Origin of the sequence: Thermostichus vulcanus str. 'Rupite' (assembly GCF_022848905.1) — a bacterium.
Lineage (GTDB): Bacteria > Cyanobacteriota > Cyanobacteriia > Thermostichales > Thermostichaceae > Thermostichus > Thermostichus vulcanus_A.
Genome location: NZ_JAFIRA010000035.1, coordinates 1 through 42,845, shown reverse-complemented (window position 1 = coordinate 42,845; position 42,845 = coordinate 1). Strand labels below are relative to the sequence as shown.

General features: G+C 53.9%; 40 protein-coding genes, 1 tRNA gene and 1 pseudogene. 20 read left to right on the top strand and 22 right to left on the bottom strand.

Annotated elements, in window-relative coordinates; all coding sequences use genetic code 11:
• The first annotated feature begins 704 nt into the window (after window positions 1-704).
• Entirely contained in the window at window positions 705-1,835 is a 1,131-nt protein-coding gene (locus tag JX360_RS12630; protein ID WP_244351524.1) for a DUF4346 domain-containing protein, read from the top strand.
• 191 nt (window positions 1,836-2,026) lie between these two features.
• Here the strand turns inward: JX360_RS12630 and JX360_RS18000 are convergent, their stop codons facing one another.
• The 4 genes and pseudogenes from JX360_RS18000 to JX360_RS12615 all read right to left on the bottom strand — a co-directional run bounded on the left by JX360_RS18000 (window position 2,027) and on the right by JX360_RS12615 (window position 4,528).
• The gene (locus JX360_RS18000; protein ID WP_425244400.1) at window positions 2,027-2,233 is read right to left on the bottom strand and encodes a transposase; all 207 of its coding nucleotides are present in this window, start codon (window positions 2,231-2,233) and stop codon (window positions 2,027-2,029) included.
• A 55-nt stretch (window positions 2,234-2,288) separates the two neighbouring features.
• Window positions 2,289-2,558, bottom strand: a pseudogene (locus tag JX360_RS17995) (transposase); the annotation flags it as partial.
• Between the two features lie 444 nt (window positions 2,559-3,002).
• Window positions 3,003-3,707 carry an ABC transporter ATP-binding protein gene (locus JX360_RS12620; protein ID WP_244351521.1) on the bottom strand — a complete coding sequence of 235 codons (705 nt, stop codon included), beginning with the start codon at window positions 3,705-3,707 and terminating at the stop codon, window positions 3,003-3,005.
• Window positions 3,704-4,528 carry an ABC transporter ATP-binding protein gene (locus JX360_RS12615; protein WP_244351519.1) on the bottom strand — a complete coding sequence of 275 codons (825 nt, stop codon included), beginning with the start codon at window positions 4,526-4,528 and terminating at the stop codon, window positions 3,704-3,706. Before JX360_RS12615 ends, JX360_RS12620 begins: the two co-directional genes overlap by 4 nt.
• A 251-nt stretch (window positions 4,529-4,779) precedes the next feature.
• Between JX360_RS12615 and JX360_RS12610 the strand changes: the two genes are divergently transcribed.
• Complete coding sequence (locus tag JX360_RS12610; RefSeq protein WP_244351516.1) at window positions 4,780-6,021, top strand: ABC transporter substrate-binding protein; 1,242 nt, start codon at window positions 4,780-4,782, stop codon at window positions 6,019-6,021.
• 348 nt (window positions 6,022-6,369) lie between these two features.
• Here JX360_RS12610 and JX360_RS12605 read toward each other — a convergent pair whose 3' ends face one another.
• From JX360_RS12605 to JX360_RS12595, 3 genes are all read right to left on the bottom strand, one after another.
• Complete coding sequence (locus tag JX360_RS12605; RefSeq protein WP_244351513.1) at window positions 6,370-6,981, bottom strand: cytochrome c oxidase subunit 3; 612 nt, start codon at window positions 6,979-6,981, stop codon at window positions 6,370-6,372.
• A gap of 66 nt (window positions 6,982-7,047) precedes the next feature.
• Window positions 7,048-8,754, bottom strand: coding sequence for a cytochrome c oxidase subunit I (gene ctaD / locus JX360_RS12600; protein ID WP_279611478.1), 1,707 nt, complete (start codon window positions 8,752-8,754; stop codon window positions 7,048-7,050).
• Window positions 8,755-8,845: 91 nt separating this feature from the next.
• Window positions 8,846-9,811 carry a cytochrome c oxidase subunit II gene (locus JX360_RS12595; protein ID WP_244351502.1) on the bottom strand — a complete coding sequence of 322 codons (966 nt, stop codon included), beginning with the start codon at window positions 9,809-9,811 and terminating at the stop codon, window positions 8,846-8,848.
• Between the two features lie 451 nt (window positions 9,812-10,262).
• Between JX360_RS12595 and JX360_RS12590 the strand changes: the two genes are divergently transcribed.
• Entirely contained in the window at window positions 10,263-11,222 is a 960-nt protein-coding gene (locus JX360_RS12590) for a COX15/CtaA family protein (RefSeq protein ID WP_425244402.1), read from the top strand.
• Between the two features lie 5 nt (window positions 11,223-11,227).
• Window positions 11,228-12,250 (top strand): heme o synthase, encoded by a 1,023-nt coding sequence (locus JX360_RS12585; RefSeq protein ID WP_244351498.1) that lies wholly within the window; start codon window positions 11,228-11,230, stop codon window positions 12,248-12,250.
• A 5-nt stretch (window positions 12,251-12,255) separates the two neighbouring features.
• On the opposite strand, the gene JX360_RS12580 is transcribed toward JX360_RS12585, so the two are convergent.
• From JX360_RS12580 to JX360_RS12550, 7 genes are all read right to left on the bottom strand, one after another.
• Complete coding sequence (locus JX360_RS12580) at window positions 12,256-13,380, bottom strand: aldo/keto reductase (protein WP_244351531.1); 1,125 nt, start codon at window positions 13,378-13,380, stop codon at window positions 12,256-12,258.
• Window positions 13,381-13,403: 23 nt separating this feature from the next.
• Window positions 13,404-13,946 (bottom strand): hypothetical protein, encoded by a 543-nt coding sequence (locus JX360_RS12575; protein WP_244351497.1) that lies wholly within the window; start codon window positions 13,944-13,946, stop codon window positions 13,404-13,406.
• Window positions 13,947-14,265: 319 nt separating this feature from the next.
• Window positions 14,266-14,856: an Npun_F5749 family FMN-dependent PPOX-type flavoprotein gene (locus JX360_RS12570; RefSeq protein ID WP_244351494.1), complete on the bottom strand. Its 591-nt coding sequence runs from the start codon at window positions 14,854-14,856 to the stop codon at window positions 14,266-14,268.
• A gap of 32 nt (window positions 14,857-14,888) precedes the next feature.
• Window positions 14,889-16,124, bottom strand: a complete 1,236-nt coding sequence (locus tag JX360_RS12565; protein WP_244351491.1) for a GNAT family N-acetyltransferase — start codon at window positions 16,122-16,124, stop codon at window positions 14,889-14,891.
• A 143-nt stretch (window positions 16,125-16,267) separates the two neighbouring features.
• Complete coding sequence (gene psbZ, locus JX360_RS12560; protein ID WP_244351530.1) at window positions 16,268-16,453, bottom strand: photosystem II reaction center protein PsbZ; 186 nt, start codon at window positions 16,451-16,453, stop codon at window positions 16,268-16,270.
• 157 nt (window positions 16,454-16,610) lie between these two features.
• Entirely contained in the window at window positions 16,611-17,291 is a 681-nt protein-coding gene (locus tag JX360_RS12555; protein ID WP_244351488.1) for a queuosine precursor transporter, read from the bottom strand.
• A gap of 42 nt (window positions 17,292-17,333) precedes the next feature.
• A complete protein-coding gene (locus JX360_RS12550; protein WP_244351479.1) occupies window positions 17,334-17,984 on the bottom strand; it encodes a response regulator in 651 nt (216 codons plus the stop codon).
• Between the two features lie 260 nt (window positions 17,985-18,244).
• Here JX360_RS12550 and JX360_RS12545 point away from each other — a divergent pair, with 260 nt between their 5' ends.
• The 15 genes from JX360_RS12545 to JX360_RS12475 all read left to right on the top strand — a co-directional run bounded on the left by JX360_RS12545 (window position 18,245) and on the right by JX360_RS12475 (window position 33,292).
• Window positions 18,245-19,363 carry a class I SAM-dependent methyltransferase gene (locus tag JX360_RS12545; RefSeq protein WP_244351476.1) on the top strand — a complete coding sequence of 373 codons (1,119 nt, stop codon included), beginning with the start codon at window positions 18,245-18,247 and terminating at the stop codon, window positions 19,361-19,363.
• 179 nt (window positions 19,364-19,542) lie between these two features.
• The gene (locus tag JX360_RS12540) at window positions 19,543-20,004 is read left to right on the top strand and encodes a hypothetical protein (protein WP_244351473.1); all 462 of its coding nucleotides are present in this window, start codon (window positions 19,543-19,545) and stop codon (window positions 20,002-20,004) included.
• Window positions 20,005-20,091: 87 nt separating this feature from the next.
• Window positions 20,092-20,436, top strand: a complete 345-nt coding sequence (locus tag JX360_RS12535) for an MgPME-cyclase complex family protein (protein ID WP_244351471.1) — start codon at window positions 20,092-20,094, stop codon at window positions 20,434-20,436.
• A gap of 150 nt (window positions 20,437-20,586) precedes the next feature.
• A complete protein-coding gene (locus JX360_RS12530) occupies window positions 20,587-22,140 on the top strand; it encodes an MFS transporter (RefSeq protein WP_244351466.1) in 1,554 nt (517 codons plus the stop codon).
• Window positions 22,141-22,310: 170 nt separating this feature from the next.
• Complete coding sequence (locus tag JX360_RS12525) at window positions 22,311-23,483, top strand: glycosyltransferase family 4 protein (RefSeq protein ID WP_244351463.1); 1,173 nt, start codon at window positions 22,311-22,313, stop codon at window positions 23,481-23,483.
• Between the two features lie 243 nt (window positions 23,484-23,726).
• On the top strand, window positions 23,727-25,475 hold the full coding sequence (locus JX360_RS12520) for a PP2C family protein-serine/threonine phosphatase (protein ID WP_244351459.1): 1,749 nt from the start codon (window positions 23,727-23,729) through the stop codon (window positions 25,473-25,475).
• A 70-nt stretch (window positions 25,476-25,545) separates the two neighbouring features.
• Window positions 25,546-25,764: a hypothetical protein gene (locus JX360_RS12515; protein ID WP_244351452.1), complete on the top strand. Its 219-nt coding sequence runs from the start codon at window positions 25,546-25,548 to the stop codon at window positions 25,762-25,764.
• Window positions 25,765-25,941: 177 nt separating this feature from the next.
• The gene (gene argH / locus JX360_RS12510) at window positions 25,942-27,393 is read left to right on the top strand and encodes an argininosuccinate lyase (RefSeq protein WP_425244401.1); all 1,452 of its coding nucleotides are present in this window, start codon (window positions 25,942-25,944) and stop codon (window positions 27,391-27,393) included.
• 123 nt (window positions 27,394-27,516) lie between these two features.
• Window positions 27,517-27,783, top strand: a complete 267-nt coding sequence (locus tag JX360_RS12505; RefSeq protein ID WP_244351451.1) for a DUF6464 family protein — start codon at window positions 27,517-27,519, stop codon at window positions 27,781-27,783.
• Between the two features lie 122 nt (window positions 27,784-27,905).
• Entirely contained in the window at window positions 27,906-28,394 is a 489-nt protein-coding gene (locus JX360_RS12500) for a M67 family metallopeptidase (RefSeq protein WP_244351449.1), read from the top strand.
• A 163-nt stretch (window positions 28,395-28,557) separates the two neighbouring features.
• Window positions 28,558-28,839, top strand: a complete 282-nt coding sequence (locus JX360_RS12495; RefSeq protein WP_244351447.1) for a MoaD/ThiS family protein — start codon at window positions 28,558-28,560, stop codon at window positions 28,837-28,839.
• 2 nt (window positions 28,840-28,841) lie between these two features.
• Window positions 28,842-30,011 (top strand): molybdopterin-synthase adenylyltransferase MoeB, encoded by a 1,170-nt coding sequence (moeB, locus tag JX360_RS12490; RefSeq protein ID WP_244351445.1) that lies wholly within the window; start codon window positions 28,842-28,844, stop codon window positions 30,009-30,011.
• A 134-nt stretch (window positions 30,012-30,145) separates the two neighbouring features.
• Window positions 30,146-31,306, top strand: a complete 1,161-nt coding sequence (locus JX360_RS12485) for an ABC exporter membrane fusion protein (protein ID WP_244351444.1) — start codon at window positions 30,146-30,148, stop codon at window positions 31,304-31,306.
• 9 nt (window positions 31,307-31,315) lie between these two features.
• On the top strand, window positions 31,316-32,500 hold the full coding sequence (gene devC / locus JX360_RS12480) for an ABC transporter permease DevC (RefSeq protein ID WP_244351440.1): 1,185 nt from the start codon (window positions 31,316-31,318) through the stop codon (window positions 32,498-32,500).
• A gap of 54 nt (window positions 32,501-32,554) precedes the next feature.
• Complete coding sequence (locus JX360_RS12475; RefSeq protein WP_244351439.1) at window positions 32,555-33,292, top strand: DevA family ABC transporter ATP-binding protein; 738 nt, start codon at window positions 32,555-32,557, stop codon at window positions 33,290-33,292.
• Window positions 33,293-33,311: 19 nt separating this feature from the next.
• Here the strand turns inward: JX360_RS12475 and JX360_RS12470 are convergent, their stop codons facing one another.
• The 3 genes from JX360_RS12470 to JX360_RS12460 form a co-directional block, all read right to left on the bottom strand.
• Window positions 33,312-34,277: a GDP-L-fucose synthase family protein gene (locus tag JX360_RS12470; protein WP_244351438.1), complete on the bottom strand. Its 966-nt coding sequence runs from the start codon at window positions 34,275-34,277 to the stop codon at window positions 33,312-33,314.
• Window positions 34,278-34,548: 271 nt separating this feature from the next.
• Complete coding sequence (locus tag JX360_RS12465; protein ID WP_244351437.1) at window positions 34,549-35,496, bottom strand: DUF2157 domain-containing protein; 948 nt, start codon at window positions 35,494-35,496, stop codon at window positions 34,549-34,551.
• 432 nt (window positions 35,497-35,928) lie between these two features.
• Window positions 35,929-36,015 (bottom strand) — tRNA-Ser (locus tag JX360_RS12460).
• A gap of 97 nt (window positions 36,016-36,112) precedes the next feature.
• On the opposite strand from JX360_RS12460, the gene panB reads away from it, so the two are divergent.
• Entirely contained in the window at window positions 36,113-36,898 is a 786-nt protein-coding gene (gene panB, locus JX360_RS12455; RefSeq protein WP_244351436.1) for a 3-methyl-2-oxobutanoate hydroxymethyltransferase, read from the top strand.
• 234 nt (window positions 36,899-37,132) lie between these two features.
• On the opposite strand, the gene JX360_RS12450 is transcribed toward panB, so the two are convergent.
• From JX360_RS12450 to JX360_RS12430, 5 genes are all read right to left on the bottom strand, one after another.
• Entirely contained in the window at window positions 37,133-38,224 is a 1,092-nt protein-coding gene (locus JX360_RS12450) for an ABC transporter ATP-binding protein (protein ID WP_244351435.1), read from the bottom strand.
• Window positions 38,225-38,335: 111 nt separating this feature from the next.
• Window positions 38,336-39,469, bottom strand: a complete 1,134-nt coding sequence (locus tag JX360_RS12445; RefSeq protein WP_244351433.1) for a homospermidine biosynthesis protein — start codon at window positions 39,467-39,469, stop codon at window positions 38,336-38,338.
• A gap of 167 nt (window positions 39,470-39,636) precedes the next feature.
• Complete coding sequence (locus tag JX360_RS12440) at window positions 39,637-40,848, bottom strand: anion transporter (protein WP_244351431.1); 1,212 nt, start codon at window positions 40,846-40,848, stop codon at window positions 39,637-39,639.
• A gap of 169 nt (window positions 40,849-41,017) precedes the next feature.
• Window positions 41,018-41,413 (bottom strand): hypothetical protein, encoded by a 396-nt coding sequence (locus tag JX360_RS12435; RefSeq protein ID WP_244351429.1) that lies wholly within the window; start codon window positions 41,411-41,413, stop codon window positions 41,018-41,020.
• A 303-nt stretch (window positions 41,414-41,716) separates the two neighbouring features.
• Window positions 41,717-42,649, bottom strand: a complete 933-nt coding sequence (locus JX360_RS12430) for a DMT family transporter (protein WP_244351426.1) — start codon at window positions 42,647-42,649, stop codon at window positions 41,717-41,719.
• Between the last annotated feature and the right edge of the window lie 196 nt (window positions 42,650-42,845).

Here is a 42,845-nt window from a genome sequence, read left to right as displayed (position 1 = left end):
TGTTCTAACTCTACAAACTCTTGGATTTTGACTCCAGCAAGACCCAATAACTTATCAAGAGGAACCAATGTTCGTCATGGAACTCAGTATCTCATTATACTATCGACACCAAAATGTCAGGAGAGCCTCAAAGATTTACGTCCTGTGTGCCCTAACTGTCATGCCATGATTCATCGCCGTTCTCCTCCGTTGAGCATTGAAGAGCTTCAGGTTTTGTTGAGTAGGTCTAAGATTCAACCGCCAGCTAACAATTCGGGTGCAGCGGATTGACCGCAGCCGCTTGGGTTGGACGCAAAGATCACGGCAACCGCTGACCCGAACCGTTATGTTGCCAGCCCCGGTCAATATCTGGCTTTTGGGGCAAGGGATCCCTGGGGGCTGGTCAGTGAGGATCCCGATGATTATCGGGAGAGTAGGGACACAACATAACAAGTCACTGCAGCTGACCTTGTGCTAGATTTTTGCCGGTGGTGAGGGATCCCTGGTGGCAGGTGAGTTCAGACGTTAGACCGCCTAAGTTATCAGTAGGGGCGCAGCTTCAAAACTATCTGCCAGAGTTCAGCATTAAGGAACTTAAAGATTATCAGTGGAGGTGTGAAGGCTTTATATTATGCGTTCAGCGTTAAATTGATTTGTACAGCCTATATCCTTGAAGTCTGACCACTATTGCAAAATAGTGGTGGGTAACAAAACAGGAGGGAACGATGCTAGAAGATAATCATATTAGCCACATCCACTCCGAACTTCAGGAGGGTATGTCTTTTGCTAAATGTCGGAAATGCGGCTGCATGAAGGAAATGCTAGAAAATTTGGAAACGACCCTATCCGCAAATCTGACTGATACTACCTCGAATTTACTTAGAGATACTCAGCATTGGTTAAATCAGATGGAGCCAATTCAGTATCCCTGTATTGGCTGCGCTCATTGTTTTCCTGCCGTAGCAACTAACTCGTTCCACCAAGCCTTCCCTGAATCTGTTCAAAGCCACTTATCAGGATGTGGCTTCGAGGTACGAGAAAATGTTCTCTTTCCAGTTGCCGGAGAGTACTTTGCGCTTTGTCACGGTGAAGATTGCCCAGTCGCAATTTCAACACTTGCTAGCGTTGAGCTAGCTGAGCAACTTGCAAATATTAAACCTAAAGAACTTTGTGTGGTAGGGAAAACTGAGACAGAAAACATTGGAGTTGATAAGGTTATCAAAAATGTTGTGAGTAACCCAACGATTCGTTTTTTGTTACTAACAGGGAAAGACTCAGAGGGGCACTATAGCGGAAAAACTCTACTTGCGCTTGCTGAAAATGGAGTAGATGATCGCATGAAAGTGATTGGTTCTCCTGGTAAGCGACCATTATTAAAGAATGTCACTTACGAAGAGGTAGAAGCTTTTCAGAAGCAGGTACAAGTTGTCGATCTAATTGGCTGTGAAGATACAGAGAAAATTATTGAGAAAATGCAAGCACTCTCACAAACACAATCCTCATCCTGTGGTTGTACAAAGCAGGGTAAGAGTGATGCAATACAGTCGTCGAGCACAACTATCCTTCAAGCCAAGGAGCCTGTAAAGTTCCGGATGGATAAAACAGGTTACTTCGTAATTCTTCCACAACCTGACAAGGGCAACATTCTTGTCGAACACTATTCATACGACAACGCACTCTTGAGGGCGATTGAAGGGAAAAATGCTAGAAGCATTTATTGGGCAATCATTGAAAATGGTTGGGTGACTCAGCTAGATCATTCCGCCTATCTTGGTGAGGAGTTGGCAAAAGCAGAACTGTCGATGAAACTGGGATTTAGGTATGTTCAAGATCAGACATATTCTCACGACTTGTAATTATATATGTACGGCAGTCTAACACTGCGTTAGTGCGGACGGGCGAAAGATCTTGGTGGTGTTGCAAAGGTTATTTGCCGCCGCACAACTTTACCGTTGGGCATAGAAGGAAGGAACCATGACAGCACAAATGTCTGACATATTCATCTTCAAGGGTGAGGCTCTCCCGGACTTATGGTGATCAAGGATTACTAAGGCCAGAAAGCTGCTAATAATCTAGCTCTGAAGTTAGTCATGTTGGTAAACCCATACCCTTGTCGCTTGATTACCTTGATCCGGTTGTTGATTCCCTCCATAATGCCACTGGTCACACGATTGGCAAAATACTGACAGATTCCCTGAAGATGATTCTGGATTGTTTTCACCACATCGGTGTAGACTCTCCGAGCATCTTTCATCCATGCAACTATTTGAACCTCTTGAGCCTTTTTCTATGAGTCGAGACTGTCGTCTAAGTTTGTCTAATTCTTTGACAGCTTTCTGCATCACATGAAATCTGTCATAGACAATATGTGCTTTGGGAAATACCGGCTTGACTACCCTGGCAAATCCAGCCCAAATATCGATGCTAACCTTTTCGATATTCGGCCTCTCTTCCTCTGTCCATAGGCTTTCTAGGTATTCAGTAAGCTCTTCCGCCTTGTGAGCATCAATCACCTCAATGAGGCAATGATTCTCTAGATTGCTGATAACTGTCACATATTGATTATGCCCTTTTCGCATGCTTATCTCAATACTTTCCTCAAGATTCTGAATGAGCAACATTGTACATGTCTTCATCTCGAATACGATCAATACCCTGAGAACTATGTTTATATCATTAGACTAGATCATCTACTGGAGTTGGATGTGAAAGAGTTCCGAGTAGTCAATGTTTGTCCATAAAGTACAATCGATTAAAGCCACAAATACTTACAGCAGCGGAGTTGCAGTGTTAAAGAAAGTTAGGCTTACAGCTCTTTTGCTAGTCACCTAGCACAGGGGTAATCCCCAGAACCCTTTCGAAATGGGCTAGGGACACAACCGGTTTTGTAACAAACCCGCGTTCACTTTTGGGGTGGCGCAGCCTGCCGTAGGCATTGTTGCTACGCAACGCTAATGCTACGCGACACGTGACTGCGGAGCATTAAAGGGCTGTAAGTTGCTGAGTAATTCAGAGCAACGGGATCACCCGCCCAAAAACAGCTCTAGAACCTCAGGGTTGGTTAACAGATTGGGGCCGGTATCCTCAAAACGGTTTTCCCCCATCGACAACACATAGCCCCAGTCTGCCATACTCAGGGCTTGCTTGGCATTTTGCTCTACCATCAAGATACTGATGCCGAGCCGGTTGATATCCTGCAGAAGGGCAAAGGTTTGCTCAATAAACAGCGGGGATAGTCCAGCTGTCGGCTCATCCAACAACAACAACTGCGGCTCCACCATCAAGGCTCGCCCTATTGCCACCATTTGCCGCTGCCCTCCCGACAGGGATCCCGCCGCTTGTCGCCGTTTCTCTTTCAGGGGAGGAAATAATTCGTAAACCCGCTCCAATTGACTGGCGTAGTTATCCCGCCGAGTGAAGGCTCCCATCTCCAGGTTTTCTTGCACCGAAAGGGAAGGAAAGACATTGTTAGTTTGGGGCACAAAACAAATCCCCCGCCGCACCAATTGCTCGGCTGGCAAATGCGTGATGTCGGATCCCTGAAACAGCACCTTACCCGCTCGGATGGTGGCTAAGCCAAACAGGGATTTCAACACCGTCGATTTGCCTGCACCGTTGGGGCCGATGATCACCACGATTTGCCCCTGTTTTACCTCCAGGTGGATCCCTTTCAGGATGTCCACACCGCGATAGCCACTGTAGAGATTCTGCAGTTGCAGCAAGGTCATGGCGGGGATCCCTCCGAGGACACGGCAGAGGTGGAGGGTTGCGGCTGGCCAGTTCGTTCAGCAGCAGTCATGGATCCCAGATAAGCTTCTCGCACTTCCGGGTTTTGTTTGATGTCCTGCATGGATCCCTGGGTGAGGACCTGACCTGCTGCCATCACCACCACATGGTTACAAAGGCGAGTCACCAGATCCAGGTCATGCTCGATGATGCAGAAGGTGCAACCACGCTCCCGGTTGAGATATTCAATGAAGCTCATCAAATCTCCAAGCAGGGTACGATTCACCCCAGCGCCTGGCTCATCCAGCAAAATCACCCGCGCATCCGTCATCAGTGTTCGCCCCAGTTCCAGTAGCTTTTTTTGCCCACCAGAAAGGGTAACCGCCAGTTGATCCCGCAGATGGATCAGTTTCAGCCGTTCCAAAACTTCTTCCGCACGGGCTTGAAGCTCACTTTCCTGTCGCCTGACTCGGTGCCAGCCAAACCAGGTGGTGAATAGATTTTCCCCCACCTGCTCTGGGGGTACAACCATCAGATTTTCCAGAACGGTCATGCGGCCAAATTCCCGTGGGATTTGAAAGGTGCGCACCAAGCCGCGATGAAACAACTGATGTGGCGCTAAGCCGGTAATATCTTCTCCATCCAGCCAGATCCGCCCAGAGCTCGGTCGGATAAATCCAGCAATGATGTTGAAAAGCGTGGTTTTGCCAGCACCATTGGGGCCAATCAACCCTGTCACCTGACCGGTCTCGATTCGGAAAGAACAGTGATCCACTGCATTAATGCCGCCAAACCGTTTAGAGATGTCATCGATAACGATCACGCTACTGCCCTGGGAAAAGCACGCTACATAATGAAGTTGCCGAGTTCGCCTATTATCCTTCTCAGATCCCTTTGGGAGCAACTGCTCTTGGATTCCGCAGCCAACTCTACAAAGGTTGTTGGGATCTGGCGTATCAATTTTTGTTGAAGGAGTGGGGAACGCTTTGAGGTGAGGAAGCGTCTAGTTTGTACAATTCACACTCGGCTTTAGGGATCCCTATTGTTTTCTTCCCTCACAGGAGGTTGTTTGTTATGTCCCGCGTGAGCAAACTGACTCGGCGTGCCTTTGCCGCTGCCGCCGCTCTTACTGCTGCTGCCCTGACTACCACCCTGTTTCCCAGTGCAGCCCAACAAGCTGTCAAGATTGGGGCTTTGATGCCCCTGACCGGCGACCTGCAGGTCTTCGGTGAAAATTGCCTGAATGGTGTGAAACTGGCGATTGAGCAGATCAACGCCGCCGGAGGGATCCTGGGTGCTCCTGCAGAATTGGTGGTAGCTGACGATCAAACTGCCGCCCAACCGGCCATTGATGCGGCCCAGCGTCTGGTGACCATTGAAGGAGTGGCCGGGATCATCGGTGCTTTGGGGAGTGGTAACACCATCCCGGTGGCCACCACGGTTTCCGCCCCCAACCGGATCCCACAAATTTCTCCAGCCTCTACAGCTCCTGCCATCAGTACCCTCGACGATGATGACTTCCTGTTCCGCACCGTTCCTTCTGATGCCTACCAAGGGGTAGCATTGGCCCAGGTAACTCGGCAGGAGAATTTGGAGCGGCTAGCCATTATTTTCATCAACAACGACTATGGCCAGGGGCTTGCCGACAGCTTCACGGAAGCCTTTGAAGCTCGGGGTGGAACCATTACCAAGGCCGTCCCCTACGAACCCGGCCAAGCCTCTTATCGGGGTGAACTCTCACAATTGACCGAGGGGGATCCTGAGGCCTTGGTGTTGATCGGTTACCCAGAAAATGGTGTGGTCATCCTGCGGCAAGCACTGGAGGAGGGCTTGTTTGACCGATTCGTCTTCACGGATGGGATGCGCTCTCCCGATGTGGCCACCCAAGTGGGAGCTGATCTGCTGGAGGGATCCATTGGCGTTTCTCCGCAAGCCCTCACCGACAGCAAAACCTACCAGTTCTTTGCTGAATCCTACAAAGCAGCCTTTGGCGAATTGCCCCCTACTCCCTACATCGACACCTCCTACGATGCTGCCTTCGTACTGGCTCTAGCCATTCAAAAAGCCGGTAGTACCGATGGAACTGCTATCCGTGATGCTCTGCGGGAGGTGGCCAACCCCCCTGGAACCGAGATTCTCGCAGGCGAGTGGGAAAAAGCTGTGGATCTAATTAGCAAAGGGGAAGATATCTTCTACACCGGGGCTTCTGGCTCGATCAACTTCGACGAGAATGGTGATGTGGCTGGGACCTTTGCCCGCTGGACTTTCCAAGGAGGAACGGTGGTGGACTTAGAGGTGTTTGAGCCGGAAAGCTAATCTTCTCTTGATTACAGCCCTTTGCGCCAAGGGCACGCTAGCACGACTGTTAGTCACCTAGCACGGGGGAATCCCCTTCGCGACAGCGGTGCGGAGCACTCTAGCGCTTTCAAAATAGGGTAGGGACACAACTGTTGTTGTAGCAAAGCGGAGCATTAAAGGGCTGTATTTTGGATACAAATAGGATACAAATAGGTGAGCCTGCGAGTACAAATCTTCGCAGGCTCCTACTTCAGCATAGGGCATACGCGAACTGCATCGATCGCATCAGCGTTGCGTAGCAATTAAAAATATTAAAAATTAAGTGATGTCACTGGATCAGTAATAAGAAGTCGAGGTCAGTCGCTGCTAAAGCAGGTAGAGCAAAATAAACAGCACGATCCAAACCACATCGACAAAGTGCCAATACAGCTCGGCAGCCTCCACACCAAAGTGATGCTGAGCACTGTAGTGGCCGGGTTGAAAAGAGCGCCACAGCACCGCCAGAATAAACAACAGCCCTGCTGCCACGTGCAAACCGTGAAACCCGGTCAGGACATAGAAGGTGCTGGCAAACAGGTTCGTGGTTAGGCCAAACTCCAGATTGCTGTACTCATAGATTTGCCCTGCCAAGAAAATCGCCCCCATTAGGGCTGTAAGGGCAAACCACAGCCGCAGGCCTTTGACATCATTGGCCTTGATGGCAGGCTTAGCCTTGTGAATGACGAAACTGCTGGAGATCAAAATCAAAGTGTTGATGCCGGGCAAGAGCAATTCTCTCTCGGGTGTGCCTTCCGGAGGCCAAACTGGGGCGGTGAGGCTATAGGTTAGGTAGGCCATAAACAGCCCCAAAAACAGACAGGCTTCTGCCACCAAAAACACCAAGATACCGAATACACGATGATCGGGGTGATCAGCATGGGCAGCATTGGCCTGAATATGTTCAGTCAGCACCGTGTCAGGGGCGAGGGATCCTTGCATAGTCCGTATCCATTCGGTTCAAAAAGGGTTACCAAACACCATCAAAAGTTCAGAGATCCCATCTCGCTAAGAGTGGGGAGCTTCCGTTTCCATCAGCGCCAGTTCCCGCAGTGTTTGCAGTTGAGCGGCGAAATAGTCCAGGGTTTCCTTGCTGTGAGTGCCATAGTCATAGGGGCCGGTGAGCAAAATTGGCTCTCCATAAAAGTTTTGGTGGGGTGGGGGAGAGGTGGTCATCCACTCCAGGCTCAGGGCTTCCCAGGGGTTATCTCCAGCCTTGCGACCCGCTACCCAAGAGTAAATGGCATTGAACAGGAAGGGCAAAGTGGAAATAGCCAAGATGAAGGCCCCCACAGAGCTAATCCAGTTCAGGTCAGCAAATTGCGGATCATACTGGGCGACACGACGGGGCATGCCCATCAGGCCCAGCTTGTGCATCGGCAAAAAGCACATATTAAAGCCGACAAAAGTAAGCAGAAAATGCACCCGTCCCCAGAATTCGTTCAGCATCCGCCCCGTCATCTTCGGGAACCAATGGTAAAGGCCAGCATAAATTCCAAAGACACTGCCGCCAAACAACACGTAGTGCAGGTGAGCCACCACAAAGTAGGTGTCGTGGACATGAATATCTAAAGGCACCGAAGCAAGGATGATGCCACTCAAGCCTCCAATCACGAACATGGAAACGAAACCCATGCCAAACAACATGGCGGAGGTAAAGCGAATCTTGCCCCCCCACAGGGTAGCCAGCCAGCTAAACACCTTAATCCCCGTCGGCACGGCAATGGCCATGGTAGCAATCATAAAAAATACCCGCATCCAATCCGGGGTACCGCTGGTGAACATGTGGTGCGCCCAGACGATTAACCCCAAAAAACAGATGGCCAAGCTGGAGTAGGCAATCGCTTTGTAGGCAAAAATCGGCTTGCGGGCGTGTACCGGCAAAATCTCGGAGATCATGCCAAAAACTGGCAGGATCATAATGTAAACCGCTGGATGGGAGTAAAACCAGAACATGTGCTGGTACACCACCGGATCCCCGCCGCCGCTGGGGTTAAAAAAGGCTGTTCCAGCCAGGAGGTCAAAGCTGAGCAGGATCAAAGCCCCAGCCAAAACGGGAGTAGCGATGAGCGTCAACACCGAAGTGGCAAGCATCGCCCAACAGAAAAGGGGCATATCTTCCAGCTTCATCCCCGGCATCCGCATTTTGAGGATGGTGACGAAGAAATTCACCGCCGCCAAAATCGAAGAGGTTCCTCCCAGCAAAATGCTCAGGATCCACAGCTCTTCACCCACCTTGCCGCTGATCAAGCTCAAGGGAGGATAGGAAGTCCACCCTGCTGCCGGAGCCTCCACCAGCAAACTGACCAGCAACAGGATCCCTGTGGGGGGAATCATCCAAAAGGCCACGGCATTTAACTTGGGAAAGGCCATGTCCCGCGCCCCAATCATCAGGGGGACCAGGTAGTTGCCGAAGCCCCCCACCAAAGCAGGCACGATCCATAAAAAGATCATGATCGTGGCATGAACGGTAAATGCCCCGTTGTAGCGCTCAAACCCCAGAAAGTCCGCCTCAGGGGTGGCCAGTTCCGCTCGGACTGCCGTCGCTAACGCTCCTCCCACTAAGTAGAAGAAGAAGGTGGTGACCAAGTATTGGATCCCAATCACCTTATGGTCGGTGGAGAAGGTAAAAAAACGCCACCAGGGTTCAGAGGGCAACTCCATCTTGGCTGGGGGCGTGGAAGTAAGGTTTGGATTTTCTTGTAGCTGGGTCATGGCAAACACGCTCCTAAAGGGCGGAGACCAACATTGGGAAGAAATCCCTCACTCAAAAACAACCAAAACAACTCATTGTCTGCAGTTCCACCTAACCAGAAGACTGGGATCCGAACTGTCGGTGCAGGACGTGGATATCCTCTGGGATCCCGAGCCGGTGGTGTTGTGCTTTGGCAAAGGCGGACTCAGGTTGAACCTCTGGAGCTAGAGCCAGAGTGCTGCCGTCAGAACGAGCGGCCAAAATTTGTTCTTCCTGCCAACTGGCAAAGGCTTCTGGAGTATCCACAAACAGTTGCCCGCCCATCACCCCGTGATAAGGGCCGCACAACTCGGCGCAGACAATCGGATACTCACCCAATTTGCTTGGCACAAACTCCAGGTGGGTTTCCCGTCCAGGAATGACATCCTGCTTGAGGCGAAACTGGGGTACCCAGAAGGCATGGTTCACATCCAGGGCTGTCATATCCAGCCGAACCCGCTTGTTGAGGGGAAGGTGCAATTCACTGGCGACCAACCCCGATTCAGGATAGGTAAACACCCAAGCGTATTGCATCCCCTGGACTTGCACAACCAAGTCGGGCTGGCCCACCTCTCCACCGGAAACCACCACAGGTGTATAGGCATAGCTGGGATCCTTCGCTTCGTAGGAAGATTCTTCCATCGCCATCGCCATTCCAGAGTGGGCATGTCCGCCAGCATCGACACCGCTATTGATCGCCTGATAGACATCCAAACTGGCCACCCCTAGCCAGAGGATGATAATAGCCGGTACTGCCGTCCAGACAATTTCCAGCAACACATTGCCGTGGTCCGGTGCTCCATCTCCTTCGTCACCCCGCCGTTTGCGGTAACGAATAGCACTGTAGATCAAGACCCCCTGCACAATCAGAAAAATGCCGGTAGCAACGGTGATGGTGCTGTTGAACAGGCTGTCGAACAGAGGAGCGGAATCGGCAGCTGATGCGGGCAGAAGATGGTGGTTTTGCCCGTACCAAATACTGGCGACGGTCAGAAGGATCCCGACAGCAACCAAGATAATGTTGTTGAGCGCGCTCACGACTGCTCTTCCCCAATGCAAAGTATGTCCACCCTAACAAGTTCCCAAACGGAGCCTGACCTACCTGGGTACGACTTTTTCATTTAGCTCATAGGGGCTGCAGGCGGTTGGATAGACTTATAGATCTCTTCAGGATTGGTGACACTGGAATACCAAACTATTGGTGACACTGGAATACCAAACTCCTGTGGACTTGGAGCGGAGTGGCTCAAAGAAATTCTTAAAAAGCCTTCGTTCCCCGCAAAACCGCTTTTAGGATTCGTTACAGGGTCATCCCCCATAAAATGGCCACTGATCACCCGCAGTCGGCTCTTGCGAAACTCATCTAACCCCTTCTGTTGACTGATTTTTGGGTTTAACAACCTCCTTTTTTTCTGTGATGGATTCTTTAATTTCTCAATCTCAACCTGCCCACCGGGATCCCTTGCCCTCTGGCTTGCTTTCTCTGCGAATGGGTCAAGGGTTGCTGGGGTTGGCAGCCACCACCTGGCTGCTGATGGGCTTGGGCAGCGCCACCCGCGTCATGAATGCCGGTTTGTCCTGTCCCGATTGGCCCCTTTGCTATGGGGAAATTGTGCCCAGCCAACAGATGAACCTGCAGGTGTTTCTGGAATGGTTTCACCGCATGGTGGCTGCCGGGGTGGGACTGGCGACGTTGACGCTCATGGGGTTTGCTTGGCTGAAGCGTCGCTCTTTGCCCAGCTGGCTGCCCTGGGGCTTGAGTTTTGCCTTCGGCTTAGTTTTGGTACAAGGGATCCTCGGCGGGCTGACGGTGACCGAGCTGTTGCGCTTCGACATTGTCACGGCTCATTTGGGCACAGGTCTGTTGTTTTTTGCCACGCTGCTCACCTTAGGTTTGTTGGCATTGCCTGGCTCTGGCTCTCTGTCTCCTTCTGATTCTGTGGAACTTGAAGGGCCGAAAGAACGGGGCTCGATGGGGTATTTGGCTTGGCTTGGCTTGGGGGCTGTGTTGCTGGTGTATGGCCAGAGCCTCTTGGGGGCGTTGGTGGCTTCCCAATGGGCTTTGCATCAATGCTTTGCTTCTGGGGACTTGTGCGGCGTGATGAATAGCCATCTGCTGGGGGTAGCCCCGGCCACGATCGCGGTGTTGGCGGTTGCGGTGGGTACCGGGCTGATGCGCAACCGGATCCCAAAACGCCTGAAAGGGTTGGGTCACTCTGCCCTGGTGATTTTGTTGGCTCAGGTGGGGATCGGCATTCTCACCTATCGTTACCGGCTGCAGGTGGAACCGTTGACGGTAGCCCATCAGATGATCGGGGCGGCTTTGCTGGGCTGCCTGGTGGGGTTTACGGTGCTGGCCTGGCGGATGCAGCGCAGCGCTGACGGAGAGAGATTTTCTCCGGTAAGTCAGAAGCGGGTGGCCGTGACAGCAGAAATTACCAGCGAGTAAGTTCCATGCAGGATGTTTTCCAAGACTCTTTTCACGATCATCAATCGACTCAATCGACTCAGATCCCTTGCCAAACTCGCCATCACCAAACAGTATCTCAGGTTTTTCGCAGCTACAGTCAGCTGATCAAACCGAAAATCATTGCCCTGTTGCTGATGACCACAGCGGGGGCAATGTGGATGGCGGGCAATACCGACCCGGTCAAGTTTGTCGTCACGCTTCTGGGAGGAGGAATGGCGGCTGCGGCTGCCAACGCCATCAATATGGTGTACGACGCGGATATTGATCAGGTGATGGAGCGAACTCGCCACCGCCCCTTGCCCTCCGGTCGCATTCAAGCCCGCGATGCGCTGATCTTTGCCGGGATCCTCGCTTTCCTTTCGTTTGGGCTGCTGGCTCTGTTTACCAATCTGCTGGCTGCTGGTTTGGCCATGTCCGGGATCCTAGTGTATGTGGGGGTCTACACCCACTGGTTGAAGCGTTCTAGTACCCAGAACATTGTCATTGGGGGTGCGGCGGGTGCCATTCCCCCCTTGGTGGGCTGGGCGGCAGCCACGGGTGAACTGAGCTGGGCCGCTTGGGTGATGTTTGCCATTATCTTTTTGTGGACACCGCCCCACTTCTGGGCCTTGGCTCTGTTGAAGCAAGAGGACTATGCCCGCGCGAGGGTGCCAATGTTGCCGGTGGTGGCCGGAGAAACGCGCACGGCTCTCCAGATTCTGTTCTATGCTCTGTTGATTGTGCCGGTGAGCCTGTTGCTGGTTTACCCTTTGCAGGTGTTGGGATCCTTTTACTTGGGGGCGGCTTTTCTGCTCGGATCCCTGCTGGTTTGGAAAGCAGTGCAGTTGCTTCAGGATCCGCAAAGCCGGGAGCGGGCCGGGTCGCTGTTTGTGTTTGCCAATCTGTATTTGCTGTTGCTGTGTGGGGCCATGGGCTTGGATAGCTGGTCGTTGACCCATACCCTCTGGGGGCAAGCCATGGCATCCCTGCAGGGGATTTACACCATCTGGATGGGATCCCTAAGTTAAATCCCTCACTCCCATAGCCGCCGAATCGGGGAGCGGTGCAAGAGCTGGTGAGTTTCCCTCAATAAGTCCGGGATCTGCAACTGCTCTGGGCAGCGGGGCAGACAGTCTCCACACTCCGTACAGCAATCCGCCGTCACTCCCGGAAACCAGTGTCCGGCCTGACCAAACATGTTGTACCGGTACTGGCCAAATTCCGTCATGTCGTGGGCAAGAGCCAAATTCCGCAGGCGCAGAACCTCAGGAATGTGGATCCCTTCCGGGCAAGGTAAACAGGCGTAACACTGTGCACAGCGGGTGGTTCCCAGGTGTTCCTGTTCTCTTTCCTGCAACCGCTGCTGAACCTGCCGAAGGACATTCCCCCACCCACCTTCGGGATCCCGTAAAGCGGCCCAAGCCGTCTGCAACTCCTGTGGCTGGGTTATGCCCAAACTGAGAGTATGGATGCGGGGATCCGCCAGCAAGAAACGGTAGGCAAATTCTAAGGGGCTAAAGGGCTGGCAGACCTCTTGCAGGCGCTGCGGCGGGTGATAGAGCATCCCCCCTTTGTCAGCAGGGGAAATGATGAAAACCCCCATATCCTGCTGAGCGGCTGCCTCCAATGCGGACCGATTACGCTGTTGAAAAAAGTGATAGTGCAAATTAACAAAGTCAAAGGATCCCGTTTGGATAGCTTCCAGAATCAAATCCAGGGATCCATGGGTGGAAAAGCCGATGTGCCCTACCCAACCCTCCTTTTGGGCCTGTCGTAGAACGGGTAACCCCTCCTGCAACACCCACTGCAGATGTTCCGGTAGGTTAATGCCATGAAAGGCCAATTGATCCAGGTAATCCACCCGCAGACGGGTCAGGGATCCCTGAAGACTTTCCCTCAGTTGGTCTTGAGGCTGGGGGGTGAGTTTGGTTGTTAGGATCAACTGCTGACGGGGTACAGGCAGAGTCTGGAGGATCTCTCCCAAGAGGGACTCCGCATGACCATAGGCTTGTGCCGTTTCGATGTGATTGATCCCGGCAGCCACGGCGGCCTCGACCGTAGCTTGGGCCTGAGCAGGGGGCACATTCACCAAGCGCATACTGCCCAGAGAAAAAACGGAGATCCGCTGTTCGGTGCGCCCAAACCGACGGTAAATCATCGGGATCTGCTGTACAGAATCGTTCAGGGCTGCAGAATCATTGACCACGAACTGCTCTCCCCATTCCAAAAGGGGGCCAGAGATTCTCCCACCACATTCGGTCCCCAGTAACGGCGGCTTCCATCCAAGGTAAAAGCCACCACAATGTCGCCAGGGCTGATTTGCAACGGTTCCTCCCCTAAGCTGAGCACCAATCCCTCACTCCCCCCTTCCCCTGGAGCAAAATCCCAATGGGCGGTTTCCGGATTCAGCAGCCGTTCACCTCCCCGCAACAGAATCACCAGCCGAATCGGATAAGGTGTGCGATTGCCTACCCGAAAGGATCCCGTGCGGGCGGCAGGGGTAGTGGGTAGGGGGGGAAAACTCGGATCCAACGGGGGAGGAAGCTCCCCTTCTAATTCCAGCGGCTGTTGCGGATCTTCCAGCTGCCCCTCTACATCCTCTACAGTTTCTGGCCCTGGCTCATCCAGAGTTTGTGCCTCCAGCCGGTGGGCATTGCCACCCAGCACAACCAGGGTAGTGGCCAATAGCAGGGATCCCTGGCACAAGCGATGCCACAATGTCATGGTTTTCAGCAACCCAGGTAGACACACAAGTAAAGGAGATACCCGAAAAGACGCGACCGATTGAGCAACAGAAACCGAAAACGCACGAACCAAGGCGGACATTGGGGCTACTGCAACAACAAGGCTACACATTTACCATTTACACATTGCTGATAGGCTGGCATTTGCCTGCCGAAGGCATCTAGCACTAACGGATCGTTCAGCTACGTTAACACGTCTATGTTCAGCAGAAAGTCAGAAAAAGAAGAGAACTCTCCCTCACTCTCAGGAACTCCTGAGATGTGACCGCATCCCCCAGAGAATCCTTGACAGAGTCGTTTCAGGGATTCACTTTCCGCTGCTGCCACCCGGTTTCCCACCGTTCATATATCGTTCGCAACTGCGGATAGATCGGATCCCCCTTGAGTTGCAAATGATCCACCTCCGTTGGCTCCAGCAGCAACGCCACAAAGGTATCCGGAGGTACAGTGACCTTTTCCGGCAGCAACTCTTGTACAAAAGCTTCCGGCGGCGCAAGGTGAGCCTTAGGTTCCGGCCAAAACCACAGCAATCGCCCCTTTTCTGAGATCTGTTGCCACAGCTGTAGCCGCTGGTTTAAGGCTTGGGGATCCGGGTGATCGGCAGCAATAGCCTGCAGGGTACCGGCAATCCGAAATTGCTCACGGGTTTTGGAGAAGTACCAACAGATTTGGGCTTGGGGTCGGTGGGCGATGTGGAGGATCTTTTCACTGCGGCTATCCACCGCCATCTGGATTCGCTCGGTATTCCCCAAGAAGCCGCGAAACACCACCGTGCGGTTACGCGGATGGCCCTCGGGATCCACTGTAGCCAATTGAATGTACCGCACACTGGGATCGCTACGATTGCGATGCAGGGCTGCCTGGAGCAGGGCCCGCCACGAGGGAGTCACGACAGGGTTATCCTTCCAATCTTCCACAGGGGCTAGCCAGAGGTTTGATTGGGGGGTGGAGGAGCATCCGAAGAGCACCCTGATTCAGAGTTGGGATCCGGCTCGGTCGGATTGATGGGATGGAAATAGTGCTCCAGCCAGCCCTCTGGTGGCCCCTCAAACCGTTCCGGCACCGGTTGTTTCACCTGTAACCCGTGCAACATGGCGTTGATATAGGCATTATCCCAGCTGAAACGGCTCTCGCGGATTTTATGCCACACCGAACGGGACATCAACAGCGTCCGCTCCAAATCCTGTGCCCCGAGCTTCAGCAAAAACTCCTCCCGCTCCGGTTGGTAATCGGTGGAGGCCAAGGCTAGAGATTGCGGTGGATAGGCTTGAGTCAGCTGGGCCATTTTGGCCATTAACTCGGGGTAAAGCCAAGTGTAGGCAGGGTGAACCGTCAGTTTGGCCACATGGGGTTGCTGCCCGGTGCGATCCAGCTTCAGATTGAAGTAGCCGATGGCCGTTTTGCGCTCCGGTTCGTAGACACAGACTTCCACCCGCTCTGTGTGGCTAATGGAGCGTTTGGCTCGTTCCAAGGCCCAATCCAAGGGGTTGGTGCGAAAATCACTCACTTCGCGGTCGTAGACCTGTCGCACGTTGGCGGGCATGGATCCCGTATCCAACTGGTAGATGGCGTAGGCATCCCGATTGGTCACGGGCACCAAGTTGGGCAACTTGGGCTCGTGCTGACTCAGGGCCGCTAAAATCTCGGGCGGGATCGACCAGTAGGTGATCTGGGCTAGGGGCTGAAAGCCATTGCGTCGATAAAGGGCCATCGCCCCCTTGTTGTGGATGTTCACCTCCAGGATCCAGGTATGGGCCTCACGGAAGTGTTCCATACAGTGTTTAAGCAACCGGGATCCCACCCCTTGCCGCTGGGCAGAGCGAGCCACCGCAATGTGATCGACCCGCCAGGTGCTGCGGGAATGATTAAAGGGAGACACCTGGATCACCCCTAAAATTTTCCCCTCCAACTCCGCCACATGCACCGTAAACATGTGCTGGAAGCGATTCGGGAACAGGCTAAGGGTTTTCAGTGGCCCATACCACTGGCGCAACCGTCGTACCTGCCGACGGATGTCTACCGAGCGGCTGCCGTACTCTGCATCGAAGGCTTCGGCAAAAATCTCCTCCACCGCCTCCAGATCCCCCAGTTGGGCGGGACGAAGAATCAGCTCGGGGGTTTTGGGATCCCCATCAGATTTAACCGGGGTGTTATCCATGCCGTGTCGCAGGCGGGTGAATACTCAAAGCATAGCCTAAGCCCTCCCACTTTCTCCTACTCTCCGCTGGGAGATACCCGGTCAAGGGCACAGGGATCCCTGCCAGAGAGACTAAATTAGTCTTCGCTGGGATCCGTCCCGAATCACTTGAGGAAATTCAGCAGCCCCACCCCGATCACCATCAGCACCCAGAGGAGGGATCCCACCAAAATCACGTTTTTGCCCCGCCCCCAGTCGCTCGAGGAGCTGTAAAGCACAGGTACCACCACCAACAACAGCAAACTGTATAGCACGAGCACCAGCAGGGCAATTTGGAAAATGATCATCATCATCAGTCGGATCCCCCTATTGCAATTTTCAGTCTTGGATAAAAACTTCTGGCAGCCCCTAGTCTTTATGGCTTAGTCAGACCCAGCCAAGCGTGCGTCAGAAGCAGGATGTGATAATGCTCTGACTATACCAAAATCGGGATCCCTCTCGATGAATTTACTCAGCTGCAGACTGGATGCGGAAAGGATTGAAATCAGTGGCCACATCAAAGCAGTCTTCTCCTTCTTGCCGCTTGAGCCAGCCGGTGATGGTATAGGTCAGGGGGGTACACAGAGCCTCAACCCCACACTTAAACAGGTAATTGGAAAGGATCAAGCCCAGCAGCCCAGGAAACACCCCCCAAAAAGCGATGACCACAAACAATCCGGTATCCACTGCTTGCCCAACTAAGGTGGAGCCGATGGTTCGTGTCCACAGCCATCGCCCCTGGGTAAACACCTTCATACGTGCTAGTACATAGGCATTGGCAAAACTTCCTGCCCAGTAGGCGATTAAGCTGGCCAAGACAATGCGAGGTGTTAAGCCCAAGATTTGATCGTAGGCTTCTTGATAGGGCCAGTCGGGGGCAGCCGGCAGGGATCCCACAACCATGAAGGTGACCGACATCAGAGCTGCCGCGATAAAGCCCAACCAGATCACCCGCCGCGAGCGGGCATAGCCGTACACTTCTGTGAGAATGTCGCCAAAAATGTAGCTGAGGGGGAACAGGATGGTGCCCCCATCGAAGGTGAATGGCCCCAAGATTACAATTTTGCTGGAGGCCACATTAGAAATGAGCAACACTGCTACAAACAGGGCAGTTACCGCATCCAAATGGCGATAGGCACGCTCAGTCATCTTCACAAACTCTCTAAAGCTGACCCTTAAAAATCATCGTGATCACCCCAACAGTTTGCGAATTTGTCGCAGCTCATTGATGATCAGAGCCAATCCGCGCGTATGCCGCTCTACTTCAGTGGTCAGCTTATCAATCCGCGCCTCCAGATTCGCATTGCGGGCCTCTTGCCGGACTATGCGCTGGTTGATGCTGGAGAGCCGCGTCACCACCTCCCGTTGGATTAAGTTCTCCGTGCCCTGAATCAGCAGAGTTTCGATTGCAGTCAGCTTATTCAGTACCAGTTGGGTGTTGCTTTCGGATCCTGGCTCTGGTGCAGCCTTCGGAGTAACCTGCAGGGCCTTGCGAATTTGCGAGAGCAGGGCATCCGCCTCAAACGGTTTTTCGATGAAATCAAAGCCAATGAAGGGCTCCGGAATGCGGGAGGTCACCTGTTCTTTCAACCCCGACATCATGATCACAGGAGTGTTTTTCAGGCTGTCTTCGCGGCGAATGGCCTGTAACGTATCGTAGCCATCCATCTTCGGCATGACAAAATCCAGCAAGATGAGATCGGGATGATGCTTTTTAGCGGTTTCTATGCCCATCATGCCGTCTTTGGCCTCTAGCACCTCAAACTGATCGGCCAGAATGCTGGCCACCATCTTACGGATCATGATGCTATCGTCGATCACCAACACCGTTTTGGTTGTCATGCCAGGGGTGCTCCATCCTCCCAGTTGCTGAACCCACATAGCCTTCCTGATGAACCCCGAAAACCAAGGTCGATCATTAGGCTACTCTCCCGTCATTAGGGTACTCTCCCGTTTGGGTAGATGGGTGTGGATCATGCTTGGGCTACACAGATTTTTGTGGCGGTTGTTGCGCTCTTGCGCCCCCAACGGTTACTCCTTGTGGAGAAAGCCCTCGCTATAATCGATGTAAACAAACGTTAAGCATTCGCAATTTGCAGGGTATGAGCATGCAACTGAGCCCCGAGCTGTCACTGCCGATTCCCTCTCCCCTTGGGGAGGCGGCCTATCGCGCTTTTCAGTGGAGCAAAAACATCTTTGGCTTCGCTCATAAAGCTCTCTCCACCCAGGCTTCTGAGCTAATGCTCTCCTTGCTCAGTGACCTGCAAGCTCTCTCATCAGGAAAATCTATCCCCCCACGGGCACGAGTCGGGGTTAGTGCTGCCACGTTGCAGATTTTGCGGGCTCGATACGAGCAACTTCTGCAGGCCGATTGGCAAGATGCCGAAGCAGGGTATTACCCGCATGCTCTATTGTTTGACAACCCTTGGCTAGATTTTGCCCGCCACTACCCGGAAGTGTGGTTGGATCTGCCGCAAATTGCCCGGCGGGTTCATGGCAAGCGCTATCAAGAGTTTTCTGAGGATATTTCCACCGAAGGTTACCCGAAGTACTACCTCCAGAATTTCCACTACCAAACCAATGGCTACTTGAGCGATGACTCGGCTGAGCTGTACGACCTGCAGGTGGAGTTGTTGTTTGGCGGCACAGCGGATGCGATGCGCCGTCGGATCATTCGGCTACTGAAAGATGCTCTGGATCCCACTTTAACCAGCCCCCATATCCTCGATGTAGCCTGCGGCACAGGACGAACGCTGCGCATGTTACGGGGATCCCTGCCCAAAGCCGCCCTCTATGGGTTGGATCTTTCTGCTGCCTATCTACGCAAAGCCAACCAGCTTTTACAGGAGTTGCCGGGAGAACTGCCCCAACTGTTGCGGGCCAATGCGGAGGCCATGCCTTACGCGGATGCCACCTTCGAGGCAGTGACCAGCGTTTTTCTGTTTCATGAGTTGCCCGGCCCAGCCCGCCAAAATGTTATTCACGAGATGAGCCGGGTGGTGAAGCCGGGTGGATGGCTTGTGATCTGTGACTCGGTGCAATTGCTCGACTCCCCGGAGCTAGAGGAGACGATGGAAGCCTTTATGCACACGTTCCATGAGCCCTACTACCGCGACTACATCCGCGATGATTTAGGTGAACGGCTGCAACAGGCGGGTTGTGAGGTGTTGCGGCGAGAAACCCATTATGTGAGCACTTACACCCTGGCCCGCAAACGGTAAGAGCCAATCTAGACAAGGGGCTCTGTCGGACTGCAAGCAAGGGGATCCGATCCACAGCCATTTGTCCAGAGGATGTATAGTAGTGTTAGACGCGAAATTTGGATACAAAGCCGGGTCATACCCTGATTTGATAACCCTTGGGTGCAAGGCTGTCAGAACCTTTTCTTGTGCTTAGGCTCATGTCCTACTCAACTGGATCCCTCCGCGCTGGCATCACTGCCCTGAAGCAGGAGCGCTACCTGGAGGCGATTAATCTTCTCGAATCTTTCTGTTATTGCTGTTCGATTCAAGAGAGCGCTCCTCGCCGCTTGAGTGAGCGAAATGGCTCTCGCATGGATCCCTCGGAGTGTACTTTGGCCCAGGTTGCCCTGGTGATGGCCTACCAGCGCAGCGGTGACTTGGAGCGCTCTACTGCCCTTTGCCAGGAACTGCTGGAGCAGGGGGGGAGCAGTGAAGCGGATCTCTGGGCACAGGAATGGGCCGCACAGGCTCTTCCCACCCTGAGGCAAGCCGCCGAACACTACATGCCCCCTGAAGAGCTCATGACCCGCTTGCCCACTGTGCAGCAGTTAGAGGAATGTCAGGCTCTCTGCAGCTCCCGGGATCCAGCGCTACACCTGCTTAAATCCGCCAATTTCTAGGCTCTATGGCATTCGGGGTATGATGCGCTTTGGTCGGGGGATCCCAGCCCTATTTGCTTTCGTATGCCCTTTACCTGCACAGAAAGTATGTCCGCTGCCGAACCTGTCACCTACCATTTTGTGGCTGCCAGCCTATCTTTTTTGCGTTCTGAACCGTTAGAGGAAGTGCTAGAAGAGCGCCGTCGGTACTACGCAGAGCACAACCGTCCCATCGATTTCTTTTGGGTACCGGAACCTGCTTTTCTGGAGACTCAAGCTCTGGAGCCGGTACGAGCCAAGCTGAGCGGGGCTGTGGGGGCGGTGATTTCCACGGATGCCGATTTCATTCGCTGGTTGAGTCTGCGCCTCACTTTTGTAGAGAGGGGTTGTTTTGAGGCTCCGAGCGAGTCTATTCCGGATCCCTTACGCTCCTTGGCCCCAGCAGAAGGTTAAACCTTCGGTTTCTGGATTTTGTTTGCGGAACCTGCTGAGGAGATAAGATCGGGGCACCTCATCTTCAGCCTTGGCTGATCGTTGGTGATGGATTGGGTTTCCATCTTGGGGTAAAGGCTGAAGAGATGGGCGAGTCGCGGCGGGAGCACTATGACCTTGGAGCAACGATGGGATGGGTCGGATAGGGAGCAGGATTCCCACCCCTTGTATCCTGATCCAGAGGATTTCCCTCATCTCCAGACCCTAGAGCCGAGTTCAGAACTAGAAGATACTCCTGCTGAGCCCGACACCGCTCCGATGTCCCGTTCTCTGGAACCCAGGGATCCCGCACCAGAACCTCTGTCTGAAGAACAGTCTGAAGAGAAAGATGGGGATACGGCAAAGGGGTTTTCTAGGCCGGGGGTGGAGAATTTTTTGGCCGTCTTGCGCCAACGCAATTTTCTGTTGCTGTGGATGGGGCAGGTGTGCTCCCAGTTGGCCGATAAGGTGTTGTTGGTGTTGTTGATCGGGTTGACTTCCAATCAATTTCAGCCGCAAGGGGCCTCCATCAGTGGTTGGGTGTCGGCGATCATGCTGGCCTTTACCTTGCCGGCGATGTTGTTGGGCAGCGTGGCGGGGGTGTTTGTCGATCGCTGGCTGAAAAAAGGGGTGCTGGTTTGCTCCAACCTGGTGCGCGGGATCCTGGTGCTGCTGTTGCCACCCCTACTGTGGTTCACCGCCAATCATCAGCTTTGGCCAGGGATCCCCTTGGGATTTGCTGGACTTTTGCTGGTGAGTTTTGCTGTTTCCACCCTGACTCAGTTTTTTGCCCCAGCGGAACAGGCGACTCTGCCCTTGATCCTGCCGAAACGGGATCTGTTGGCGGCCAACTCCCTCTACACCACCACAATGATGGCTTCGGTGATCGTCGGGTTTGCGATTGGGGAACCCTTGCTAACTTTGGCGGATCATTGGGTGCGCGCTTGGCTGCCGAACTTGGAGGTAGGGCCTGAATTGCTGGTGGGAGCCGCTTATCTGTTAGCGGGATTCCTGTTGTTGCTCCTCCAGCCCCACGAGAAGTTGGAACCTCACAGTCGGGAGGCTCCTCATGTTTGGGAAGACTTAAAACTGGGGCTGCAATACATCGGGCAAATGCCAGCCATTAAAGCGGCTTTGGTACAGGTGGTGGTGCTTTACTCTCTGTTTGCAGCACTGGCGGTTTTGGCAGTACGCATGGCGGAGGTGATGGTGGAGCTGGATCCGGATCAGTTCGGGGTGTTGCTGGCTGCCGCCGGGTTGGGCATGGGAATCGGAGCCTTTTGGGTGGGGCATACGGGCCGACAGGTGAGTCGCCGTGCTTGGATTGGGCTGGGATCGGCGTTGCTTTGTGGGACCTTGGGAGCCCTTGCTTGGACGACGGACTGGTTGTTCCCCAGCTTGGGATTGATTGCCCTACTGGGCTGTGCCGGAGCCCTGGTGGCAGTGCCAATGCAAACCTTGATCCAGGAAGAAACTCCCGAACAGCTGCGGGGGAAGGTCTTTGGATTACAGAACAACGTGGCCAATATCGCCCTCAGCTTGCCGCTGGTGTTGACAGGGGTAGCGGAGACCTATTTGGGACTATCCTGGGTGTTTCTCGGGCTAGCGATTGTAGCAGGTCTGGCTGGCCTCTACACTTGGGGCCTGTTGGGTCGGAATGAAAAAGAACACGTTCTTGACCCATAAATCAAGCTTGAACACCCGTAAAACAAGTTAGGGCAGGGGGGCAGGGATCCCTTTTTGGGGTTATGGTCTGGAGTGGGATCCGACTCTGCTAGCCTTAAGAAAGGCTTCAGAATCGAGCCTCCCCTTGCAGCTTCTCCCGCTTAGCTCAATAGGGATATAGGGATAGACCCATGCACATCGCCTGGATAGGCAAGAAAAACCCCTTTTGTGGCAATGTCACCTACAGCCGCGAGGTGACCAACGGCCTCCTGGATCGGGGGCACCAGGTGAGCTTTTTTCACTTCACCCATGAAGGCCAATCCTCTGAACCCGATAAAGGGAAGGGATCCAGTGGGGATTGGCGGGCGGAATTGGATGGACGGGATGTTTCCCTGCCGTGCTTGTACAAGTCCCAGATTTATACGATTCCAGCCCCTAACGCGACCCGGGTGCTTACCCAGGCTCTGCAGGAGCTCAAGCCCGATCTGGTACATGCCTCCTTGACGATTTCTCCAATCGATTTTGTGCTGCCGGAGATCTGTGCAGAGCTGCAGCAACCTCTGGTGGCTACTTTCCATCCCGCCTTCGACCGGCGGCGACGCAACATTGCCTCCCGCACCCAACACCTGGCTTATCAGATCTATGCGCCCTCCCTGGCCAACTACGATCGCACCATTGTTTTCTCTGAAACCCAACGGGAGATTTTAATCAAGCTGGGGGTGAGGGGTGAACAGGTGGTGGTCATTCCCAATGGGGTCGATGTGGACAAATATGCTCCCGGCCCTTCTAGCTTGAAACAGCGGCTGGGTTTGCAGCGGATTTTTGTCTATCAAGGGCGGGTTTCCCCGGAGAAAAACCTTGAAGCTCTGCTCAAAGCCTGGAAGCAATCACAACTGGGGGAAAACTGCGGTCTGTTGATCTTGGGGGATGGGCCGCTGGTCAACAGCCTCAAGCCCTTTTACAACGCTCAGCACGGGATCCACTGGCTGGGGTATGTGGCTGAGGATCAACAGCGTATCGAGATCTTGCGCGGGGCCGATGTATTTATTTTGCCCTCTTTGATCGAGGGGCTATCCTTATCTCTGTTGGAGGCCATGGCCTGTGGGCTAGCTCCTGTGGCCACCGATGTAGGGGCGGATGGTGAGGTTTTGGCGGATGGGGCCGGGATCCTGCTTGATCCCGCGCGAGTGACCTCTGATCTGCAAACGTTGCTACCTTTGTTGCGGGATCAACGGGAATTTACCCAGCTCCTGGGGATGAAAGCTCGTCAACGGGTACTGGAGCGCTATACCCTTAGCCACAACATTAGTCAGGTGGAACACCTCTACCGGCAGCTTTGCCAGGGATCCCGTCAGCGACTATGACCCTTCCCAGAGCCAAGCGAATCTATCTAGATCTCTATATCTATCTAGGGAGGAAAAGGCTGCCAGCAAAGCCTTGCAGCGGACACCCCCTTAACTGATAGCTGTCGTTCGGCAAGTTCTGTGACAAAGCTTGTGGTATCTTTGCTAAGCTGTGTCGTTATGTTTTCAAGGGGTCACCCCCGGCTGAGCGGGATCCTACCCTCCTGGATCCTCAGGGCCATTTTTCCCCAACGCGGATCTCACATGGATGATCACAGCCCCAAACAGGCTCCTCCCTCACAACCCCATGTTGGGCTGTCAGAATCCCCTTGGGCAGAAAAGGTATCCGCTCAAGGTTCTGATTCAGACTTGTTTTCTGTAGGCCCGACTTCCCAGCCATTGACACCGGAAGACGACCTCGGGGATCTGCGGTCTGCTCAGGTTGGCCCGGAAGAGGATCCCACCTGCCCACCGGGCATTTCCCCTGATGTGATTGAACTGCCGGAGGTAAATCCGGCAATTGTTCCTGCTCCAACCCTGCGGGAGCGGATCGCGGAGCTGGGGAAAGAGCAACAGCGGTTGCAGAATTTGTTTGGAGCCTTGGCCTTTGCGCTGCGTTCTTTTAACAACCTGAACCAAATTCTGGAGCTGACGGCTTTTGTAGCCAGCCACCTGACGGATGCAGAAGGGGGAGCGCTGGTGCTGTTTAACCCAAATGGCACCATTCAACTGGAGCAACTGCATTGTTCTGACCTGAATCGCCGCGAGCAGATCCGGGCCGAAATGGAGCGGATTACCCAAACCCTCTCCGCCCAGGAACGTGCCACCCCAACAGAGGGATCCCTGCCTTTATCGGTTAAAATCCCTGCTCTAGAGCACCTTTTGGATGAGCGGTTGCGGCAGAAGCTGGGGCCAGACGTGCAGTTGTTTGGCACTCCTCTGTTAATTCGCAACTCGGTGCGGGGACGTTTATACGTGTTTAGTTGCCAGCCGGATTATCACTGGGATGAGCGTCGTCAACAGATGCTACGGGTGATCGCCGACCAAGCGGCAGTGGGAATCGAGAATGCTGAACTGACAGCGGCCCTCCGCCGCAAAGTGGCCCTGGAAAAAGAAATGGAGATTGGCTCCTACATCCAAACGCAGTTGTTACCCCGCAAATACCCACAGGTGGAGGGTCTTCAATTGGCGGCCCGTTGCCGTGTTGCCAGCAAGGTGGGGGGAGATTACTACGATTTCATTCTCATTCCCACCGAGGGATCCCCGGCAAACCCCGAGACGGGTTCTCAAACCGGATCTCGATCTCCCGAAGAGACAGAAGCGTTTCGCCTGGCCATTGTCATTGGGGATGTCATGGGCAAAGGGGTACCGGCTGGCATGTTAATGAGCATGACCCGAGCGATGGTGCGGGCTGAGGCCCTGAACCGGCATTCACCGGCGCGGGTGCTCCAACGCCTCAATCGAGCCATGTTTAGCGATCTGGAAAACTCCAATCGTTTCATCAGCCTGTTCTACTCTGAGTACGATCCCCGTTCCCATCGCCTCTGTTTTAGTAACGCTGCCCACAACCCCACCCTGTGGTGGCAGGCCCGTACTCAGCAAATTCAGGCCCTCGACACAGAGGGGGCTTTGATTGGATTGGAAAGCCACAGCCACTACTCCGAAAGCTGTGTGCAACTGCAACCGGGAGATGTGGTAGTCTACTACACCGATGGCTACACGGAGGCGGCCAATACCCGCGGCGAACGTCTGGAAACCACTGGACTGATGGAAGCCATCCAGCGGGCAGCCCGCCGCTACGACTCTCCCCAAGACATCCTGGAAAGCCTATTTGAGCAAATGGATGCCTTCCGAGGCCGTCAGGGATCCCGCCTTGCTCGGATCCCCCCCCAAGATCCTGAACTGCTGCTGCAAGGGGACATTCTGCAAGAGGACATTTATATGCGGCCGGAGTCTGTGGACGATACAACTTTGGTGGTGTTGAAGTTACTGCCGGATCCCGCTGAAAATTAGCTACGAATTGCGAAACTGAGGGTACGCTCTAGCTAGTATGGCTGTCTAATTTACTCCGCGAGGCACAACCATGAATTCCTCCTCTGCTTTTTCTGAGACCCACTCTGCTTTGCTGCCCGCGCCTGCCACCCTACAAACGGAAATGGTGGTGGGTCAGGTGTTTCGCCAAGATGTCCTGGGAGATATCAGTAAAGGCTGGAACCATTTTGTCGAATCGGGGCAAATCTGGGCAGCCCTGATTGGGATTGTCGTGGGCTATATGCTTAAGAGCATTACCAGTTCCCACTAAGTCCCTATCGGGAAAGAGTTTGTCGGGTATCGAGCCCTAGAGGGGCATCGGGGTGTGGTAGCATCATGCCCGGTTTGTGTTGTTTTGGGTTTGCTTAAATTCTTCTGAGACTGTCATCGAGTCTTGGGGCTCTTGTTCTTGCTTTTATCCCAATAGGTCTTTTGCCTGGTGACCAATATTTCCCCGAATGCGTCGATTTCCGATTCGACTCCCACTCCTGCCCCCCGTCCCTGGAGCCAGCGCTTTGAGGGATCCCTGCACCCTGCCATCGCCCGCTTCAATGCCAGTATTGGCTTCGATATCCGTCTGCTCCCCTACGACTTGGCCGGATCCCTAGCCCATGTGCAGATGTTGGGGGCTTGTGGCATTTTGACCCCGCAGGAAGCTGAGCAAATTCGGCGGGGGTTGGAACAGATCCGCCAGGAAGTGGAAGCCGGAACCTTTCAGCCGGATCCCGATGCGGAGGATGTCCACTACGCCGTGGAGCATCGCCTGGTGGCCCTTGTGGGGGAGGTGGGGAAAAAACTGCACACAGGACGGTCACGCAATGACCAAGTGGCTACCGATCTGCGCCTTTATCTGCGGGATCAGATCGATCGCATCCGCACATCCCTCTGGCAGTTGCGGGGGGTGCTGCTGCACTTGGCCGGCCAACACATCGAGACGATCCTACCGGGATACACCCACTTGCAACGGGCCCAACCCGTCAGCCTGGCCCACCACCTCCTGGCTTACGAAGAAATGCTCTGGAGAGACTGGCAACGCCTAGGCCGGGTGCGGGAGCAGGTGAATGTCTGTCCTCTCGGATCGGGGGCCTTAGCGGGTACCCCTTTGCCCATCGATCGGCAGCTAACAGCTCATCTGCTGGGATTTGAGCGGATTAGCGCCAACAGCTTGGATGCGGTCAGCGACCGAGATTATCTGGTGGAGTTTCACGCAGCGGCCAGCTTGATTCTGGTTCACCTCAGCCGCCTCTCCGAAGAAATGGTGCTGTGGGCTTCCCAGGAGTTTCGCTTTGTCACCCTCACCGATGCCTGTGCTACCGGCTCCAGCCTCATGCCCCAGAAGAAAAACCCCGATGTGCCGGAGTTGGTGCGGGGGAAAGCAGGGCGGGTGTTTGGCCATTTGCAGGCGCTGTTGGTCACCCTGAAAGGTCTGCCACTGGCCTATAACAAGGATTTACAAGAAGACAAAGAGGGGCTGTTCGACACCGTTGATACCCTGGGATCCTGTTTGGAGGCAATGACGATCCTGCTGCAGGAAGGGATCCAATTTCAGCCGCAACGGATGGCAGAAGCGGTTGGGGAAGATTTCTCCAATGCTACCGACGTGGCGGATTACTTGGTGCGCCGAGGGATCCCCTTTCGAACTGCTCATGATTTGGTGGGCCAGATTGTGCGCGTTTGTTTGGCGGAAGGGATTGTCCTGCGGGATTTGAACCTGGAGCGGTGGAAGCAGTTTCACCCGGCCTTTGAGGAGGATATTTTCGCCGCTATCGATCCGCAACAGGTGGTGGCGGCCCGTCTCAGTACCGGAGGAACCGGGTTTGCGGTTGTGCGCCAGGCTTTGCAGCAGGCTCAGGCTCGACACGAACATCCAGAACAGTCCGATGAACCTGGAGAAAGCTGAACGGTAAGGAGATCTCTGACCCTTGGAATCTTCACGATAGAGTGTGCCATCCTGAAGATCCGCGGATTCAGCGCAACTGCGAAAGTTTAGCTGAGTTGTCCTTACGCTGTGGGTGCTCCTCCCATGTTGGATAACCTCACCACCCGCGTTCTAGAAAATGCTGCCAAGCGTCGGTGGCGGGAACGAGCCTACAGTCGTTTTTTACAAGACTGGCGCCGGCAGGTGGTGCTGCTCAGACGACAACGAGCGGGGGAATTTGGCCCACCCCTAGGGGATCCCTCCTGTACATTTAGTGCCCAATCCGTTTGGTTGCGCTGTGCAGTCAACCCTCAGGGGCCCTGCCAGGGCTGCATCCATTACCTCTCAAGGATCCCAAAAGAACCCGATTGACCCCCTCAAATCGGGGGAGAACCTGTAATGGGTCATCCGGCCAAGTGATGGAGAATGGCGGATCCCAGACCAATTTGTGTCAGAATGAAAGAACGGTAATTCCATCGGCAAAGGCGAGATTGATGGTCCTTCATCTCCTGGCAGAACACATTCGCACCATTCGCCAGCACGGCGAGCAAGCCTTTCCCTACGAGGGCTGTGGGATTTTGATCGGCGAGATCCAAGCGGGCGACAAGCTCATTCATGAGCTGTGGTCAGTGACCAACACCTGGGATCAGGCGGAAAATCCCTTGGCCGATGGGGAATCTAGCAACCGCCGCTTTTTAATTGATCCGGCGGATTTTAAGCGGGCCAACGACCATGCGGTGCGCAAGGGCCTAGGGATCCTCGGTACCTACCACTCCCACCCCAACCATCCAGCTGTCCCCTCCGAATTTGATCGGCAACATGCTTTTCCCTGGGGGTTTTCCTGTGTGATCGTCAGTGTTCAAAATGGTAAGGCAGAAGAGGTGGTCAGTTGGATCCTGGATGAACAGGATCAACCGCAACGGGAGCCGATGCAAGTGTTAGAGCAAGTTCAGCTCCCCTCGATCCCGGCTTTTGCTGGATAGCTCCCTTTCGAATTCAGGAACTACAGCCCTTTGCCTCCAGGGCAGGCTAGAGTACTGTTCTACAATCTTGACAAGAACACAAGTACTGTAGTAAAGAACCCGCGCAAGAGCTGTATTTTCTGAATCTTGGCCTCTGAAGATGAATTGAGATCCTTACCTACCTATGGCAACCAAAATTCTCATCCCCTCCCCCTTGCGGCCTTATACCGACAATCAGGAAGCTGTCGAGATCGACGGCAGCAACGTTGGTGAAGTGATGAGCAATCTCATTGCTCGCTATGCCGATCTCAAGCGCCACCTTTACACCGAAGATGGCAAGCTACGCAATTTCGTCAATGTTTATTTGAATGACGAAGATGTGCGGGATTTGGCCGAAGGAGACAACACTCCCGTTGGAGAAAAAGCCACCATTAGCATTGTTCCTGCTATCGCCGGAGGGTTTTGAGCATGTTGAACCTAGACACCAGCCAAGTTAGCCTTTCCCGCGAGGAAATGGAGCGCTTCTCTCGGCATTTGATTCTGCCAGAGGTGGGTTTGGAAGGACAGAAGAGGCTCAAGGCGGGCAAAGTTCTCTGCATTGGCACCGGTGGATTGGGATCCCCATTGTTGCTCTACCTAGCGGCGGCTGGAGTTGGGCGGATTGGCCTCGTGGATTTTGATGTGGTGGATGTGTCCAACCTGCAGCGGCAGGTGATCCATGGCACTTCCTGGGTGGGCAAGCCAAAGGTGGAATCGGCTAAGAACCGCATCCTGGAGATCAATCCCTATTGCCAGGTGGATGTACACGAAACCGCCCTCAAGTCTCACAATGCCTTGGAGCTCTTTGCTGACTACGATGTGATTGTGGATGGTACCGATAACTTCCCCACCCGTTATTTGGTCAATGATGCCTGTGTCTTGACGGGCAAACCCAATGTTTATGGCTCAATCTTCCGCTTTGAGGGACAGGCCACCGTCTTTAACTACGAAGATGGCCCTAATTACCGCGATCTCTACCCTGAGCCACCTCCACCGGGATTGGTGCCCTCCTGCGCTGAGGGGGGCGTCTTAGGGATCCTCCCCGGCATTATTGGTGTGATCCAAGCCACGGAAACGGTGAAGATCCTCCTTGGTGTTGGCAATACCCTGAGCGGACGTTTGCTGCTCTACGATGCTCTGAAAATGAGCTTCCGGGAGCTGAAGCTGCGCAAAAATCCGGCCACTCCCCCGATCACAGAACTGATCGATTACGAGCAATTCTGCGGGATCCCGCAGGCCCAGGCAGCAGAACAGGCCAACCAATCGGAAATAGTCGAGATTACGGTTGCTGAGCTCAAGGCTCGCATCGATGCTCAAAAGGATTTTGTGTTGATCGATGTGCGTAACCCTAATGAATGGGAGATTGGCCGTATTCCAGGTGCCCAGTTAATTCCGTTACCCCAAATTGAAAATGGCGATGGAGTAGAACAAGTGCGACAACTGGTAAACGGCTCGGAGTTGATTGTCCACTGTAAGAGTGGGATGCGCTCCGCCAAAGCCTTAGGGATTTTGCAAGCCGCTGGGATCCAAGGGAAAAACCTCAAGGGAGGAATCCTCGCCTGGGCAGAAGCCTATGATCCTTCCATTCCGAAATACTAAAGTAGCTGGGCGCAATTAAGGAAGCGAAAATACGGTGAAGCCAGAACGCAAAGGATACAACTGGACATCCTGACTCAACAAATTTTACATTTGTTTAATGAATACTCTGCTCGCAGAACATCAACGGGATTCCGATGAAACTACAGGTGCTTTGCTCAATGGTGGTGGCTGGGATTCTCGGGTCAGCAACGTTGGCAGGGTTGGGCCTGGGTCAACAGGGTACCCCACAATCCACATCAGCTCCATCAGCAGAGCGTGCCGAGGCGGCTGTAGAACCCCCCTTACCCCCCCGCATCGGTGCCTTGGGTCGGATCGAGCCAGAAGGGGAGGTCTTGCGCATTGCTGGCCCTCCTGGAGAGCGGGTGGGGGAGCTGTTGGTGGCGGAAGGGGATAAGGTGGTTGCAGGACAGGTGGTGGCCCGTCTGGAGAGTTATGCGGAGCGGGCAGCCGAACGAGAGTACGCAGCAGCCCAATTGCAGGAGGCCCGTACCCGACTGGAGGCGGAGACCCGTTTTAGTCAGGCCCAAATCCAAGAGGCTCGCACCCGAGTCAGCCAGCTGGATCAACCCCAACTGATGCAGATTCGCGCCCAAGAGGCTGTTGTGGAACGGATTCAGGCTGAACTGGCGGATGCAGAGGCCAACCTGGCCCGCTTCCAAGCCCTTTGGCAGGAGGGAGCGGTCTCCCAGCAGGAGCTAGACCAGCGCTCTCTAGTCCTACGACAACGACAGGAGGAACTGCGCTCAGCTCAGGCCACCCTGACTCAACTGCAAACGGCTCGCACCCAAGATCTGCTTAATGCTCAGGCCCACGTCCAAGCCGCCGAAGCCCAACTCAACTTGGCCCAAGCCCAAGTGCAACTGGGATCCCTGGCCCGTAACCTGGAGTTGGCCGAGGCCCGCCTAGAACGCACCCTGATCCGTTCCCCCCGAGATGGCCAAGTGCTGAGAATCCATACCCGCCCTGGAGAGGCAATTGGCAATGATGGCATCCTCGACCTGGGTAATACTGACCAGATGATGGTGGTGGCAGAAGTCTACGAAACCGACATTTTGCGCATTCAATCGGGGCAACAGGCCACCATTCGCAACCGCGCCTTAACGGAAGAACTGCGGGGTCAGGTGGAGCGCGTTGGGCTGCAAATCCGCAAAAAGGATGTCTTAAATACCGATCCGGCTGCTGATGTGGATGCTCGTGTGGTGGAGGTGCACATTCGTCTCGACCCGCAAAGTAGCGAGCGGGTGGCAGGGCTGACCAACCTGCAGGTGGATGTAGCAATTGACGTGGAGGGGTAAACACAATAGATGTACTCCCTTTTAAGTCTTGCTTTCATTCGCCCCAAAATCCCTCTGGCTTGGCTACAACTGACGCGGGAAAAGATCCGCCTTCTAGTTGCTTTGGCTGGAATTGCCTTTGCCTGCATTTTGATGTTCATGCAGCTGGGTTTTCGGGATAGCTTGCTAGAAAGTGCTATTCGCTTTCATGTGGCCTTGCGGGGCGACATTTTCTTGGTCAGTCCCCAATCCAATGCCCTGATTGCTATGAACACCTTTTCGCAGCGGCGGCTCTATCAAGCGCTTGGCTTTGAGGGGGTCCAGTCTGTCTCACCGGTCTATGTCAGTTTTGCCCTTTGGAAAAACCCGGAAACCCGTCGTACTCGCAGCATCTTTGTGGTGGGAGTGGATCCCTCCGCGGATTTACTGGATTTGCCGCAACTAACCCCCGCCAAGCTGGAGGAGATTAAAAAAGCCGATGTCGTGCTGTTTGATCGCAGCTCTCGGACAGAATTTGGCCCGATTGCAGAGTGGTTTGAGGCCGGGCGAGAGGTCATTACCGAAGTGGGCAATCGGCGGGTCACTGTGGGCGGCTTGTTTCAGATGGGGGCAACCTTTGGAGCCGATGGCACCATCCTCACCAGCGACCTGAATTTCTTACGTCTTTTTCCCAGTCGAGCACGGGGCTTGGTGGATATTGGCGTGGTGCAGTTGCAACCAGGGGTGGATCCGGAGCCAATTTTGCAACAGATGCGGGCTCTGCTGCCGGAGGATGTGCGGGTGCTCTCGCGGACTGAGTTTATCGACATGGAGAAAACCTACTGGGAGGAAGGCACGGCGATTGGCTTCATTTTCGGCCTCGGTGTGGGTATGGGGTTCATCGTCGGTATTGTCATCGTTTATCAGATCCTCTATACCGATGTGTCGGATCATCTGGCGGAATATGCCACCCTCAAGGCGATGGGCTACACCGATGGCTATCTGCTGGGGGTGGTGTTTCAAGAGGCCCTCTTCTTGGCGGGCTTAGGGTACATTCCAGCGTTTGCCCTGTCGATTTTGCTCTACGATTTGACGGCCAATGCCACGTTGCTACCGGTTGCCATGAGCCTGAATCGTGCTGCGTTGGTGCTAGGTTTGGCGGTGACGATGTGTTTTATTTCGGGGGCCATTGCAGTGCGGCGATTGCGAGCGGCGGATCCAGCAGATATTTTTTGACAGATTCTCCGGGTTGTTTTTTGTTGTGTTATCGAGAGGGATCCCTGTTTAACTATGCTCACATCTTTGCTCACTCAACCCTCTACCCCCACCCTAATTTCCGCCACCGAACCTGTTTTGCAGGTGGAGGGGTTGAACCACTATTTCGGGGAGGGATCCCTGCGCAAGCAAATCCTGTTTGACATCAATCTCACCCTCCACTCTGGGGAAATTGTCCTGATGACCGGCCCATCGGGATCCGGCAAAAGCACTCTGCTGACGTTGGTGGGGGCTTTGCGTTCTGTGCAAGAGGGCAGCCTGCGGGTGATGGGGCAAGAGCTGCGGGGAGCGAAGCAGGCTACCTTAGTTCAAGTGCGCAAACAGATTGGGTACATCTTTCAAGCCCATAACCTGCTCAAATGCCTAACGGCCGTACAAAATGTGCAGATGTCGCTGGAACTACACAACGGCCTCTCTCCCCAGCAGATCCGGCAACGGGCGGAGGAGATGCTAGCGGCAGTGGGCTTGGCAGATCGCACTCACTACTACCCAGAAAAGCTCTCGGGTGGGCAAAAACAACGGGTGGCGATTGCCCGGGCTTTGGTTAGTCACCCCAAATTGGTCTTGGCCGATGAACCCACAGCAGCTCTGGATAGCAAATCCGGTCGAGAAGTGGTGACTCTCATGGAGAGGCTGGCCCGGGAACAAGGTTGTGCAATTTTAATGGTGACTCACGATAACCGCATTCTCGATATAGCAGACCGGGTGTTGCACCTAGAAGATGGCCGCTTAGAGAGCCATTCAATTCCATGACCTGAGTGACCCAAGGGCTTCAACACCCTGAGTGTCGGCGGTACCAATCGATGGTGCGCTGCAGACCCTCCCGCAGACTGACCTTGGCCACAAACCCCATCGCCTCGCGCGCCTTAGACACATCCAAACAGCGGCGGGGTTGACCGTTGGGTTTATCGGGTTGCCAGCGAATCTCCCCCTGAAAACCCATCAACTCACAGATGAGGGTAATCAGATCCCGAATGGAAATCTCCTCGCCAGTACCCAAATTCAGGGGATCCGCCCCGTTGTAGAGCTGACTGGCCATGACAATCCCACGAGCGGCATCTTCGGCATAGAAAAACTCGCGGGTGGGGCTGCCATCTCCCCACACCTCGACATAGTCTCGCCCCTGCACCTGCGCCTCATGTACTTTGCGAATCAACGCCGGAATAACGTGGGAACTGGCAGGGTCAAAGTTATCCATAGGGCCGTAGAGATTAACCGGCAACAGGTAAATGCCGTTGAAACCGTATTGCTGCCGATAAGCCTGTAACTGCACCAGCAGGGCTTTTTTGGCGATTCCATAGGGAGCATTGGTCTCTTCTGGGTAACCGTTCCACAGGTCTTCTTCTTTGAAGGGAACGGATGTGAACTTGGGATAGGCGCAGATCGTGCCGACACACACGAATTTCTCCACCCCCGCCTGATAGGCAGCATGGATCAACTGGGATCCCATGATCAAATTGTCGTAGAACAGCTCGGCAGGCTTGGCTTGGTTGAGTCCAATCCCACCCACATGAGCTGCCAAATGGATCACCAGGTCTTGTCCCCGTACCACCTCCTGACACACCTCTAAGCGGCGCAGGTCATGGGTTTGGGAGCGAGGGATCCGCACCTGTTCTGGCTTCACCCCCAGCACTTGCAACTGTTCCATCACATGTTTGCCCAAAAAGCCGCTACCCCCGGTGAGCAAAATTCGCTTTTGGCTGAGATCGAGGCAGGTAGAGGGCGTGTTTGGCATCATGGTTCTGGGGAAGAAAACGCTACTTTATTATCCCAACCTTTGCCGCTTGCCTGAAGGAAGTTTTGCTCTGGTATCCTCTAGCACCTATGGGACCAGTCGCCAGCTGAGCCATTATCAAGTCAAATTACTTAGAACCTAGAACTGCCGCGCTTTTGCCTTCACAGTAGGGATGGGTAGGACTAACCACTAAGCGGTAGATTTCAGGCAGACGCCAAAAAGTTTCCCGAAACCACTGCCTCAAGCTCCCCTTCTTTAGTTTCCAGTTTCTGTTCTAGTTTCTGAGAGCCTGGGTATAAGGGGTGCGATTGTAACGGGCAAGGGCCACTGCAATACCCAAAGCGATAATACCAGCAACGAGCAGAGTTGCAGGAGATGCTCCTAGGTTTTCAAAATACTGGGTATAAAAATGGATCGCCCCAAAGACAGACAAGGCATTGACTGCCCAGCGGCGGTTTTGACGTGCTGCCCAAATCGTTGTTCCCAGCAAAGCAATAGCCCAAGCCCAAGCAAAAAACCAATCGGGGATAAGACTAGGACCATCAAGGCTCCAGCTCTCGTTTCGAAGCCAGAGAGAGTCACCCCACAGGGATCCAACCCAAAAGCCAAAGTTGACCAAAAATAAGGAAGTCCGAGAAACAGCGATCGCCAGGTGGGAATAGTCTGCGGGCAGTCTGAAGGAGAAAAAATAAGCGCCCCAACCCAAGGCACTAAACAGGATCACCGTAATCAAGGGTTGGCGAATCACGAGAAAATAGCTGGCATAGCCGTACATTGCCATCGCCCCTACCGTTGCCGAAAGCGCCAGAGTCGCGATGATAATTAGTAGGGTTCGTTTTGTCAAAATTCCCCCCACCGCACAAAATATCATCACCAGCAAAAAGCCGACAACACTACCCTGGGTAATGGCTAAAATACCGCCACTCACCATTAATGTGCCAACAAGCAATAAAATGGTGCCCAATATACCCCAATTTTTGGTATATTTGGTTTGAAAGAAAACACCCGTGACTGACAATATCAAACCAAGGGTGATTGCTGTCCCGGTAGATGGCAACAGAGCCATAGCTCCCAATGTTGCTGCAATTACACCAAAACTAATCAAAATATTAAAGGCCAGAGAGCCAGTGTCCTCAGTTGCGAAAGATTTAAGACGGTTGTATTCGTCTTGGTCAATACGACCTTCCGCCAAGAGCTTGTCGATATCAATTGTGATTTTCATACTCTACTTTCCCCAAGCTGCTTACCCTTTGACACCTAGAGCCTGACAACTGAGTGCCCATGAACATGAGACCAATAATCCACAATTTCACAAAGACTATTTCAGAATACTATATCCAAAATCCTGAAAAAGAAAATCAATAATGACAAAGACTTGTAAAATTAGGGTCACTCAACCGCCTCAGAGTTTTGATGGATAAAGAGTGTTCTTGACTGTCTCATCACAGATGGATTATGAATCGTTAATTCCTGCCCCACAGTGACCGGATCCCGATGATACAATAGTGTCCCATTCTTGCCGCTGTCTTCAAAAGAAGGGAGCACTTTGATTAATGGCTTTGTTGCAGATCAAAAGGGGCCAAGCTCCTCCCTCTGTCCTAGATATTTTCAGTAGGGCGTGATTTTTCGTTCGGACTTTCGGACTGATGAGAAACGGAAGGGGTGGGATTCGAACCCACGGTGACCTTGCAGCCACAACGCTTTTCGAGAGCGCCACAATCAACCACTCTGCCACCCTTCCAGGGCAAACTCAGCCTAACCGATTTTAAGGCTAAAGGGAGTCTCCCGTCTGGTCACAATCCCCCCTATGGGTTCCAGTTGATGAGATCATGGGAAGTATGGCTGCCCTTTCCATTCACCACTTCCGCCAGGCTAAACAGGATGGCCAACCTCTGGTTGCCCTCACGGCTGCCGACTATGCTACTGCTCAGATTTTGGATAAGGCAGGGATCGACTTGATCCTGGTGGGTGATAGTCTAGCCATGACCAGTTTGGGCTATACCAGCACCTTACCCCTCACCCTGGAAGCGATGCTGCACCATGCCCAGGCGGTACGCCGTGGGGTAGAGAGAGCTTTTTTGGTGGCAGATTTGCCCTTCATGACCTACCAAGTTCAAAAAGAACAGGCCCTCCTCTCCGCAGGCCGGTTGATGAAAGAGGCGGGGGTGAATGGAGTCAAGCTGGAGGGGGGCTACCCCGATATGGTGGAAACGGTGGCCTTTTTGGTGCAGCGGGGCATCCCGGTCTTGGGGCATATTGGACTCACCCCACAGGCCAAACATCAACTGGGGGGCTATCGTCAGCAGGGGAAAACCTCTCCAGAAGCAGAGCGATTGCGCCAGGAAGCCCTGAACCTAGAACAAGCGGGAGCATTTGCCCTGGTTTTGGAACACATGCCCGCGGAATTGGCTGCCCAAATTTCAGAACAGGTCGGGATCCCCACCTTGGGAATTGGCGCTGGGCCAGATTGTGATGGACAAATCCTGGTTACCCACGATCTGCTGGGGCTGAGCGAGCGGATCCCACCCTTTGCCAAAGCCTATACCAACTTGCGGCAAACCATTTTGGAAGCGGTGCAAGCTTTTGTTGTCGAGGTGCAAAAAGGAGCTTTCCCTCCCAGCTAGAGAATTTCACCCCTTAAAGTCAGGGCAATTGATCAATGAGTATGCCAATGGCCATCGGTTTCCAGCTACTTAGATAACCTGCGTTCACTTTAGGGATGCGGAGCATTAAAGGGCTGTAGAACCAATAGCTGGGCCTTTTATCATGCTCTGCACAACCCAGAGGGTCATTTTGTGGCTTACAAGGCTGCCATTGCCGGAGTCCCTTTGATTTTGGTTGATTTGGGTTCCGCTTGCCTACACCGCCAGAGGAAGTATTGGCACAGATCGGGATCCCTCCACACACCACAAGGCCTCCGGGGGCAAATGGATCCACACCACTTGCCCTACCCCAAACCCCTGATGTGGAGCCACCCATGCCTGAAGTAATCCCAAGGCTGTTTGCACAGTCAGTCGCCGCTGAGTACCTGTAAAGCGTTCTGAGATCACTTCAGCTCTGCAGACATTGTGGGGAAAAGTGGGCGGATGAGAAAACACCTGGATCTGTTCCGGCCGGATGGTCAGCCGCACCTTCCCCTGTTGGGGCACAGCCCCATAAAAAAGACGGATCCCTTCCCCTACCCATAGCTCATGGTGATCCGCTTGGGCATCGAAGAAATTCACCCCACCAAAAAAGCGGGCAATGCGTTCCGAGGCCGGTTGCTGATAAAACTCCGCCGGGGATCCCACTTGGTGCAGTTGTCCCTCAAACATCAGCCCAATGCGTTGGGCCATAGCAGTGGCTTCGGCTTGGTCGTGGGTCACCAACACCGTCGTCACACCGGATTCTGCTTGCAAATCCAAAATGAGATTCTGCATCTCCTGGCGCAGGTTGGCATCCAACGCCGAAAGCGGCTCATCCAAAAGCAGCAGTTTGGGTTGGATCACCAAGGCTCTGGCTAGGGCTACCCGTTGAGCCTGTCCCCCTGAGAGTTGGGCCGGACGACGGTGGGCAAATCCGGCCAGTTGTACCCGTTCCAACATGCGTAACGCCTGAGCTTCCCGTTCTGCTTTGGGGATACGGCGCATTTTTAGGCCAAAGGCAACATTCTCTCCGACACTCATGTGGGGAAATAGACGACTGTACTGAGAGAGCAACGTGACGCCACGCCGTTCAGGCGGCAAGGGGTTCAGCAGGATGCCATCCAGCCAAATCTCGCCAGGATAAGGAACCGGATCCGGCTCCAACAACCCGGCAATTAGGTTGAGGGTCGTGGATTTGCCGCAGCCAGACGGCCCAAGCAAAGCGAAGATCTCCCCTGCTGCCACCGTCAAAGACAAATCCTTTAGGGCTGGGATCCCCTGTCTGTGGAAGCATTTGCTGAGATGACGAAGAACCAGATGGCTCATACCCAGAACCCATTGAGACTGCTGGAGACTGGAATGAATATCCAGACTATCAGGGGAAAAGGGATCTCTGTCTGAAGAACGGATGAGAATTGTCTGAGAAGGAGAAGAGAATTAAACTGCACCCACGGTTTCTTTCTCTGCCTGAGCTTCTAGGTGGGCTTGCCGCAACTGCTCCACCAACTCGGCTCGCCGCTCATACAAGCGCTTCAAAGGGCGGGGATCCCGTTTGGAAAGGACATAGGCGGTCAGTAGCGGCATGGCAATGGTGGAATCGCTATAGACCACAATCGTGTCCGGTAACTTATCCGGATCGACTTTGCCCCAAGACACTGCCTCAGAAGGGGTTGCCCCAGACAGACCGCCCGTATCCGGTCGTGCATCGGTCACTTGCAGGAAAAAGTCGTGTCCCTTTTCTTCAATGCCCAGCACCTCCTGAATTTGCGGCTCCGTTTGCAGCATGAAGTTCTTCGGGGATCCCCCACCCAAGATCCAGACGGCACTGGCCCCTCCGCTGCGCTTTGCCTCCAGTACAATCGCCGCCGTCTCATTCACATCCAAAGACACATCGATCACCGGCCCGCGCCCTTGCAACGCCAAAGCCGCCACATTCATACCAATGGAGCTATCCCCAGGGCTGGAGGTGTAGACGGGTACCCCATACCGATAGGCTGCTGCCAGCAGGGAGCGATCCTTCAAGCCCAAGGCTTCTTCCCGAGCGGCGATGTACTTGCCACAGAGGTGATGAAATTCAGCGGATCCCATGCGGCGGTCGAACTCCGGTGCCTGCATGACTTGGCGAAAGAAGGCATCCGTAGAAAGCAGCACATCATAGTCGAAGAAAATATCGTAGATGCGCACCACCCCCTCTTCCCGCAGCACCACGTCACTGATGTCGGGGCGACCGCGGTGCAAATCCAGGCCAATGCCAAAGTGGGTATCGTGATAGAGATTGGCCCCAGTAGAGACGATCCAGTCGACAAAGCCCGCCTGCATCAGAGGGATCACAGCTGCAATGCCCAATCCTGCCGGCGTGAGTGCCCCAGTTAGGCTTAGCCCCACCGTTACTCCCGGCTGCAACATCCGCTCCACCAAGAGCTGACAGGCTTCTCGCAAGCGCCCGGAGTTGTAGGAGAGAAAGGTTTGATCGATTAGGTCGGTAAGAGGGATCCCGGCATAAATTGGCTGGGGGTCGATCTTACGCCCACGCAGAAACCGTTTTGAGGAACCCTCATCCTTGGCAGACATCTTGGATCTCTCCTTCGGTAGATTGGGTGAGAATGGGTACCCCTGAGTTGGGGCAACCTTTCTATATTGCCATTGCTATTGCCATTGCTATCGCCCTTACCTTGACGGGATAGGGGTTGCCCCTTACGATTGACAGTACCAGGATTGGCCCCATCCAAAGAGCCAGGTTAACGCAACCACAGCCAGGTGAACCCAAGAGTGAGCATCGTCAAGGGCAAGCCAAAACGGAGATGCTCTCCAAACGTGAGGGTGTAGCCTTTTTTGGCTGCTGCCTCGACTGTGATCAAATTGGCCACTGCGCCAAACAGGGTGAGATTGCCCGCCAAAGTGGATCCCGCAGCCAGCAGCAACCATGCGGTGGCATCCTGCTGTGGGATCAACGGCTGCAACAACAACACTGCCGGCACATTGGAAATGGTATTGGACAACAACGCCACACCGCCGAGCAAACTGAGGGGGGATCCCGCCAGACCTTCTGCCAAAGGCCACAAGCTCGCCCCCCAGGGGCTACCGGCTACCAATTCCCGTGTTGCTCGCGTCAGGATAAACAACCCCGAAAACATCACCAGCAAATTCCAGTCCACCTGCCCCAAAAATCGCTCTGGTTTGAGTCTGCGGGTGATCAACAACAGGGCCGCCGCCACCAAGGCCGATTCCGCCAACGGGATCCCGGCCACAAACGCCACAAACAGTCCTCCCGTGATCACCACGCTCTTACGCAAGAGGGGGGGATAGAGCCGCAGCGGGATCCAAGGCACCTCTGCAAAGGGTTTCAACGAACGTACCTGCGGATAGTAGAGCCACAGTAACCCCACCTCCACCAGCAGCCCCACCACCGCAATCGGGGTCATCCTGCCGGCAAACTCCAGGTAGCCAATCCCTGAAAAGGAGCCGACCAAAATATTCTGGGGGTTACCGCTCAGGGTAGCGACCGAGCCCAGGTTCGTAGCCGCTGCCAATGCCAATAGGTAGGGGATCGAGTTTAACCCCAGCACCGTCGTCACCTGTAAGGTCAGGGGGGTGAACACCAACGCCAGGGTATCGTTGAGCAGAAAAGCCGAGAGCAACCCGCTGCCAAACACCAGCATGATCAACAGGCCAAAAGGGCTACGGCTGGCCCGAATCAACCCCACCAAAGCCACCTGAAATGCGCCCCCGTAGGACAAGCTGGCATTCACCACCATCATGCTCAGCAAAAACACAATCGTGGTCGGGTCAATGGCTTCCCAAGCCTGCCGCAATGACAAAGTTCCCAAACCGATCAACAGGGCGGATCCCACCAGGGCAATCGTGGCTCGGTTCATGCGCAACCTGGGCAGGGATCCTAGACCCAACCCGACATAGCTCAGGCCCAACACCAACCAAGACAGCTCTTGCACCCCCAACCTCACAGGTACTTCTCATTAGGATCCCTGATTTGTGAGGCAGATGGGTAAGGACAAAGGCTGGAGTTGGGGCAGCTCCCCTTTCACAAGAAGTTTTTTAGTCTAACCAATGGATCGAATCCGATGAACCACAAAGCTCCGCTCAAAAAAGAACAAACTTTGACTAAGTATTACAGGCTAAGTTCAAGTCAAGATTTTGCGGTGTGCAGAGATCTTGTACCGAAAATGGGAAAGGTCTAGGGCCACCAAAAGGGAACGGCCGCAACCTGACACCGGACAAATCTAAGCAAACTCTTGTCACACTGGGAGGAAAGGATCCTGGAAAAAGAATCACAATATCAGGAATGGGATCTTCTCCTGGGGATACTCCATCATTGATAACCAAATCTTGATCACTCAAGTAAGTTTCATCTGCTTCAAAACCCCGAGCAGTCGCAGTAAAAGAGATAAGCGGAGCACTTGGAGAAGAAACAGAAAACTGTACCGTGACTGAATCCACCTCTGGCGGATTAACACCTGTGCCAGTAAAGACAGGATCACACCTAAGAGTAACAGTCATGAATTGATCCAGCTGATTGACCACAGAAGACGAGCGCGGATCCCGAAAACTTGAGCGGCGAGCCTCTTGCACAGAAAGGGGTACAGCAACCGACACCTTAACACCCCTCATCCCTGGGCTGCTGTGGGTTACCCAAGATGAAGATCCGCAAGCATATAGGCAAATAATGGCAAGTAGCAGCGCCACTATTTTTGGTTTTCTCATATTCTTGGCCGATTAATTTCAGATTAATTTCAAATCTATTCACACAGCTAAGCTATCTTCCGAACAGAGTGATGAACAACCGTAGTTCTGCGGGGATCCTCACTGACTGAGGGTACTGCTCACCTTCAGCCGAGATTCCCGATAGGCCAACGTCAGGGAACTCCCAAAAATAATGGCACCCCCCACCCAAGTCCAGAGATCCGGCCATTCCCCAAACCAGAAAAACCCGTACAGCGTCGCCCAAATCAAGGCCGAAAACTGAAAGGGCAACAGCGTCGAGACATCTGCATAGGCAAAAGCATGGATCATCATCACCTGACCCAGCGTGCCCAAGCAGCCAATCGCCAACAACGGCATCCAATCTTCCCCGCCCGGCCATTGCCAAAACCACACCGCCGCCAACAGCGACAAAGGGGCCTGAAACAAGCCCATATAAGCGGTAATCGTGATGCTGGACTCCGTGCGGGAGAGAATCTTAATCAGTATCGTTACCCAAGCCAACAAAATAGAAGCCGCCACCGCTGCTATTGCCCCTACGGTCACTGCTTGAAACCCCGGTCGCAACAATACGATCATGCCGACGAAACCCAACCCCAGAGCCACCCAGCGCTGTAGGTAAACCTGTTCCCGCAACAGCCAGATGGCAAACAGCGACGCAAACAGGGGAATCGTAAAGCTAAGGGCTGTCACCTCCGCCAAAGGGATCCGACTTAAAGCCCAGAAAAACATCAGCATGGCGATGGTATTCAGCACACCCCGCAACGCAAACAGCCCCAACCGCTCCGTACGCAGGGATCCCAAGCCCTCTCGCACCAACAGCGGTAGCAGAGCCAATGACCCGAAAAAATTGCGAAAAAAGGCGATCTCAAACGGGTGCAGCTCCCCCGACAGGCGACGGATCGTGGCATCCATCGTGGCAAAGCAACTGACGGAGATTAAAATCAACAGAATCCCCTTGAGGGTTTTGGGAATTCCTCCCCAGGAAAAGCCGATGCCAATAGGGATGCCAAGGGCGGGACGCAAACCTTTCATGGCTGAACTTGATGAATGCCAATATTCCACTCTAGGAGAAAGAAAGGGATCCCACAGGAGCCGACCCAACCTTTACGAAAAGCAGCGTAAAGCCCCCGGTTTCTAACCGGGGGATATAAGCGCACAGGCTGAATTTATTCAGCAACAGAAATAGTACATACAATAGTCCCCATGAAACGGGTCACCACCACACTCA

Excerpts from the sequence above, each read along its gene's own strand:
- JX360_RS12630 (WP_244351524.1), top strand. The coding sequence starts at position 705 with ATGCTAGAAGATAATCATATTAGCCACATCCACTCCGAACTTCAGGAG.
- JX360_RS18000 (WP_425244400.1), bottom strand. The coding sequence starts at position 2,233 with ATGAAAGATGCTCGGAGAGTCTACACCGATGTGGTGAAAACAATCCAG.
- JX360_RS12620 (WP_244351521.1), bottom strand. The coding sequence starts at position 3,707 with ATGACCTTGCTGCAACTGCAGAATCTCTACAGTGGCTATCGCGGTGTG.
- JX360_RS12610 (WP_244351516.1), top strand. The coding sequence starts at position 4,780 with ATGTCCCGCGTGAGCAAACTGACTCGGCGTGCCTTTGCCGCTGCCGCC.
- JX360_RS12605 (WP_244351513.1), bottom strand. The coding sequence starts at position 6,981 with ATGCAAGGATCCCTCGCCCCTGACACGGTGCTGACTGAACATATTCAG.
- ctaD (WP_279611478.1), bottom strand. The coding sequence starts at position 8,754 with ATGACCCAGCTACAAGAAAATCCAAACCTTACTTCCACGCCCCCAGCC.
- JX360_RS12590 (WP_425244402.1), top strand. The coding sequence starts at position 10,263 with ATGGGTCAAGGGTTGCTGGGGTTGGCAGCCACCACCTGGCTGCTGATG.
- JX360_RS12585 (WP_244351498.1), top strand. The coding sequence starts at position 11,228 with ATGCAGGATGTTTTCCAAGACTCTTTTCACGATCATCAATCGACTCAA.
- JX360_RS12580 (WP_244351531.1), bottom strand. The coding sequence starts at position 13,380 with ATGATTTACCGTCGGTTTGGGCGCACCGAACAGCGGATCTCCGTTTTT.
- JX360_RS12575 (WP_244351497.1), bottom strand. The coding sequence starts at position 13,946 with ATGACATTGTGGCATCGCTTGTGCCAGGGATCCCTGCTATTGGCCACT.
- JX360_RS12565 (WP_244351491.1), bottom strand. The coding sequence starts at position 16,124 with ATGGATAACACCCCGGTTAAATCTGATGGGGATCCCAAAACCCCCGAG.
- psbZ (WP_244351530.1), bottom strand. The coding sequence starts at position 16,453 with ATGATGATCATTTTCCAAATTGCCCTGCTGGTGCTCGTGCTATACAGT.
- JX360_RS12555 (WP_244351488.1), bottom strand. The coding sequence starts at position 17,291 with ATGACTGAGCGTGCCTATCGCCATTTGGATGCGGTAACTGCCCTGTTT.
- JX360_RS12550 (WP_244351479.1), bottom strand. The coding sequence starts at position 17,984 with ATGACAACCAAAACGGTGTTGGTGATCGACGATAGCATCATGATCCGT.
- JX360_RS12545 (WP_244351476.1), top strand. The coding sequence starts at position 18,245 with ATGAGCATGCAACTGAGCCCCGAGCTGTCACTGCCGATTCCCTCTCCC.
- JX360_RS12540 (WP_244351473.1), top strand. The coding sequence starts at position 19,543 with ATGTCCTACTCAACTGGATCCCTCCGCGCTGGCATCACTGCCCTGAAG.
- JX360_RS12535 (WP_244351471.1), top strand. The coding sequence starts at position 20,092 with ATGTCCGCTGCCGAACCTGTCACCTACCATTTTGTGGCTGCCAGCCTA.
- JX360_RS12530 (WP_244351466.1), top strand. The coding sequence starts at position 20,587 with ATGACCTTGGAGCAACGATGGGATGGGTCGGATAGGGAGCAGGATTCC.
- JX360_RS12525 (WP_244351463.1), top strand. The coding sequence starts at position 22,311 with ATGCACATCGCCTGGATAGGCAAGAAAAACCCCTTTTGTGGCAATGTC.
- JX360_RS12520 (WP_244351459.1), top strand. The coding sequence starts at position 23,727 with ATGGATGATCACAGCCCCAAACAGGCTCCTCCCTCACAACCCCATGTT.
- JX360_RS12515 (WP_244351452.1), top strand. The coding sequence starts at position 25,546 with ATGAATTCCTCCTCTGCTTTTTCTGAGACCCACTCTGCTTTGCTGCCC.
- JX360_RS12505 (WP_244351451.1), top strand. The coding sequence starts at position 27,517 with ATGTTGGATAACCTCACCACCCGCGTTCTAGAAAATGCTGCCAAGCGT.
- JX360_RS12500 (WP_244351449.1), top strand. The coding sequence starts at position 27,906 with ATGGTCCTTCATCTCCTGGCAGAACACATTCGCACCATTCGCCAGCAC.
- JX360_RS12495 (WP_244351447.1), top strand. The coding sequence starts at position 28,558 with ATGGCAACCAAAATTCTCATCCCCTCCCCCTTGCGGCCTTATACCGAC.
- moeB (WP_244351445.1), top strand. The coding sequence starts at position 28,842 with ATGTTGAACCTAGACACCAGCCAAGTTAGCCTTTCCCGCGAGGAAATG.
- JX360_RS12485 (WP_244351444.1), top strand. The coding sequence starts at position 30,146 with ATGAAACTACAGGTGCTTTGCTCAATGGTGGTGGCTGGGATTCTCGGG.
- devC (WP_244351440.1), top strand. The coding sequence starts at position 31,316 with ATGTACTCCCTTTTAAGTCTTGCTTTCATTCGCCCCAAAATCCCTCTG.
- JX360_RS12475 (WP_244351439.1), top strand. The coding sequence starts at position 32,555 with ATGCTCACATCTTTGCTCACTCAACCCTCTACCCCCACCCTAATTTCC.
- JX360_RS12470 (WP_244351438.1), bottom strand. The coding sequence starts at position 34,277 with ATGATGCCAAACACGCCCTCTACCTGCCTCGATCTCAGCCAAAAGCGA.
- JX360_RS12465 (WP_244351437.1), bottom strand. The coding sequence starts at position 35,496 with ATGAAAATCACAATTGATATCGACAAGCTCTTGGCGGAAGGTCGTATT.
- panB (WP_244351436.1), top strand. The coding sequence starts at position 36,113 with ATGGCTGCCCTTTCCATTCACCACTTCCGCCAGGCTAAACAGGATGGC.
- JX360_RS12450 (WP_244351435.1), bottom strand. The coding sequence starts at position 38,224 with ATGAGCCATCTGGTTCTTCGTCATCTCAGCAAATGCTTCCACAGACAG.
- JX360_RS12445 (WP_244351433.1), bottom strand. The coding sequence starts at position 39,469 with ATGTCTGCCAAGGATGAGGGTTCCTCAAAACGGTTTCTGCGTGGGCGT.
- JX360_RS12435 (WP_244351429.1), bottom strand. The coding sequence starts at position 41,413 with ATGACTGTTACTCTTAGGTGTGATCCTGTCTTTACTGGCACAGGTGTT.
- JX360_RS12430 (WP_244351426.1), bottom strand. The coding sequence starts at position 42,649 with ATGAAAGGTTTGCGTCCCGCCCTTGGCATCCCTATTGGCATCGGCTTT.